A 57,671-nucleotide genomic window follows, 5' to 3' on the forward strand; every position below is an offset into this window, starting at 1 on the left:
TACCCCTTCCACCCCGATCGGTGAAGGCCCCCATGATCTTACCGCCGTCTCGACCGATGCGGCAGGCAACACCAGCGGCGTCTCCAACACCTGGACTCTGACGGTTGACAGCGTGGCGCCTGCTGCCCCAATCATCACCCAGGTGGTGGATGATGTGCCGGAACGCCTCGGCGCGCTCAACCCTAACGACAGCACTAACGACACCACGCCGACGCTCAACGGCACGGCTGAACCCGGCTCAACCGTCACCATCCGCCTCGATGGCACCGATCTTGTCACGGTTCCGGTCGACAACAATGGCGCGTGGACCTATACCCTCACGACGCCTCTTATCAGTGGGCCTCATACCTTTACCGTTGTCGCCACCGATACGGCGGGTAACACCAGCCAGCCGTCAGGCGGCTTCACCCTGACCGTCGATACCACGCCACCAGTGGCGGCAACCATCGGCACCGTGACTGATGACGTCGGCGGCGTTCAGGGTCCGCTCAGCAGCGGCGATACCACGGATGACACCAAACCGCAGCTGCAGGGCACCGCTCCGGCCGATGCGACGATCACCGTTTATGACGGCACCACCCTGCTCGGCACCGCCACCCTCGACGGCAACGGCGGCTGGAGCTTTACGCCCGTTACCCCGCTCACCGACGGCCCGCATTCGCTGACGGTTCACGCCACCGATGCCGCGGGCAATACCACCATCTCCAGCCCGTTTGTGTTGACGGTAGATACCGTCGCGCCTGTCACGCCGGACGTGCCGGCCATCACCGTCAATCCTGACGGAACAGAAACAACGCTGAACCCGGGCGAAACCACCCGCGACACCACGCCAACCCTGAGCGGTACCGGCACGGCCGGCGATACCGTGACGATCTACAACAACGGCGTCAAAATCGGCGATGCTGTCGTGGACAATACCGGCAGCTGGTCGTGGACACCATCAACCCCGCTGCCCGGCGGTACCTATGACATCACCCTGACCGTCACCAACGTGGACGGCACGGGCAACGAAAGCGCCCCGTCTCAGCCGGTTACCATCACCATTGATACCGAGGCGCCGGCTACGCCTGCGGCACCGACCGTCACCGACAGCGTCACCCAGATCACCGGCCCCGTACCCGAAGGCGGAACCACCAACGATCCGCGCCCGGTCCTGAGCGGCACCGGGACGCCGAACGATGTCATCAACATCACTGACACCGTCAACGGCATATCGACCGTCGTGGGCACCGTCACGGTAGACAGCAGCGGCAACTGGAGCTGGCGTCCTGGCAGCGACATTGCCGAGGGCAGCCACGCCTTTACCGCCACCGCCACCGATGAAGCGGGCAATATCTCTGACCCGTCGTCAGCGATTACGATCATCGTGGATACCCTAGCGCCGGATACACCGGTGATTAGTGCAGTGGGCGGCGCGCCTGATGGTGGCTTTATCACAGATACCACACCGACAGTGGGAGGAACCGGCGTTAACGGTGAGACGGTGATCGTCTACAACAACGGCGTCGAGCTGGGTCGTGTCGTGGTGGCTAATGGAGAATGGAGCCTGACGCTCCCCACGCAAACGGACGGCCCGCTCAACATTACCGTAGCGGGAGTGGACGCAGCGGGTAACCTCAGCGCGCCGAGTTCAGTCTTTACCGTCACGCTCGATACCGTTGCGCCTGAGATCCCCGTCATTAGTGCGGTAGCCGACAGCCAGCTGTCCAGTAACGTGCTCTACACGAAGGACGGCACGCCAACTCTTACCGGGACCGGTGAACCCGGCACCACCGTTATCGTTTCCGTAGACGGCACACCGTCTACAGTGCTTGTGACGGTCCAGCCGGGCGGCACCTGGAGCTGGACCGCCGACACGACGTTGCCGGATGGTCCTCATACGTTCACCGTCTCTTCCAGCGATCCAGCAGGTAATTCCTCCGGTGATTCAGTACCGCTGAGCGTGACGGTGGATACTGCCGCACCTGCCGACCCGGTCAACATGGCTCTGGCTCAGGAAGGAACGCCGCTGACCGGTACAGGTGAAATAGGAAGTACTATTACCGTGAAAGATAGCGGTGGCACGGTCATTGGTACCGGCGTTGTCGGTAGCGACGGCAGCTTCTCGATTGCGCTGAGTCCGGCGCAGCTGGATCCGACCACGCTGACCGTGAACGCTACGGACGCCGCAGGGAATGCCAGCGCGGGCGTGCCTTTTGTCGTCACCGACTCGTCGCTTGAGCTACCGCAGGTGCCCGTCATCACGGCGATCGTCGATGACGCGGATCCGATAACTGGCGATGTGAAAGGCAAAACGACCAACGACACCACGCCAACGCTTACCGGCACGGCCGAAGCGGGCAGCCTGATTACCATCTATCAGGACGGTAGCACGACGTCATTGACGACGGTGACCGCCGACGGCAGCGGCAACTGGAGCTATACGCCGGCGACGCTTGGCGAGGGGCTGCACACCTTTGAAGTGACTGCGACCCTCAACGGCCAGACCAGCGGCCGCTCTCCGGCGGCCAGCGTCACCGTCGACCTCACCGCACCGGGCACGCCAACTATCGGCGCGGTGATTGACGACGTCGGTCCGGGCACCGGCCCGCTGACCAGCGGCCAGACCACCAACGACAACCAGCCGACCCTCACCGGCACCGGCGCGGTGGGCGATACCATCTCCATCTACAACAACGGGACGCTGCTGGGCAGCGTGCTGGTAGGCAGCACCGGCACCTGGAGCTACACCACGCCCACCCTGGCAGAGGGCAACCATGTCCTGACCATCCGCGCGACCGATCCTGCGGGGAATCAGAGCGGCCCTTCGGCGGGCTTCACCGTCGTGGTGGACTCCGTTTCCGCCACGCCGGTCATCACCAACGTCACGGATAATGTCGGCAACGCCGCCACCACGGTGGTCAGCGGCAGCGAAACGAACGACGCCACGCCAACCCTTTCGGGGACAGCGGACGCAAACAGCGTGGTGACAATTTTCGACGGCGGCACCCAGATTGCCGTGGTAACGGCTGACGGCACCGGCGCATGGACGTTTACCCCTGACACCGCGCTCGGCGAAGGCTCGCACAGCTTCACCGTCCGGGCGACCGACCCGCTGGGCAACGTCAGCGCGGTCTCTGCTCCCTGGAGCGTGGTGGTTGACCTGACCGCTCCGACGGTTCCGACGCTGGATAATGTAAACGACGACATCCCTGGCGGCGTCCAGGGTAACCTCACCAGCGGCCAGGTAACCAACGACAGCACCCCAACCATCAGCGGCACCGGGCTGGCGGGCAGCACTATCCACATCATGAATAACGGCACGCAGATTGGTACAACGACCGTTGACGGAAGCGGGAACTGGTCCTTTACGCCGACCGCGCCGCTGAGCGACGGCAGCTACTCCCTGCGCGCGTATGCAACGGATACCGCAGGCAACGCCTCGGCGAACTCATCGGTCTTCGCTTTTACCATTGATACCGCAGCCCCCGGCGTACCGGTGGTGACCAGCGTGATTGACGATGTCGGTCCGGTCACCGGGACGCTCACGTCGGGTAACAGCACCAACGACGCGCGTCCAACCTTCAACGGCACGGGCGAAGTGGGTTCTACCGTGCACGTGATCGTTGATGGCAACGAAATTGGCACTGCGGTGGTCAATGCCCAGGGCAGCTGGACCTTTACCCCGGGTACCGATCTGGGCGAAGGGCCACACGCCATCACCTTCAACGCCACCGATGCGGCAGGCAATACCGGCGGCACGACGACGCCGTTTACCCTGACGGTGGATACGGGCGTGCCGTCGGCGCCGATCATTTCGACCGCGGGTGACAACGTGGGCAGCATTCAAACCCCGCTCTCTTCGGGGCAGAGCACCGACGACACCACGCCGACGCTGAACGGCACCGCGACCGCCAACGCCACGGTCACCGTTTATGAGAACGGGCAGCCGGTCGGCACCGTTCAGGCGGACGGTACAGGAGCATGGAGCTTTACGCCATCAGCACCGCTGGGCAACGGCAGCCATACCTGGACCGCCACGGTCACCGATGCAGCGGGCAACGTCAGCCCGACCTCGCCGGGCTTTACCCTGATTGTTGATACCGCGGCACCAAACGCGCCGGTTATCAGCCAGGCGGTAGACGACGTGGGCAGCATCACCGGCCCGCTAACGTCCGGGCAAACAACCGACGATACCGTTCCGCGCCTTGTCGGGACCAGCGAACCGTTTGCCACCGTGAAAATCTATGAGGGAACTACGCTTGTCGGAACAGGCACTGCGGATAACAACGGGAGCTGGAGTATCTTGCTCAACACCACGCTGACCGCGGGCGCGCACAGCTTCACCGCGCAGGCGACGGATGCGGCGGGCAATACCAGCCTGTCGTCCACCAGCTTCAACCTCACCGTTGACACCACGCCGCCTGCGCTGCCGGTGCTGACCAGCATTCTGGATGACGTGGGCAATGCGGCGACGCCGGTTGCAAACGGCGGGTTCACCAACGACGCGCAGCCAACCCTCAGCGGCACGGCGGAAGCCGGGTCGACGGTGAAAATCTTTGATAACGGCGTACAGATCGGCAGCGTGACGGCGACCGGCGGCGCGTGGAGCTTTACGCCATCTCCGGCGCTGAGCAACGGCGCGCACACGTTGACCTTTACCGCCACCGATGCGGTGGGCAACGCCAGCGCACCTACCGCCGGGTATGTGATTAACGTCGATACCCTCGCGCCGGGCGCGCCGGTCATCAGTTCGGTGATTGATGATGTCGGCAGCGTTATCGGTCCGGTGACCGGTACGAATCCGACCAACGATACGCGCCCAACGCTAAGCGGGACAGCCGAAGCGAATGCCACGGTCAGGATCTACGATGGTATTACGCTGGTCGGCACGGTGACCGCCGATGGCAACGGCAACTGGACCCTGCCGCAAACCACCACGCTGACGCAGGGCACGCATAACTTCACCGCCACGGCCACCGATGCGGCAGGCAACACCAGCGCTGCGTCAGGCGTGACGACGATTATCGTCGATACGACCGCCCCAACGGCGCCGACCGGGACCCTCAACGCCGACGGTAGCGTCCTGACCGGGAGCGCGGAGGCGGGCAGTACCGTCACAATCCGCCTTGCGGACGGCTCGACGGTGACCGCCATTGCGGGCAGCAACGGCACCTACAGCTACACCTTCATTAACAAACAGATCGAAGGCCAGACGCTGCAGATCACCGCTACCGACGCCGCGGGCAACACCTCCCTGCCGGGCTCCGTCCTTGCGCCGGTGTTGCCGCTCTCCGCCAGCAATAACGTTGAAGAGCTAAACCTCAGCACCACGGCGACCGTGACCAACAGCCAGTACAGCGACTACGGCTTCCTGCTGGTCGGCGCCGTGGGCAACGTCCTGACGCTGCTGGGCAATGACACCGCGCAGGTGAACTTTACGGTGGGCAACGGCGGCAGCGCGGATATCGTGGTGAATGCTAACGCTACGGGGGCGGTGCTCTCTCTGCTCAACACTCTTGAGCTGGTAGTTCAGCACTACGTCAACGGCGTATGGACTACCGTGGTGGATACCGGCCAACCGCAGTTTGCCGATCTCCTGACCCTCGGCGCTACCGGCGTCTCACTGAACCTGACCGGGCTGGCCGACGGTAACTACCGCGTGCTTAGCTATAACACCAACCTGCTGGCAACCGGCTCCTACACCAGCCTCGACGTGGCGGTGAAAGAGACCGGTCCGGGTACGGTTACCGGCGATACCAGTCTCAACGGCAACGTGATCCTCGATACGGATCCGACCGCCGGCAGCGACAACGCGCCGGCCGGAACCACTATCTCCACGGTGACTAACGCGCAGGGCGTTACCACCAGCGTGAACGCCGACGGCACGGTGATCCAGGGCAAATACGGTACGCTGACCATCAACCGCGACGGCAGCTATACCTATAACCTGACCGACACCAGCGCCGCGGTCGTTGGCCGGACGGAGAGCTTCACCTACACCATCACCCATAACGGCGTCAGCGCGTCGGCGAACCTGGTGCTGTCTCTGGGTGCCGGTACGGTAATCAACGGCATTGTGGCAGTGGACGACACGGCCTCGCTGACCTTTGACACCACCGTGAGTGAGGTGAATAACGGCGCCTCGTCTCAGAACGGTTTTACCCTGGTGGGCATTAATCTCGGCAGCACGCTGGGGCTTAACCTGCTGGACGACATGACCAGCCCGATCATCTACAACGTGGAGGAAGGGACGACCCGCACCATGACCATCCAGGCCTCCGTGGGCGGCGTGGCGCTGGCGTCGGTGTTCGACCTGTACGTCTATAAGTTCAACAATGCGACCCAGACCTTCGAGCAGGTTCGCGTCGAGTCGGGCTGGCTGCGCGCCCCGCTGCTGGGGGGTACGTCACCGCAGCTGACGCTGAACCTGCCTGCCGGGGAGTATCTGTTCCTGCTGAATACCGCATCCGGGATCGCCGTACTGACGGCCTACACGCTTAACGTCCTGCAGGACCATGTCTACAGCGTGGCGAGCATCAGCGAAACCACCACGGGCGACGTGCTGGCGAATGATCCGGTTCCAGCGGGCACGCTGGTTACCGAAGTGAACGGCGTGGCGGTCAACAGCAGTGGAACCACCACCATTCAGGGAGAATACGGCACGCTGACCATCAATTCGTCCGGTCAGTACACCTATACCCTGAGAAGCGGCGTGGGGGCGGACCATATCAGCACGCCGGATACCTTCGTCTACACCGTTACCGCGCCTGACGGCTCGAAGGATACGGCATCGCTCAACATCACCCCAACCGCGCAGGCGATGAATGCGGTGAACGATGTCAGCGCCACGATGGACCTTACCTCGGTACATCACACGTCGGTCTACTCGGATACGACCGTGGGCACCGCCAGCTGGACGACGGCCCTGCTCTCGTCAACCCAGGGCAGCGGCAGCGGAACCTTCGTGGTCGACGCGAACACCGCGCTGCACAACGCGTCGCTGCACTTTAGCGTGGCATCGCTGCTGTCGCTGACCGGGTTGACGGTGAACTGGTCCATCAGCGACGGCTCGGGCGTGATCCGCAGCGGCTCCTTCAGCGGGGCCTCGCTGCTGGGCGGCAGTATCGACGTCGCGCTGACCGGGCTGGATCTCAACGCCGGAACCTATACGCTGAACTTTACCGGTAGCGTCCCGGGGCTGAGCGTCGGAAACATCACCATTACCCCAAGCGTGAACGGCACCACCTACTCGCTGAGTAATTTCGACGTCACCGGCAGCCACACCGTCAACGGCAATATCTTTGACGGCACCGACTCCGGCGGCGTGCTGGATCAGCTCCACTCGGTGGATACCCGTCTGAGCGTGACCGGCTACAACGGCGTGACCACCACGCTGGATCCGTATACCGGCAGCGCAACGGTGAACATTGTCGGCCACTACGGCACGCTGGCGATCGGCGCTGACGGCCATTACACCTATACCCTCAACAGCGGGGTATCGCTCTCAACCATGACCTCGAAGGAGACCTTCAACTACACCCTGACCGACTCTGCCGGAAGAACGGACAGCGCCACGCTGACCATCAATATGGCGCCGCAGTTCATCAGCTCTGAGCATAACGACGCCATCACCGGTACGGCCTACGGCGATACGCTGATTTACCAGGTGCTGAACAGCACGGTGGGCAACGGTACGGGAGGTAACACCAGCAGTGCCGCGGGCGATCACTGGACCGGCTTCTCGCTGGCGCAGGGCGACAAGATCGACATCGGCGATCTGCTGGTGGGCTGGAACGGTAGCGCCGCGACGCTCGGGAATTATCTCCATGTCACTAATAGTAATGGCAATACCGTGATCTCCATCGACCGTGATGGTGCAGGGGGCACCTACACTAATACCACGCTCGTTACGCTTGATGGCGTTCAGACCACCTACGACGAGCTTGTTAACCAGCAACACATCATTACCTGATACCACCTGCAAGAGATGACCCGGGCGCGCAGCGCCCGGGCATAAATAATAAAGCCGTATTTTTTTATAGGGACATGACATGGGAATGAAGATGCCTTACTGGTGGCTCTCGTGCTGCCTGATATCTGTGCCCGCTTTCTGCGCAAATCCGGCGGCCACCATCAATACCGGACAGCTTCGCGAAACGCAGGAACTCCCCTCGCTCAACGGCCGCGTCGCACCTGCGGCTGGCAAAGCCGCACCCGGTTCATTGCAGCTTGGCGATGCCGTTAACCGCGCCGTCACCTGGCACCCGGCCATCAGCGAAGCCGTGGGGAAACTCTACCAGCAGAGCGAAGAGGTAGACGTCGCTAAGTCAAAATACTATCCGCAGATTAATGCCGGCGTGGACAACGGTTATTCCCACGACGGCGACCAGAACGGCTTTACGCCGTCGCTGGTGCTTTCTCTCTCACAGATGCTCTACGACTTTGGCAAAGTGGCAAGCCAGGTACGCGCCGAGAGCGCCGGCGTTGCCCAGCAGCAGGCCAACGTGCTGGTGAGTATCGACACTATCGCCCACGATACCGCCGTCGCCATGGTGCAGGTGCAAACCTGGCAGCAGATGGTTGAGACCGCTAAAGAGCAGCTCGACGCCCTCTCCTCTATCGGCACGCTGACCCGCCAGCGTAACGACGAAGGGGCCACATCGCTCTCTGACGTGGTGCAGACCGATGCCCGAATCGAAGGCGCGCGAGCCCAGCTGATGCAGTACCAGGCCAGCCTGGACAGCGCCCGCGCCACGCTGATGAGCTTTCTCGGCTGGAACAGCCTGAACGCGATAAGCAATGACTTTCCGCAAAAGCTGGGCCGGAGCTGCGACATCGCCGAGCCGGACGACCGTCTGGTTCCCGCCGTTCTCGCCGCCTGGGCGCAGGCTAACGTCGCCCAGGCTAACCTGGACTATGCCGACGCGCAGATGACGCCAACCGTCTCGCTGGAGCCGGAGGTGCGCCACTACATGAACGATCGCTACGCGGGCAGCGACACGCGGGATCGCACCCAGTATTCCGCATGGGTGAAAGTTCAGATGCCGCTTTATCAGGGCGGCGGCCTCACCGCACGGCGTAACGCAGCCGGACACGCGGTGGAGGCGGCGCAGTCCACCATTCAGCGCACGCGTCTTGATGTCCGCCAGAAACTGCTGGAAGCCCGCAGCCAGGTGATGAGCCTGCAAAGCACGCTGCAAATTCAGGGCCGTCAGGAGGCGCTCAGCGCCCGCACCCGCGAACTGTACCAGCAGCAGTATCTTGACCTCGGCTCGCGCCCGCTGCTCGACGTGCTCAACGCCGAACAGGAGGTTTATCAGGCGCGCTTCACCCAGCAGCAGACCCTCGGTCAGCTGCACCAGCTGCAGCTCAACTGCCTGTATAACACCGGACAGCTGCGTCACGCGTTCGATCTTGATAACCGCACCATCCAGACCGTGGAGATCCAGCCATGAAGCAGCGTGATATCCCGCAAGGTGAAAACATGACGGATGAGGCGCTGGCGCAGTGGGCACAGGCCTTTGGTTTTGTTGCCACGCGCTATCGCGTCGCCTGCTCGCCCGGCGCGCTGATTGCAGGCGCACCCTGGCTGAAAGGCAAACCGATGGTGCCCGCCCTCACCCAGCTGGCCCGCGAAGCAGGGCTGTCGTTTCAGCTCCTTACCGACGATCGACAGGCGATCAACAGCTGGCGTCTGCCGGTTGTCGTAGCGATGAATGACGGCAGGATCGGCGTGATCGAGCATTTCGACGGGGACGATACGCTGGAAGTCAGCTTTTTCGACGACGAGACCTACACCAACCGGCTGTCGATGACGGCGATGCTGCCCGCTATACGCCACGTTATTGCCCTGCGTCCACTCGCCGCGTTGAAGGACAGCCGCGTGGATGCCTATATCTCCAAATATCGTCCGGACTGGCTCTACCGGCTGGTGATGCGCGATCTCCGCCCCTACAGCTGGGTGATGCTCGCCGCGCTGTTTATCAACGTGCTGTCGCTCTCCGGGATCGTCTTTTCCATGCAGGTCTATGACCGGGTGATCCCCGCACAGTCCTACCCGACGCTGTACGTCCTGACCATCGGGGTGCTGATTGCCACCCTGTTTGGTTTTGTGCTGCGCGTGGCGCGCGGGCACATTATGGATCTGCTGGGCAAGCGCTCGGATATGCGCGTTTCGGATCGCGTATTCGGCCACGCTCTGCGGCTGCGCAACAGCGCGATCCCCCGCTCCACCGGCAGCTTTATCTCACAGCTGCGCGAGCTGGAGCAGATCCGTGAGATGGTGACCTCATCCACCATCTCGACAATTGTCGACCTGCCCTTCTTTTTACTGTTCGTGGTGGTGCTGGCGATCATCGCCCCGCAGCTGGCGTGGATCGCCCCGGTCGCGGCGGTGATCATGGTCCTGCCCGGCCTGCTGCTGCAGAAGAAGCTGGCGGAGCTGGCAAAGCAGTCGGCCCATGAATCAACCCTGCGCAACGCGGTGCTGGTGGAGAGCGTGCAGGGCCTGGAGGACATCAAGCTGATGCAGGCGGAAAACCGCTTTTTGCAGCAGTGGAACAGCTATATCCAGATCACCGCGGAATCCGGCCTGCGCACTCGCGAGCTGACGCAGAACCTGATCAGCTGGGGGATGACCATTCAGAGCCTGGTCTACGCCGGGGTGATTGTGGTCGGCGCGCCGATGGTGATCGACGGTACCCTGACCACCGGCTCGGTGGTCGCCGCGTCGATGCTGGCTTCCCGCATGATCGCCCCAATGGCGACGCTGTGCGGCGTGCTGGCGCGCTGGCAGCAGGTCAAAGCCGCAAAAGAGGGGCTGGACAGCATCATGCAGCTTCCCACCGAAAACCAGCGCGAGGAGACGCCGATCCGCCAGGACGTCCTGCGCGGACACTATCTTTTCGAGCAGGCGCAGTTCCGCTATCAGCCGGACGATCCGCGCATGGCGCTGCGCATTAACCGCCTGGAGATAAGGCCGGGAGAAAAAGTGGCGATCCTCGGGCGCAACGGCGCGGGCAAATCAACCCTGCTGCAGGCGATGGCGGGCGGGATGGACCTGGCGGCGGGCGAACTGCGGCTCGACGGCTTCAGCCTGCCGCATCTCGACGTGGCGGACGTGCGGCGCAACGTCGGCTTTATGACCCAGAACGCGCGGCTGTTTTACGGCACCCTGCGCGAAAACATCACCCTCGGCATGCCGCGCGCCACCGACGAAGAAATTTTCGAGGCGCTGGAGCTGACCGGCGCGGCGGGCTTCGTCCAGAAGCTGCCCAAGGGGCTGGACTATCCGATCATGGAAAACGGCGTAGGGCTCTCCGGCGGGCAGCGCCAGTCGATTCTGCTGGCGCGAATGCTCCTGCGCGATCCGAATATTGTGCTGATGGATGAACCCACCGCGTCGCTGGATGAGCACACCGAGCGGGAATTCATCCAGCGCCTGGGCGACTGGCTCGGGCATCGCACCCTGATCGTCGCCACGCACCGCGTACCGGTTCTGGAACTGGTGGAGCGCGTCGTGGTGTTAAAAGAAGGCATGCTGGTGATGGACGCACCAAAAGCCCAGGCGCTGAGCAACAGCCGTATGCAGCAGCAACAGCAGCAGGCAGCAACCGGACGGGAGTGGAAAAATGAAAATCAGTCAGCGTGACGTGGCGGCAATGGACGATCTGGATAACGCCCTCGACTCCGAAAGCGGCTACACCGGCGCGCGCCGGATCGTGATCTTCTCGCTGCTGATGTTTGTAGTGCTGGGCGTCTGGGCATGGTTTGGCGTGCTGGATGAGGTGTCAACCGGTTCGGGTAAAGTGATCCCCAGCTCGCGCGAGCAGGTCTTACAGTCTCTCGACGGCGGGATCCTCACCGAGCTGAACGTCCACGAAGGCGATCAGGTGCAGGCCGGACAGGTGCTGGCGCGGCTTGACCCGACGCGTTCTGAGTCGAACGTCGGCGAAAGCGCGGCGCGCTACCGGGCCTCACTGGCCTCCAGCGCCCGCCTGTACGCCGAGGTAAACGATCTGCCGCTGAAATTCCCGCCTTCGCTGGCGAAATGGCCGGATCTGATTGCCGACGAAACCCGGCTTTACAACTCGCGCCGCGCGCAGCTGGAGGATACCCAGCGGGAGCTTCGCGCCGCGTTAGATCTCGCCAATAAAGAGCTGGCCATTACCCAGCGGCTGGTGAAAACCGGGGCCGCCAGCCACGTGGAGGTGCTGCGCCTGCAGCGGCAGAAAAGCGATCTGGAGCTGAAGCTCACCGACGTGCGTTCGCAGTATTACGTCCAGGCGCGCGAGGCGTTATCCAAAGCCAACGCTGAGGTGGATATGGTTTCAGCCATCCTCAAGGGCCGCCAGGATTCCGTCACCCGTCTGACGGTAAAATCCCCGGTGCGCGGGATCGTGAAAAATATCAAGGTGACCACCATCGGCGGGGTGATCCCGCCCAACGGCGAGCTGATGGAGATTGTGCCGGTGGACGATCACCTGCTGATCGAAACTCGCCTGTCGCCGCGCGATATCGCCTTTATCCACCCGAACCAGGAGGCGCTGGTCAAAATCACCGCCTACGATTACGCCATTTACGGCGGCCTGCACGGGGTCGTTGAGACGATTTCTCCGGATACCATTCAGGATGAGGCCAAGCCGGAGGTGTTCTATTACAGGGTGTTTATCCGCACCAGTCAGGATTACCTGGTCAATAAGGCGGGCAGGCACTTCTCGATTGTACCGGGGATGATTGCGACGGTGGACATTAAGACCGGAGAGAAAACGGTGCTGGATTATCTGATTAAACCGTTCAACCGGGCGAAAGAGGCGCTAAGGGAGCGATAGCCAATCGCCGGGTGGTACCCGGCCTACATCCCCCCAGGCCCTTGCAAGCGAAGCGCCGCCGGGCATTAAACCGCACGCCAGAACTGGAACCTGCCTCGGAGGATTAATCTTTAGTCATGCATCCCACTTCCCTTCAGCCATCGCCCAGGTAATATTAACCGCAGACAAAACGCACTTGCGCACAGTGCAGGAGTGCATTACTATTCATTCAGCTTCACGGACTGGAGCTCGCCAGCATTATGATTAGTTATTTTCGGGATCAATGGCTTGAGGATTTTTTTCTTTACGGCAGATCGAGCAATGTTATCCCTTCAAATCTGGAAACAGCGCTTGCGAGAAAGCTCGATATCATCAGGGCAGCAACCTCGCACAGGGATTTGCGATCGCCACCGGGTAATATGTATGAAGCATTGAATCCTCCGCTGAAGGGCTATTCCTCCATCCGGGTAAACAGGCAATACAGGCTCGTATTTCGCTGGAAAGAGGGTAAAGCAGAAGATCTGTACCTCTCTCCACACAAGTACACGCAACACAAGTGAGGCATCATCTATGACACTTCAACAGGCACTCCGCAAACCCACCACGCCGGGCGACGTGTTGCAGTATGAGTATCTTGAACCGCTCAATCTGAAAATCAGCGATCTGGCGGAGATGCTCAATGTTCACCGCAACACCATCAGCGCGCTGGTCAATAACAATCGCAAGCTTACTGCCGATATGGCGATCAAGCTGGCAAAAGCCTTTGATACCACGATTGAATTCTGGCTGAACTTACAGCTGAACGTCGATATCTGGGAAGCGCAATCTAACGCCAGGACGCAGGAGGAACTAAGCCGTATAAAGACCGTTGCGGACGTCATGGCTAAGCGAAAATCTGGCCAACCGGATGTAGCCTGACCCGAACAGGCGCGGAGATCTTACTCCGCCGGGCGAGGTGCGGCGCTGTTATACACGCCAATATAACGCGCAAATTTCCCAATAAACACACCGGCAAACACGCCGCCGGAGACGATCGCCAGCGCGCTCATGGCAGGCTGCTGCATCGTCTGGGGAGAGACTGCGCTCATCACGCCCAGCACATACTTCACCCCGAACGCCAGCATCATAAACGGCAGCGCGGTGTAGTCCGCCTGGCGGTAAATGCTTCTCGGCGCCTCTGCGCGGGTGATAACCGCCTGCTTAATCAGAACATACCCCAGCGCGGCCCCGGCGAGGATCCCCGCCGTCCACAATGCGACTGTCCCGGGGGTTAACGTGCGGTAAACCACCAGATCGTAGATATCCCAGATTAGAAATATTGCCGGAATGATGGCAAGCCTCTCCAGCGAAACGGTGGCAGGCCTGCGGGCTTTAATGCCGCGAGAGATGAGGAAGATAAACAGCACCCACACCCAGACGGGCGTGTGCGTCACAACACCGATCAGAAATTCAAACATGGAGTTCTCCATGGACGATTGCGGCCCGTGCCGCCCTGAACGCGTATTGCGCATAACGGCAAAACCACCGTTATGCGCAGGTCTTTTACAGCGATTTTTTCAGGCGTTGAACCGCTTCCTTCAGCTCTTCATCCGTTGGCGTGACAAATGACATACGCAGCGTTGAATGGTCTGGCTCATTGCAGTAGAAAAATTCGCCCGGCACAAATACTACGCCGTTACTTAACGTTTTTTCCAGCCAGCGGGTGGTATTACTACCATTTTTCATATTCGCCCACAGGAACATGCCGCCCTTCGGCTTGTGGAAAGACATCACGTCGCCAAGCTCGGCCTCCAGCTCGGTTGCGAACGTCTGGTATTTCTGGCGATAGGCTTCGCGGATCGTTTTAATCTGAGCGGGCAGACGACCGGTTTTCAGGTACTCATACGTCATCAGCTGCGACAGCGTGCTGGTGTGCAGATCGGTGGTTTGCTTAAGGTTGACCACCGCACGCTTCAGCCACTCCGGTACCAGCACCCAGCCCACGCGGGTTCCGGGAGCGAGGATTTTAGAGAAGGTGGAGGTATACACCACGTTCTCTTCATTACCGATATCTTTGGCGTGAGCAATCAACGGGCGGAACACTTCGTCGGTGTAATTAATTTCGCTGTACGGATCGTCTTCAATAATCACGAAGTCATAGCGCTTCGAGAGTTCCACCAGCTGTTTACGACGCGCCTCAGAAAGCGTCACGCCGCCAGGATTACCAAAGGTTGGAACGATATAGACCGCTTTGATGGTTTTCTTTGCCACCAACGCCTCAAGTTCATCAACCTTCATGCCGTCGCCGTCGGTGCCAACGGATTCAAAATTCGCCTGCGCCAGGCCGAATACCTGCAGCGCAGCAAGATAGGTTGGACGCTCGACGACGACAATATCGCCCGGATTAATCAAAGCACGCGCCAGCACGTCGAGGGACTGCTGTGAACCAGAGGTCACGACCACGTCATCCGCCTTACAGCGAATGCCTCGCCCCTCGCAAATACGCTGAATCTCTTCCCGCAGTCCCGGCACGCCTTCGGTCAGGCCGTACTGGAATGCCTCGCCAAAATGCTGAGATAACACGGCATCAGCGGCAATTTTCAGGCCTTCGTGATCGAACAAGGCCGGATTCGGAATCCCCCCACCGAGCGAAATGACGCCGGCCATTTTGCTATGTTTTAATAATTCACGGATGGCAGATGATTGCAGGCCCTGCGCGCTGCTGGCGAGTTTACTCACAGACATTCTTTGCTTACCTTCTTTTTTTATAGTGTGCCCAATCTTAGCAGAATATGGGCGATAAATTCCGTAAGCTTAGGCAGTTGACGTAAATCCTGACGCCACAATAAATGCACGGGTCTCGGCGCCGGAATATACTCTTCCAGCACCCGAACCAGCCTGCCGCTTTCCAGATCTTCCGCCACCAGCACCTCCGGCTGCAGCAGCAGTCCCGCTCCGGCTCTCGCGGCCATCCGGAGCCCGTAGCCGTCATTACATTTTAAGACCGCATCCCGCTTCCAGCGCACCTCGCCCTCGACGCCAGGCAGCCGCCACTCGTTGCGCGCGGTCCACACGCTGTGGGACAGGCAGAGATGATCCACCAGATCGGCAGGGGTTTGCGGCGTACCGTAGCGTGCCAGGTAGTCCGGCGCGGCGCAGATCACCATCCGGTAAGGGCAGAGGTATTTCGCCACCAGATCGTCGTTGTGAATGTCGCCAATACGAATGGCCAGATCGATACCCTCCTCCACCAGATCCACCATCCGGTTGGTGAGATCCAGCTCGATGCGCACTTCCGGGTAGCGCTGCAAAAAGGAGGCCGTAAGCGGCGCGATCGCGCTGCCGCCGAACGAGGTGGGCGCCGTCACGCGCAGGGTGCCTGACGGTGCGGCGCGCAGGCGTTCCACGGCGCTTTCGGCGATCGCGACCTGCTCCAGCACCCGCTTCGCCTCGTCGAAATAGACCCGTCCGGCGTCGGTCAGGCTCTGGCGCCGCGTGTTACGCTCCAGCAGGCGGGTGCCAAGCTGGGATTCCAGCAGCGCAACGTACTTCCCCACCATCACCGCCGACATCTCGAGCCGTGCTGCCGCGCCGGTGAAGCTGCCGCTTTCAACCACCGCAATAAAGGTCTCCATGCTGCGAAGCTTATCCATATTCCAAACCTCTGGTTAGCAATCTTCTAACTTTAGCCCAGTTTATCCGTATTTTAATTTATTAAAGAATGAAGGCTCACAACAGAAGGAGTCGGCTATGAAAATCGTCATTATTGGTGCCAGCGGTACGGTTGGTCGTGCGGTAACGGAAGAGCTGAGTCGTCGCCACGAGGTCATCCGCGTCGGCCGCACGCAGGGCGACGAGCAGGTAGATATCACCTCTCAGGCGAGCGTTCAGGCGCTGTTCGAGAAAATCGGTCCGGTGGATGCCATTGTGTCCGCCAGCGGTGGCCTCTACTTTGGCCCGCTCGCGACCATGAAAGATAGCGACTTTAACCAGGGGCTACAGGATAAGCTGCTAGGACAGGTGCGCCTGGCGCTGACCGGCCAGCACTACCTGAACGAAGGCGGCTCGATTACGCTGATAAGCGGAATTGTGGCGCACGAGCCGATTGCGCAGGGCGTAAATGCCACCACGGTGAATGCGGCGCTGGAAGGGTTTGTTCGCGCCGCAGCCTGCGAATTGCCGCGCGGGATCCGCATCAACCTGATTAGCCCGACGGTTCTCACCGAATCCGTCGAAACGTACGATGGCTTCTTCCCGGGCTTCGAAAGCGTGCCTGCCGCGACGGTGGCGCAAGCCTATCGCCGCAGCGTGGAAGGCGTGCAGAGCGGGCGGGTATACAAGGTCGGCTACTGAGCCGTGCGCGCGGCGATCGGCACCAGCATCGGGCGTGGAAGCTGCGCTTACCCGGCCTACAGAAGTGCGGCCTGATGCCATCCCCCCTCTCCCACAGGGAGAGGGAGAAATGCACATCAACCCACAACGCCCCAGACGAGGTTGCCCTTGTGGAACGTTGCGGTACGCGGAGAGATGCGCGCCACGGCTTCGGCGGAACAGGAGGCGTCCACCAGCACAAAGCTGGCGTCATCCTGCGCTTTCGGCCACACGCGCTCGCCTTTGTCGTTCAGCGGCAGCACGTCGCCGGTCGCGATACCTAATGCGCGGGAGAGCGTCTGCTCGTTCGGGCGGATGTAGAGCTGGGCGTAGAGATTCGCTTTTTCCAGCATGTCCCCCAGACCGTACGGCGACCAGTGGTCGATCACGCTGTCGGTTCCCGTCATCACAAACACGCCCTTGTCCCGCAGCTGCTTCAGCGGCATATGCAGGGTGCCAATCGGCACGGTGGAGGCGATGGTCACCTGCTGCGCCGCCATGCGGGTGGCGATCTCATCCACCTGCTTTTCGTTAAGCGTCGCCAGCGCAAAGGCGTGGCTGATGGTCAGCTTCCCCTTCAGCTCCGGCGTTTTCTCCACGGTTTCGATCATGTAGTTCACCGCCGCCACGCCCGCCGGGCTGGTCTCGTGCAGATGAATATCCACTCCTTTGTCGTAGTCCAGCGCAATCTGGAACATCAGGTCGAGAGATTTCTCCATCGCGCCGTCAACGTTGGTTGGATCCAGCCCGCCCACGTAGTGCGCCCCGGCCTGCATCGCCTCGCGCATCAGCTTTTCGGAATGGGACAGCAGCAGCCCGTGCTGTGGGAAGGCGACGATTTCACAGTCAAAGCCGGGCTTACGGCGCGCCAGGACCGCCTGCAGGTTTTCGAGATTCTTCAGGCCGGAGGTCGGCTCGATATTGCAATGGCTGCGGGCGATGGTGGAGCCTTTCGACTGGATCAGATCGATCAGCTTTTCCGCACGCTCCTGGGTGTAGGGCTGAAGCTCCGGCAGCAGCTTCTGTTCCAGGCGGATCATATCCTGAATGGTGGTACCTGCCGGGCGGTTGAGGGAACGCCACGGGCCACCGTAAAAGGTTTTATCCAGGTGGATGTGCATGTCGCGCATTGCCGGGAGCATCAGCTTGTTGCCCGCATCGTAGTGCGGCAGCGTGGCGTCGGCGTGGCGCTTGTTGTCGCGCAGGGCGACGATCTTCCCGTCTTGAATCTCAAGCGTTTTCAGCTCGGTGCGGGTGCTCGTTGCCACGCCACCGTCGAAGTTAAAGCCGGCTTCGAGCAGCACGTTGTCCAGATAGTAATGTTTCGCGGTGATGGTCATCGGTTTACCCGTCTCGCAGGTTGGCTTTGCGGAGACGGCAGCATACGCGACGGATCCGGTCGCGCCAAACAGCGCGCAGGCGGTCACCATTTTGCCGCTCTGGCTGATGAATTCACGGCGGCTTTTATTTTCACTCATCTTATCTTCCTTCATTAATAATATGGGTACCGGTTTCCCCGCGCAGCGCGGCGGGCAGGCAGTCCGGCAAGGTGATGATCACGCGCTTGCCGCCGTGGTGTAAAAACGCCAGCGAGGCGACGATTTTGGGTAGCATGCTGCCCGCTGGGAAATGGCCCTCGTCTTTGTAACGCGTCATCTGCGCCACGCTCACCGTGTCCAGCGCCTGCTGGTTTGGCTTGCCGAAGTGGATGCACACCTTCTCCACGCCGGTGGTAATCACCAGCACGTCGGCGCGGATCTCGCGCGCCAGCAGCGCGGTGGAGAGATCTTTATCAATCACCGCGTCGACGCTCTGGTAATCGCCCTGCTCAGTGCGCACCACCGGAATACCGCCGCCGCCCGCGCCGATGACCACAAAACCTTTCTGCGTTAGCGCCTTAATCGCATCCGCCTCGACGATGCGCAGCGGCTGGGGCGAGGCTACCACGCGACGATATCCCCGGCCCGAATCCTCAACAAAGTGCCAGTCCGGGTGCGCGCGCTGCAGTTCGTCGCGCTGCGCCTCGCTGAAGAACGCGCCGATCGGCTTCGTGGGGTGCGCAAAGCCGGGATCGTTTTTATCCACTTCCACCTGCGTGACGACCGTGACCGCCTTTTGCTCGCCGCGCGCGGCAAGGCGGTTGTTCAGCGCCTGCTGGATCAGGTAGCCAATGCCGCCCTGGGTGTCCGCCACGCAGTTTGCCAGCGGCGTGAGGGGAAGCCCCTCCCGCTCGTGGGCGATTTCAGCACGGCGCAGATCCAGCCCCACCTGAGGGCCGTTGCCGTGGGTGAGCACGATGTCATAGTCGGAGGCCAGCATTTCCAGCACCGACTCTGCCACCGCTTTCACCGCCTGCGCCTGATGTTCAACCGACTGGCTGGCGTTGTCTTTGATAATGCTGTTGCCGCCGATGGCAACGACCATAAGCTCTTTCATACGTGTTCCTTCGCAACATTACCCGACGCAGCGCTCGCAACTTCCCGGCTGTCGAGAAAATGCTTCACCACAAACATGCCGCCCATCATCAGATACGCGGTGACGAACATCAGCGAACTGCCTTCGGCAAAGCCCACCACCGGGGCGTGGATCACCCCGAACAGCGCCAGCAGCGCCCCGCCCGCCGCAGCCACGGCACCGCGCAGCGGTTTGTTGATGATGGCAAAAATGGCGATACAGCCCCACAGCATGCTGGCGAGCGGTGCCCCGTTCCCCAGATGGACTAATCCTTCGTAGTAGATCCCTTTGCTGTGCAGCACGTCGGTACCGATTTTGGCGGCATTCGTGCCCGCCGCTCCCATCACGCTGTTCATCATGGTCAGCGCCCAGTTGGCGATCCACGGGAACAGGCAGATGAAGATCACCGGCACTTCCACTTTCGGCGTTTCCCTCACCACCTGGTTGGCGGTAACCACGCCGATAAACACCAGAATCGGCACGATGGCGGTCATCGGAATGATGGCGAGCATAAACGCCCCCAGCCCGAACAGCGGCACGATGAACATGGTCACGCCGGAGGCCAGCGTGTAGCCGATGCTGGCCCCCATCGCTTTCCAGCCGGGATGGCCGACGTAAACCGTCACCGGGAACGGGTTCCCCATCAGGCAGCCGAGCATGGAGGCCAGACCGTTCGCCAGCATGACTTTACGCGTCGGGTATTCATCCCCCGCCGCGTGGGCGCTTTCGATGTTCTCCAGGTCAAAGATGTAGTTCGCCAGCCCCAGCGGTACGGCAGAGGCAAGATACGGCAGCGCGTGCGGCAGGCCCTGCAGGAAGCCTTCCACATGCACCTGCGGCGGGTTAAAGCCGAAGGATGACATGGACGCTTTAATCGCTTCCGGGCTTTGCAGGCCGGAGATCCACGCCAGTGCGGTACCGGCTATCAGCAACAGCAGGCCGGTAGGGATTCTGGCGAAAATCGGCTTTTTGCCAAACCAGTTGATGAAGATCAGCAGCAGGACGATGAACGACACGGTCGGCGCTTCAAACGCCTGCAGCATCGGGTTCATCGCCAGCAGCAGCAGGCCTAAACCGGAGAGGCACGACAGCAGCACGGTGCGCGGGATCATCTTGCGGATGGTTTCGCCCAGGAATGAACCGCCCGCAAGAATCATCGCCTCAACGAAGCACCAGACCAGGCCAATCTGAATAGCGAACTCCGCATCGCCCGTTTGCTGATACACCGGCATCAGCACCAGGAAGGTCACGGTAAAAATTGACGGCGCGCTGGGGCCGGACGGCAGCGCGGTGACGTCCGTGCGCCCGGTCTGGCGCGCCATCTGCATGCCGAACCACGCGTAGCAGATACTCGCGGCCAGCACCGCCAGCCCGAAGGCCGGCGCGATGCGTCCATAAACAATCTCCTTCGGGATGCCGACGACAAAAATGAGCAACCCCATCATGGTCAGCAAATTGGTCAGGTTGTTGGTCATCAACCCGAAATAAGCCGCCCAGTCACCTCTTTTCCACTCCAGCTTCATGTTTTTCATGGATGCATGCCTTATAAAAAGTAGCGATCGCGGAAGGTCAACAGCGCCTTTTCAAAACAGCTAAACGGCGGGTGAACGATGCCCGCCCCAATCATGCCGATGCCCGCGTCTTTGTGCGCAATGGCGGTATTGATGACCGGCAGAATGCCGCTGCCAGCGACCTTCGTGATGTCGATGGCGGTCGGAATGCCCATAAACGAGAGCAGTGGAATGGTGACGTTCGGGTTTTCGCCGAGGGTGATTTCGCGCATCTGGCGGGAGAAGTCGATGGCTTCCTCCACCGTCCCGCCCACCAGGGCGACAATCGCCGGGGCCGTCGCCATCGCAAAGCCGCCGATGCCGTAGGTTTCAGTGATCGCGCTGTCGCCGATATCCAGCCCGGAGTCTTCCGGCTTATAGCCCGCGAACATCGGGCCGATCACCTGCTGCGCCGGGCCGGTGAACCACTGCCCCGGAAGCCCCGAAACGCGCAGGCCGAATTCGTAGCCGTTGCGCGCCATGGTGGTAACCACGGTGCTGTATTCAATGCCGTGGGCGGCGTCCAGCGCGGCTTTACACATCGCCATCCACGTCGGGCCGGAGAAGTAGTCGCTGCTGGCAACAAACTCGAACACCTCGCGCTGCTGCTCCACCGGATAGCCCGCCTGAATTAGCCCCGGCGTCAGCGCCTGGATCAGCAGCGTCGTGCCCGCGTTATTGCGGTTGTGGCACTCGTCGCCCATGTGCAGCGCCTGGGCCAGCATCAGGCGCAGGTCGATTTCGCCGATAATCTTCATCGCGTCGCGCAGCATCGGGCCGAGCACGTCGCGCATCCAGTTCAGTCGGTCGATGACGCTCTGGTCGTTGGCTCCCATGCGCAGGATCTTCGCCATCTGCTCGCTGAGGTTGGTGAACGCGCGGTTGCCGTAGGTTTTGTTCTCAACGATGTGCATAAACATCGACGCGGAGGTGACGCCCGCCATGGAGCCCACGCAGTCGTGCTCGTGGCACGGCGAGAAGGCGATCTCCCCGGAGGCGGCAAGTCGCGCCGCGTCGTCCAGATCCTTCGCCAGCCCTTCAAACACCAGCGCCCCGGTGACCGCCCCCTTCATCGCGCCGCACATGTTTTCCCAGGAGACAGGCGGACCGGCGTGCAGAATGGTGGTGCGGGTCATCCCCGGCACAACGTTAATCGCCTGGTCATAGCCCACCAGCACCGGATGAGACTGAATAATGCGCTCAAGGGCGATTTGGTTGGCAGCGGCGATTTTCTCCGCCAGCGGTTTTTCCGCCAGCTGGTCGAGCGCTTCAACGATCTGCATATTGCCCTGCCCCGGCGGCGTCCAGTCGAGCTGGGTCACGGGAACGTGCTGCTTTTTAAGATCGTCGCTGAACATCGCGAGACCCACGTTAATGACGTTCAGCGGCTGGTTAAATAAGGTAGTCATTATGCGTTCTCCCCTTTGCAGACAAATTCGCGTGCCAGTAATCCGGTATTGGTGCTGCTGCTGGCCCAGATGACGCCTGCGTCGGTCAGCAGCTGACACTGCTGCGCCAGCGACTGCGGATCCTGGTCGGTGCCGAGCACGTAGCCGAGGATCTCCAGCGGACGGTTATCGGCCTTCGCGATGGCCTGTGCTTCTTTAATGGCGTCGATCATCACGCCGACCGGATCCTCGTGGGCGCCGAAGCCGAGCACAAAGTCCATCACAATCACCCCGACTTCCGGGTCGCGAGCCTCCTGCAGCAGGCGGCTGATGCGGTTGGTGGGGTCAATCATCGGGTGCGGCTTGCCGTTGGTGAAATCGTCGTCGCCAAAGTCGAGGAAGGTGTGGGCTTTACTGACGCTGATGTCGCTCAGGCGCTTAGCCGGATCCGGCTGGATGTTGCTGTAAACGTCGTCGAATTTCGCAAGCGCGGCAAACATCGCCTCGTCGCACAGGGTGCCGCCGCAGAACAGGCCGCGAATGTACTTCTGCTGCGGGGTCAGGCGGGCGCGCACCTCTTCAATTAATGGCCAGTTGAGCGGGTGCAAATCGAGGGACTCTTTTTTGATGCCGGTGAGCAGGACGGCCTTCAGCGCCGCCTCTTTGGTGCCGCGCGCGAACTGCAGTCCGTCCTCATCGGCGGGCGGTTCATTGCGCCCGAGGAAGCACGCGATCACGGGCTTGCGACAGGCGCGCGCGCGGGCCAGCACTTTCTCCGCTACCGCTGGCGCGGGCGGCTTGGAGATCAGCGCAATCACTTCTGTACCCTCGTCGGCTTCCAGCATTTCAATGGCGTCAAGCATCATCAGGCCGCCGATCTTCTCGCTGAGATCGCGTCCGCCGGTGCCGATCAGCTGCGACACGCCGCCGCCGAATTCGTGAATACGCACGCTCAGCTCCTGGCTGCCGGTGCCGGATGCGCCGATGATACCAATCGGTCCGCGACGTACCGCGTTGGCGAAGCACAGTCCCGCGCCGTTGATGATGGCAGTGCCGCAGTCCGGCCCCATCATCAGCAGCCCTTTCCGGTGCGCGAGCTGCTTCAGCGCCAGCTCGTCGTCAAGCGACACGTTATCGGAAAACAGCATCACGTTGAGATCGTTTTCCAGCGCCTGACGCGCTTCGCGGGCGGCGAAGGTACCGTTGACGGAAATGACCGCGAGGTTGCTGTCCGGGCGATGGGTTTTGGCGCTGGCAATCGTCGCGTAGCGCGCTTCATGGGCGCCCGCGCTCTCTTTACGCGTGAACAGCGCTTCAATAGCGGCCAGCGTTTCATCATTCGCCGCGTCGCCTTTAATGACGATTATCAGGTCGCCGTTTTTCGCCTCATTTAATTCCGGCGTTAACAGCCCGAGGTTTTTTAAAACGCCCTTATTCATTTCCGTTGCCATCGCGACAAAGGCCTGTTCGACGCCCGGCAATTTATTGGCTTTAGTGGAAACGGACATTAACGATACGGAGTCAAAATAGGTGTTCTTTTTAATCACGATTTTCGTTGGCATTATTTGCACCTGTTCGCGGATAAAAGGGGGCCGCCGTCGTGCAAAATGCACGTCGGTAAAAATGTTTTATTTAATTAGCGGCCAGCCGGAACGGGCTGACCGACCGTCTTATGCGCCCGCCGCCAGCAGCAGGTCTGCAATCTCGGTGAAGCCTTTCTCCCGCGCCAGTTCGAGCGGGGTTTTGCCGTATTTGTCGGTCATATGCGGGTTCGCGCCGTGCTCCAGCAGCAGCTTCACGATCTCCTGCTGCTTTGCGCCGCCGTCGTTGAGTACGATGGCTTCCAGCAGCGGCGTCCAGCCGACAAAATTGGTGTGGTTAACGTTGATATCGGTTTTTTCCAGCAGCTCGCGGACGATCTCCACGTGCCCTTTTTCACTGGCTGGCGTAATGCCTACACCGCCAAAACGCGTCAGACGGTCGAGATCCGGGTTCGCGGGTAATACCAGCCGCAGGAGAGTTAAATCGTTCGTCAGGCAGCTAATCAGGAAAGGGTTAAAGCAGGTCTGATCCTGTTTATCAATATCCGCCCCGGCGGCAATTAAGAACTCCACGCAGGCATAATGTTTTTTCAGGCTGGCAATAATAACGGCGGTTCTTTTCTGGCGGTTCGTGGCGTTAATATCCACGCCCTTCTCCAGACAGGCTTTTAGCGCATCGCTATTGCCCTCTTCTGCCGCCAGCAAAAATTCCGTAACCAGTTCAGTTGCAGACATATTCAGACTCCCGATGTTTTTATTTCTGTTGACCTGAGAATAGCAACAGCCTGGTCATAAAAGAATCCGCTTAAAAATGATTCATCGACAGACAATTCATTGTTGAGATAAATTCAATAAACCGGTCAAAATGTGCGTCTGTGCAACCTTTTTCTTATGGTTAACCGCTTTTTAGCGCGTCAAAACGCATTATGCTTATGTCTGAAAAAGCCTTGTATGGCGCGGCATTGATGAAATAGCCAGAACTGTGATCGGCTTCAAATGCGTTGTAACGACGCTGTTAAAATATGTTCAAAACTGATGGCTGAAGGGAGTGAGATATGAATTCCATCTTTACCGAGGAGAACCTGCTGGCCTTTACCACCGCCGCACGCTTCGGCAGCTTCAGCAAAGCCGCCGCCGAACTGGGTGTAACGACCTCCGCCATCAGTTACACCATTAAGCGCATGGAGACCGGGCTGGACGTGGTGCTGTTCGTCCGCAGCACGCGCAGCATTGAGCTAACCGAATCCGGCTTTTACTTTTACCGCAAAGCCACCGACCTGCTTAACGACTTTCACGCCATCAAGCGCGGGATTGATACCATTTCACAGGGCATCGAGGCGCGTGTACGCATCTGTATCAACCAGCTGTTATATACGCCGCGCCATACCGCGCGGCTGCTGCAGGTGCTGAAAAAGCAGTTCCCCACCTGTCAGATCACCGTCACCACCGAGGTCTATAACGGCGTGTGGGACTCTATCATCAACAACCAGGCCAATATCGCCATTGGCGCGCCGGACACGCTGCTCGACGGCGGCGGAATTGACTACACCGAAATCGGCGCCATTCGCTGGGTGTTTGCCATCGCGCCGGAGCACCCGCTGGCGTTCGTTCCGGAACCGATCGCGGAAAGCCAGCTGCGCCTGTATCCCAACATCATGGTGGAAGATACCGCGCACACCATTAACAAAAAGGTCGGCTGGCTGCTGCACGGGCAGGAGGCGATTCTGGTGCCGGACTTTAACACCAAGTGTCAGTGTCAGATCCTGGGCGAAGGGATAGGCTTTTTGCCGGAATATATGGCGCGGGAAGCGGTTGAAGATGGCCTGCTGGTGACGCGGCGTATCAATAACCCGCGTCAGGATTCGCGCATGCTGCTTGCCACGCAGCATGCCGCAACCGGTCAGGTCACGCGCTGGATCAAACAGCAGTTTGGCCCCCAGGGCGTGCTGACCGGGATCTACAGCGACTTACTCTGGCGTGCTTAGTTCTTACTCTGAATCCAGAAGGCATGGATAAGACCCGGGATGTAGCCCAGCAGCGTCAGAATAATGTTGATAATAAACGCCCAGCCAAACCCTTTGCCTAACAGCACGCCCAGCGGCGGCAACAGGATGGTAAAAACAATACGCCAAAAACCCATATCAAAACTCCGTGCAAGCTAATCCATTGAAAATAATAAAGAGAACTCTTTGTAAGCATAGCCAGCTTACCTGTCTGCGCCAGTTTTCTGCTCCGCGTTTACCCTCTTTTACGCTTGTGACGCTGGTTTAATATACCGGATTAGTTTAGCATTACCTTAATTAAGAAAACACTAAACTAATATGACTGAACTCGAACAGCTTCAGGCCAGCGCCGAGCAGGCCGCCACACTTTTAAAAGCGATGAGCAACCCGCGTAGGCTGCTGATCCTCTGCACCCTGTGCGGAGCGCCCGGCACCAGCGCGGGAGAACTGGCGCGAGCCACGGGGCTTAGTCCTTCCGCCACGTCGCAGCATCTGGCGCGCATGCGTGAGGAAGGTCTGATCGACAGTACCCGCGACGCGCAGCGCATTCTCTATTTCATTAAAAACGATGCGGTGCATCAGCTCATCAGCACCCTGAAAAAGCTTTATTGCCCGTAAGGAGCCGCTATGTCACTTCCCCTTATTTCGCCGCGCGAGGCCAGTGCCCGCATCGCTGAAGGCGCAAAACTGATTGATATTCGTGATGCCGATGAGTACGCCCGCGAGCATATTCCCGCCGCGCGGTCCGTGCCGCTGGGTACTTTACCCGGTGGACTTAAAACGCAGGCGGGCGAAACGGTGATTTTTCACTGCCAGTCCGGCGCCCGTACCTCAGGCAATGCAGATCGCCTGGCGCAGGCTGCCGTTCCCGCTCAGGCATTTGTGGTCGAAGGTGGCATTCAGGGCTGGAAGCAGGCCGGGCTGCCGACTGTCGAAGACAAATCTCAGCCGCTGCCGCTGATGCGTCAGGTGCAAATTGCCGCCGGACTGTTGATACTCTGTGGCGTGGTTCTGGGCTATAGCGTCTCCAGCGGCTTTTTCCTGCTCAGCGGATTTGTCGGAGCCGGGCTGCTGTTTGCGGGTGTGACGGGCTTTTGCGGCATGGCGCGGCTGCTTAAGGTGATGCCCTGGAACCGTCGTACCTCATAAGCAGTAATCGGTGAAATACGCTGTACCCGGCGTCATGCGTGGGCTAATGTGAAGATCGCTAAAACGATGAGGAGGTAATATGTTTTCTGTCGGTGATTATGTGCAACCGCGTAAAGGCGGCCCGAAACTGAAAGTGCTCGAAGTGAACGGTGACAGCATTGTGGCGGTCCAGGCCAGCAATGAGCAAGGTGAGAAATATACGCTGAAAGCCGCCGATGTGGCGCCGTATACCGAAGAAGGTGATTTCGGCGTCTGCTGAACAGATAACCGGGCGGCATGTTCCGCCCGGTCAACGCATTAGATTAGAAAATCATCCAGTGATTTACCGTTTTCCAGCGCGCTGGCGATAGGCTTCGGCGTGCGGCCCTGACCGGTCCACGTTTTTTCTTCACCGTTCTGGTCAATAAAGCGATATTTTGCTTCACGTGGCTTACGCTTTTTCGCTTGCTTACCCGCCAGCGCCAGTTCAGAGCCCAGCAGATCGGTCGGTGAAATACCATCGGCTTTCATCAGTTCCAGCAGGGCATTAATTTTTTCCTGCTGCTCGGCGCGCTGCTGCTCTAATTCCGTCAGTTCACTCCGTTTCTCTTCAGTAACGACCCTGACCTTTTCCAGCATTTCCTCAAGAACGTCCAGGGATAATTCACGCGCCATGGCGCGCAGGGTTCGGATATTATTAAGATTCTGTAACGTCAAAGACATATTATTTGAAAACCTTTTCTTTGGGGTAAATAGATAAATCGCCGACAGAATAATTCATTTGAGTTGAAATATCTACCCAAGGGTCCGTATGGACATCAGTGTAAATATATTAAAATCTCATTGCGAATAATAGCGCACGGGGCTGCCAGGAAACAGTGGAATCTAATCACCGCATTAATATAAATGGTCAACTTTACTCCAAATCACAGCATACTGCGCCGCTGTCATGAGGCGGATTCGTCACCTGCGCCATCAATAAAACCAAACTATTGATTTTGATATAAAAAAAGCCAAACGAGAGAGATTATAACGATCGGAGCAAAAAACGAACAACTTTAGAGAATTTTGTGGACAAAAGGCGATTAAATAAAAATTAATCACTAGTTGTTTGTTCAAACTCAGAGATATACGCTATACACGTCAAACAAACCAACCTAAAGCACTATTCGCCGAAGGGAAATCGTTTCTTTTGTGTTCTTCTCAAGGAGTTCAGACATGTTCTCGCCGCAATCTCGCCTGCGCCACGCGATGGCGGATACCTTCGCGATGGTTGTTTACTGTTCCGTCGTGAACATGCTGATCGAAATATTCCTCTCCGGAATGTCCTTCGAGCAGTCATTTTCTTCTCGTCTGGTGGCGATCCCGGTCAATATTATTATTGCATGGCCTTACGGATTATACCGCGATGCGGTAATGCGTTTCGCGCGTCGAATTAGTCCTGCAGGCTGGGTGAAAAACCTGGCAGACGTCCTGGCGTATGTAACGTTCCAGTCGCCGGTTTACGTGGCCATTCTCCTGACAGTCGGTGCAGACTGGCACCAGATCGCTGCGGCAGTGAGTTCGAATATTGTCATTTCGATGCTGATGGGAGCCGTTTACGGCTATTTCCTCGACTACTGCCGCCGCCTGTTTAAGGTCAGCCAGTACAGCCAGGCAAAAGCGTGATGTGAAGCGACTGGCGCACGCCAGTCGCGGATTTACTGTACGTCGCCAAACAGTCCCTTCAAAAATCGCTCCAGCGCCATACGTGAACTGAAACCGTGCGGAATACCATAATGCTCATGCCGTTCACCGCCTAAATAGAGCGGAAATTGCTGATAATGATCGCAGGTTTTAATATCCGAGGCAGGCTCAGCAAATGACAGGCTTCTGTCTTTCAGCGTCGGGTGAATAATGAGAGCGGTACGTCCCATTCTTGCTTCGCGGTTAACATAAACATAATTCTCGCCGCGGCGATATCCATACGCTTTTGGCGTCACCTCATCCATGGTGAATCCCTCTTTTTCAAGAACGCGTGCCACCTCGTCAGGTCGTAAATACATATCTTTTCCTCGTTATCTTTTCCTGCCCGGCAACCTTACAGTATTCAGCAATAGCAGGGCTTTCAGAATAGTCCATAAACTGCCGGATAACGCGTGATGGGCTTCAGATATTAAATTTCTGAACTAAACTGAACGGGAACACAAAATTACGGAGGATCGCATGTTTAACAGACCGAACCGAAACGATATTAACGACGACGCTCAGGATATTCGTAATGATGTCAGCCAATTAGCGGACACGCTGGAAGAGGTGCTGAAGTCCTGGGGAAGTGACGCGAAGGGCGAAGCGGATGCCGCAAAGCGTAAGGCTCAGTCTCTGCTCCGTGAAACCCGCGCACGTTTAAACGGCCGCACGCGTACGACACAGGCTGCCTGCGATGCGGTCAGCTGCGCAACGACCTTCGTACGCGAGAAACCGCTCTGTACGCTCGGCACGGTAGCGGCAGTCGGTATCTTCGTGGGCGCTCTGCTTAGCCTGCGTAAATAACCCGATCGCGCACCGTTATCTGCCCCGGTGGTCAGTGGCTGCCGGGGCTTTTCTTTGCCTTCTCGCCTGTCTAACCCGCATAGCCTACCCTGCCCCGCTGGGCTCATCATCGGGACAACATCAATCTAAATTTCCCATATCTTGTATGGTTGAAACTTAAGATAACTACATCTAGTATTCCTTTTAGCAAGACACACACAACCTGACGCGATGATTCGCGCCGTTCTCTCATTTTAAATGGAAATACGAATCATGAGCATTATTATTTACACTCGTAACGATTGTGTTCAGTGCCACGCGACCAAACGGGCGATGGAAAGCCGCGGCGTGGCGTTTGAGATGGTGAATATTGACCAGCAGCCCGAGGCCGCAGACACCCTTCGCGCGCAGGGTTTCCGTCAGCTTCCGGTGGTGGTAGCCGGGGAGACCAGCTGGTCTGGCTTTCGCCCGGACATGATCAACCGCCTCGCCTCGCAGGCCGCACGGGCATGAGCAGACTGGTGTTCTTCTCCAGCAGCTCGGAAAACACGCTCCGTTTTATTGAGCGCGTCGGGCTGCCTGCGGTGCGCATTCCGCTCAACGAGCGGGAGCGGATCCGGGTAGAGGAACCGTACATTCTGGTGGTGCCCAGCTATGGCGGAGGCGGTACGGCGGGCGCGGTACCTCGTCAGGTGATCCGCTTTCTGAACGATCCTCATAATCGCGGGCTAATCCGCGGCGTGATCGCGGCGGGGAATCGCAATTTCGGCGATGCCTTTTGCCGCGCCGGGGCTGTCATCTCTCAAAAATGCGGCGTGCCGTATCTCTATCGCTTTGAGCTGATGGGGACGCAGCAGGACGTCGAAAACGTGCGTAAAGGAGTGAACGAATTTTGGCAACGACAACCGCAGAACGGGTGATCCAGGCGACGCCGGATTACCACGCATTAAACGCGATGCTTAACCTCTATGACCGGGAGGGACGCATTCAGTTTGATAAAGACCGTGAGGCGGTGGACGCCTTTTTTGCCGCCCACGTGCGGCCCAACAGCGTGACTTTTGCCAGCCAGAATGAACGTCTCGACCATCTGGTTAACGAGGGTTACTACGACGCGCGCGTACTCACCCGCTACGACCGTGCCTTTGTGGTGAAGCTGTTTGAACGCGCCCACGCCAGCGGTTTTCGTTTCCAGACTTTCCTCGGCGCGTGGAAGTACTACACCAGCTATACGCTGAAGACTTTCGACGGCAAACGCTACTTAGAGAGCTTTGAAGATCGCGTGGTGATGGTCGCACTGACCCTGGCGCAGGGCGATGAAGCGCTGGCGCAACAGCTCACCGACGAGATCCTCTCCGGCCGCTTCCAGCCAGCCACGCCGACCTTCCTCAACTGCGGTAAAGCCCAGCGCGGCGAGCTGGTTTCCTGCTTCCTGCTGCGTATCGAAGATAACATGGAGTCGATTGGCCGCGCGGTGAACTCGGCGCTGCAGCTTTCCAAACGCGGCGGCGGCGTGGCGTTTCTGCTTTCTAACCTGCGTGAAGCGGGCGCGCCGATCAAGCGCATTGAAAACCAGTCTTCCGGCGTGATCCCGGTGATGAAGATGCTGGAGGATGCATTCTCTTATGCTAACCAGCTTGGCGCGCGCCAGGGTGCGGGAGCGGTTTACCTGCACGCGCATCATCCGGACATTCTGCGTTTTCTCGATACCAAACGCGAAAACGCCGACGAAAAAATCCGCATCAAAACCCTGTCGCTGGGCGTGGTGATCCCGGATATCACCTTTAAACTGGCCAAAGAGAATGCCGGGATGGCGCTCTTCTCGCCGTATGACGTTGAGCGTATTTACGGCAAAGCGTTTGGTGACGTGGCGATAAGCGAGCTGTATGACGAGCTGGTAGCCGACGAGCGCATTCGCAAAAAATATATCAACGCCCGCGATTTCTTCCAGACGCTTGCGGAGATCCAGTTTGAGTCCGGCTATCCGTACATTATGTATGAAGATACGGTGAACCGCGCGAACCCGATTGCCGGGCGCATCAACATGAGCAACCTGTGCTCGGAGATCTTGCAGGTCAACAGCGCATCGGCCTACGACGAAAACCTCGACTATGCTGACATCGGCAAAGATATCTCCTGCAACCTCGGATCGCTGAATATCGCCCACACCATGGATTCTCCCGACTTTGGCCGCACGGTGGAGACCGCCATTCGCGGGCTGACGGCGGTGTCGGACATGAGCCACATCCGCAGCGTGCCTTCCATCGAGGCGGGCAACGCCGCGTCGCACGCCATCGGGCTGGGGCAGATGAACCTGCACGGCTACCTGGCGCGGGAGGGCATCGCCTATGGCAGTCCGGAAGGGCTGGACTTCACCAACCTCTATTTTTACACCATCACCTGGCACGCGCTGCACACCTCGATGATGCTGGCGCGCGAGCGCAACCAGCGGTTCGCGGGCTTTGAGCAGTCCCGCTACGCCAGCGGGGAGTATTTTAGCCAGTATCTTGAAGGCGACTGGCAGCCGAAAACCGAAAAAGTGCGCGAACTGTTTGCTCTCTCCGGAATCGAGTTGCCGACGCGCGAAATGTGGCAGCAATTGCGGAATGACGTGATGCGCTACGGCATCTACAACCAGAACCTGCAGGCGGTGCCGCCAACCGGTTCGATCTCCTATATCAATCACGCCACGTCGAGCATTCACCCGATCGTGTCGAAAATCGAGATTCGCAAAGAAGGCAAAACCGGGCGCGTTTACTACCCTGCCCCGTTTATGACCAATGAGAACCTGGCGCTCTATCAGGACGCGTATGAGATCGGCCCGGAAAAAATCATCGATACCTACGCGGAGGCGACAAAACACGTGGATCAGGGGCTCTCGCTGACGCTGTTCTTCCCGGATACCGCCACCACGCGGGATATCAACAGGGCGCAGATCTACGCCTGGAAGAAAGGTATCAAGACGCTTTACTACATTCGCCTGCGCCAGCTTGCGCTGGAAGGCACCGAAATTGAAGGCTGCGTGTCCTGCGCGCTGTAAGGAGAAAGGATGAAACTGTCACGCGTGAGTGCCGTTAACTGGAACAAAATCCAGGACGATAAAGATCTGGAGGTCTGGAACCGTCTGACCAGCAACTTCTGGCTGCCGGAAAAGGTCCCGCTCTCCAACGATATTCCGGCCTGGCAAACCCTGAGCTACGCCGAACAGCAGCTGACGATCCGCGTCTTTACCGGCCTGACGCTGCTGGACACCATTCAGAATACCGTCGGCGCACCGGCGCTGATGAGCGACGCGCTGACGCCGCACGAAGAGGCGGTGATGTCGAACATCAGCTTTATGGAGGCGGTGCACGCCCGCTCTTACAGCTCGATTTTCTCCACGCTGTGCCAGACCAAAGACGTGGACGCAGCCTATACCTGGAGTGAAGAGAGTGAGTCATTACAGAGAAAGGCGGAGCTGGTACTGACGTATTATCGGGCCGACGAGCCGCTGAAAAAGAAAATCGCCAGCGTATTCCTGGAATCGTTCCTCTTCTATTCCGGCTTCTGGCTGCCCATGTACTGGTCGAGCCGGGGCAAGCTCACCAACACCGCCGATTTGATTCGGCTTATCATTCGGGATGAAGCGGTACACGGCTATTACATCGGCTATAAGTACCAGAAAGGGCTGGAGAAAGTCAGCGAGGCAAAGCGCGAGGAGCTTAAAGGCTTTGCGCTCGATTTGCTGATGGATCTGTACGACAACGAGCTGAGCTATACCGAGGAACTCTACGCCGGTACCGGCTGGGAGGAAGACGTTAAGGCCTTCCTCTGCTACAACGCCAACAAGGCGCTGATGAACCTTGGCTACGAGGCGCTTTTCCCACCGGACATGGCTGAAGTTAACCCGGCCATTCTGGCTGCGCTGTCGCCCAACGCCGACGAAAACCACGATTTCTTCTCGGGATCGGGCTCATCGTACGTGATGGGCAAAGCGGTGGAAACCGAGGATGAAGACTGGGATTTTTAATGAACGCTAACGTTCGTTAATTTAATATAAACCCAACAATTCCCTCTCTAATATTTACAAAACAACTACACTGTAATTTCCACGTCATATTCGCCTGAATCATTCCAATTCAGGCGAAATTTCCCGATGCAGCAGCAAAAAATTGAGAAAAATTCAGATCACGCTCAGCCCTTTACTCATGGGAAATTCAGCCGTTTCGCTTCCCTGAAAATTCATGCCATAAGCAAACCCAGGGTTGTCTCAGATTCTCAGTATGTTAGGGTTATGCCCGTTAACAATTTACCATGGTAATCATATCGGCATAAACAAATAACAGGACACTCTCTATTGCATGGCAATTAAATTAGAAGTGAAAAATCTTTATAAAGTATTTGGCGAGCATCCGCAGCGCGCATTCAAATATATTGAGAAAGGCCTTACGAAAGAGCAAATTCTGGAAAAAACCGGGCTATCGCTTGGCGTTAAAGACGCCAGTCTGGCCATTGAAGAAGGCGAGATTTTTGTCATCATGGGATTATCCGGTTCGGGTAAATCCACTATGGTTCGCCTTCTCAATCGCCTGATTGAACCCACCCGCGGACAGGTGCTGATTGACGGCGTGGATATCGCCAGAATATCAGACGCCGAGCTTCGCGAGGTGCGCAGAAAGAAGATCGCAATGGTGTTTCAGTCATTCGCGCTAATGCCGCACATGACGGTACTGGATAATACCGCCTTCGGCATGGAATTAGCCGGCACGCCTGCTCAGGAACGTCAGGAAAAAGCTCTGGATGCACTGCGTCAGGTCGGGCTGGAAAATTATGCGCATGCGTACCCGGATGAACTTTCCGGCGGTATGCGCCAGCGCGTGGGATTAGCCCGTGCATTAGCCATTAATCCAGACATATTATTAATGGATGAAGCCTTCTCCGCCCTCGATCCGTTAATTCGTACCGAGATGCAGGACGAGCTGGTAAAATTACAGGCTAAACATCAGCGAACAATTGTGTTTATTTCCCACGATCTGGATGAAGCCATGCGTATAGGTGACCGTATTGCCATTATGCAAAACGGTGAAGTGGTGCAGGTCGGCACGCCGGATGAAATTCTCAATAATCCCGCGAATGATTATGTACGCACCTTCTTCCGCGGCGTGGATATTAGCCAGGTCTTTAGCGCCAAAGATATTGCCCGTCGAACGCCAAACGGCATTATTCGTAAAACCCCAGGTTTCGGCCCACGCTCGGCGCTGAAGCTGCTGCAGGACGAAGACCGTGAATACGGTTATCTGGTTGAACGCGGCAATAAATTTGTCGGCGTTGTCTCCATCGATTCCCTGAAAACTGCGCTCAGCGAAAACCAGGGCATCGATGCGGCGTTAATTGACGCTCCGCTTGCCGTGGACGCCGAAACACCGCTCAGCGAGCTGCTCTCTCACGTGGGACAGGCACCGTGTGCCGTGCCCGTCGTGGGTGAGGAACAACAGTACGTCGGCATCATCTCAAAACGCATGCTGCTGCAGGCTTTAGATCGCGAGGGGGCAAACAATGGCTGATCAATCAAACCCGTGGGGCACCGCTGAAGCAGCGGACAACGCTTCGCAATCCGCCGACGCGTGGGGTTCCACGCCAGCACCCGCCGATGGCGGCGGCGCGGCGGACTGGCTGAACAGCGCACCCGCGCCTGCGCCAGAGCATTTCAACATCATGGATCCGTTCCATAAAACGCTGATCCCGCTGGACAGCTGGGTCACGGAGGGGATCGACTGGGTGGTGACGCACTTCCGCCCGGTTTTCCAGGGGATCCGCATTCCGGTGGATTACATCCTGAACGGCTTCCAGCAGCTGATGCTGGGCATGCCGGCGCCGGTGGCGATTATTCTGTTCTCCCTGATCGCCTGGCAGTTTGGCAGCGCCGGGATGGGGATCGCCACGCTGATTTCGCTGATTGCCATCGGCGCGATTGGGGCATGGTCGCAGGCGATGATCACCCTGGCGCTGGTGCTGACTGCCCTGCTCTTCTGCATCGTCATCGGCCTGCCGATGGGGATCTGGCTGGCGCGCAGCCCGCGGGCGGCGAAGATTATTCGCCCGCTGCTGGATGCGATGCAGACCACCCCGGCATTCGTCTATCTGGTGCCGATTGTGATGCTGTTCGGCATCGGCAACGTGCCGGGTGTGGTGGTCACCATTATCTTCGCGCTGCCGCCGATTATTCGTCTGACCATTCTCGGGATCAACCAGGTGCCTGCGGACCTGATCGAAGCGTCACGCTCGTTCGGCGCCAGCCCGCGCCAGATGCTGTTTAAGGTTCAGCTCCCGCTGGCCATGCCAACCATCATGGCGGGCGTTAACCAGACGCTGATGCTGGCCCTTTCGATGGTGGTGATTGCCTCGATGATCGCCGTTGGCGGTCTGGGTCAGATGGTGCTGCGCGGCATTGGCCGTCTCGACATGGGGCTGGCTACCGTTGGCGGCGTCGGGATTGTGATCCTCGCCATTATTCTTGACCGCCTGACCCAGGCCGTCGGTCGCGATTCACGCAGTCGCGGCAACCGTCGCTGGTATTCCACCGGCCCTGTCGGGTTACTCACCCGCCCCTTTATAAAATAAGGAACAACGATGCGACATAACGTACTTTTTGCCACAGCGTTTGCCACCCTTGTCTCCACCAGCACGTTTGCGGCAGACCTGCCGGGTAAAGGCGTTACCGTGCAGCCGGTGCAGAGCACCATTTCGGAAGAGAGCTTCCAGACCCTGATCGTCAGCCGCGCGCTGGAAAAACTGGGCTATACGGTTAACACGCCGAGCGAAGTGGATTACAACGTGGGCTACACCTCGATTGCCTCCGGTGACGCCACCTTTACCGCCGTCAACTGGCAGCCGCTGCACGACGACATGTATGCCGCCGCCGGTGGCGACAAGAAATTCTATCGCGAGGGTACCTTCGTGACGGGCGCGGCGCAGGGTTATCTGATCGACAAGAAAACCGCCGATAAGTACCACATCACCAATATTGAACAGCTGAAAGATCCGAAGATCGCCAAACTGTTTGACACCAACGGTGACGGCAAGGCCGACATGATGGGCTGCTCGCCTGGCTGGGGCTGTGAAGCGGTGATTAACCACCAGAACAAAGCTTTCGATCTGGCGAAAACGGTCGACGTGAGCCACGGCAACTATTCAGCGATGATGGCCGACACCATTGCCCGCTTCAAAGAGGGTAAACCGGTGATCTATTACACCTGGACGCCGTACTGGGTAAGCGACGTGCTGAAGCCGGGTAAAGACGTGGTGTGGCTGCAGGTGCCGTTCTCTTCCCTGCCGGGCGAGCAGAAAGATATCGACACCAGGCTGCCGAACGGCATGAACTACGGCTTCCCGGTGAACACCATGCATATCGTGGCGAACAATGCCTGGGCGGAGAAAAACCCGGCGGCGGCGAAGCTGTTTTCGGTAATGAAGCTGCCGCTGGCTGACATCAACGCCCAGAACGCGATGATGCACGCGGGTAAATCGTCTGAGGCAGATGTCAAAGGCCACGTCGACGGCTGGATCAAAGCCCACCAGCAGCAGTTTGACGGCTGGGTGAAAGAGGCGCTTGAGGCGCAGAAGTAAAAACAAAACCCTACCCCTCACCCTAACCCTCTCCCCTTTGGGGAGAGGGCCGGGGTGAGGGGATCAAACCGCACTATCCCCCTAAACCGCACAATCCATCACCCAACAATCCCCCAACTTTCACAATCATTAGCTATTATGGTTTCCGGAAAAATAATCACTCAACTAACGATTCCTGAAACTAATGACAAAAACAACTCAAGGGCTTAGCCCCGCACTCATCCTTTTAATGTCCGTGGCAACGGGTCTGGCCGTCGCCAGCAACTATTACGCGCAGCCTCTTCTCGACACCATCGCCCGCGCGTTCAATCTCTCCGCCAGCTCCGCAGGCTTTATCGTCACCGCAGCACAGCTAGGCTATGCCGCCGGGCTGCTGTTTCTGGTGCCGCTGGGCGATATGTTTGAACGCCGAATGCTGATCGTCTCCATGACCCTGCTGGCCGCCGGTGGGATGCTGATCACCGCCAGCAGCCAGTCGCTGACGATGATGATCGTCGGAACCGCGCTAACGGGACTGTTCTCCGTGGTGGCGCAAATTCTGGTCCCGCTCGCCGCGACTCTCGCCTCTCCGGAAAAACGCGGCAAGGTGGTGGGTACCATCATGAGCGGCCTGCTGCTGGGGATTTTGCTGGCGCGTACCGTTGCTGGGCTGCTGGCAAGCCTCGGCGGCTGGCGCACCGTATACTGGGTGGCGAGCGTGCTGATGGTCGTTATGGCGCTAGCGCTGTGGCGCGGGCTGCCAAAAGTGAAGCAGGAAAACCACCTGAACTACCCGCAGCTGCTGGCCTCCGTTTTCAGCCTGTTCACCCAGGATAAGCTTCTGCGCACTCGCGCCCTGCTGGGCTGCTTCACCTTCGCTAACTTCAGCATTCTGTGGACGTCAATGGCGTTTCTGCTGGCCGCACCGCCGTTCAATTATTCCGAAGGGGTGATTGGCCTGTTCGGCCTGGCCGGTGCCGCAGGCGCGCTGGGCGCGCGTCCCGCAGGCGGGCTGGCCGACAAGGGTAAATCCCACCTGACCACCTCCGCAGGACTGATTTTACTTCTGCTCTCCTGGGCGGCGATCTGGTACGGACACATTTCGGTGCTGGCGCTGATCGTCGGTATCCTGGTACTCGATCTCACCGTACAGGGCGTTCACATTACCAATCAGACCGTTATCTATCGCGTGAAGCCAGAGGCGCGTAACCGCCTGACGGCCGGCTACATGACCAGCTACTTTATCGGCGGCGCTGCGGGTTCGCTAATTTCAGCGTCGGCGTGGCAGCATGCGGGCTGGTCGGGGGTGTGTGCGATTGGGGCCATCGTCGCTACCCTCAACCTGCTAGTATGGTGGCGTGGTTACCACCGTCAGGATGCAATTAACTAACATTTACATTGAGTTGGCCTCTTAGGGTGTTAAGAGGCCCTTCACTCTGTTAATGTAAACGTAATCATTTATCCCAGAAATTTTAATGTGGGTGACATATTTACAATTGGCATGAATAGTTCAGACCCCCGTCCTCACATCCTTTCCTCAGCGGGTTCATACCCTACGCTTTCTGTGCTCACCGGGTCACGGACTTACCCGGCGCTTTCTGATGGTGACATAAGTTTGGCGGATATAACCGCACAAATAATTCATTTACATTATTTGTCACCGTCGTTACTATATCGGCTGTAATTAATGAGGTTATGCCCAAATGGATAGTTCGTTTACGCCCATTGAACAAATGCTTAAATTCCGCGCCAGTCGCCATGAGGACTTTCCGTACCAGGAAATCCTGCTGACTCGCCTGTGCATGCACATGCAGGGTAAGCTACTGGAAAACCGTAATAAAATGCTGAAAGCTCAAGGGATTAACGAGACATTGTTTATGGCGTTGATCACGCTGGAGTCTCAGGAAAATCACAGCATTCAGCCTTCCGAACTGAGCTGCGCGCTGGGCTCCTCCCGTACCAATGCGACCCGTATTGCCGATGAACTCGAAAAGCGTGGCTGGATTGAGCGCCGCGAAAGCGACAACGATCGCCGCTGCCTGCATCTGCAACTGACCGATAAAGGTCACCAGTTCCTGCGCGAGGTGCTGCCACCTCAGCACAATTGCCTGCACAAACTCTGGTCTGTCCTCAGCACCGCCGAGCGCGACCAGCTTGAGCACATCACTCGCAAGCTGCTCACCCGTCTGGACCAGATGGATGAAGACGGCGCCGTTCTTGAGGCGCTGCGCTAACGCGACGACACGCTCACCATTCCTGATTCATAAGAAAACCGACAGGCCAGCACGTCACACTGCTGGCCTTTCTGACAACAGGTCGGCTCAGCCGATGTGAAAATAAGAAGATCGTGGAGAACAACAATGAGCGCAAATGCGGAGAGCACTACCCCGCAGCAACCGGCCAACAAGAAAGGCAAACGTAAGAGCGCCCTTCTTCTGTTGACCTTGCTCTTTATCATTATTGCCGTGGCATATGGGATCTATTGGTTTTTAGTACTGCGTCATGCTGAAGAGACTGACGACGCGTACGTGGCAGGGAACCAGGTACAAATTATGGCGCAGGTGTCGGGCAGCGTGACGAAAGTCTGGGCTGACAATACCGACTTTGTGCAAAAAGGCGATGTGTTGGTGACCCTCGATCCAACCGACGCCCAGCAGGCTTTTGAAAAAGCACAGACCGCGCTGGCCTCCAGCGTCCGTCAGACCCGCCAGCTGATGATCAACAGCAAACAGCTGCAGGCCAACATCGATGTGCAGAAAACGGCGCTGGCGCAGGCGCAGAGCGACCTGAACCGCCGCGTGCCGCTCGGCACCGCCAACCTGATTGGCCGTGAAGAGCTGCAGCACGCCCGCGATGCCGTTGCCAGCGCTCAGGCACAGCTGGATGTGGCCATTCAACAGTACAACGCCAACCAGGCGATGGTGCTGGGCACCAGTCTGGAAAACCAGCCCGCCGTTCAGCAGGCGGCGACCGAAGTGCGCAACGCGTGGCTTGCCCTGCAGCGTACCAAAATCGTCAGCCCGATGACCGGCTATGTCTCCCGTCGTTCCGTCCAGCCAGGGGCACAGATTAGCCCAACCACGCCGCTGATGGCGGTCGTGCCGGCGGACAACCTGTGGGTAGACGCTAACTTTAAAGAGACGCAGCTTGCCCATATGCGTATCGGCCAGACCGCGACGGTTGTCAGCGACATCTATGGCGATGACGTGAAGTACACCGGTAAAGTGGTGGGCCTGGACATGGGGACCGGCAGCGCCTTCTCCCTGCTGCCTGCGCAGAACGCCACCGGTAACTGGATCAAAGTGGTTCAGCGTCTGCCCGTACGTATTGAGCTGGATGCTAAACAGCTGGCGGATCACCCGCTGCGTATTGGCCTCTCTACGCTGGTGACGGTTGACACCGCCAACCGCGACGGTCAGATCCTGGCAAGCCAGGTGCGCAGCAGCCCGGCTTATGAAAGTAACGCCCGTGAAATTAGCCTCGATCCGGTCAACAAGCTGATCGATGACATCGTGAAGGCAAACGCCGGTTAATCCGAAGGTGAGCGTTATGCAACAGCAAAAGCCGCAAAAACCGCTGGAAGGGGCGCAGCTGGTCATTATGACCATCGCGCTGTCGCTGGCGACATTCATGCAGGTGCTGGACTCCACCATCGCAAACGTGGCGATCCCGACCATTGCCGGTAACCTTGGCTCGTCGCTGAGCCAGGGGACCTGGGTCATTACCTCGTTTGGGGTGGCAAACGCCATCTCCATTCCGATTACCGGCTGGCTGGCAAAGCGCGTCGGTGAGGTGAAGCTGTTCCTCTGGTCCACGGTGGCGTTTGTACTGGCCTCGTGGGCGTGCGGCATGTCCAGCAGCCTGACGATGCTGATTTTCTTCCGCGTCATTCAGGGGATTGTCGCCGGGCCGCTGATCCCGCTTTCCCAGAGTTTGCTGCTGAGCAACTACCCTCCCGCAAAACGTTCCGTCGCGCTGGCGCTCTGGTCGATGACCGTTATCGTCGCGCCTATCTGCGGACCGATTCTGGGCGGGTACATCAGCGATAACTACCACTGGGGCTGGATCTTCTTCATCAACGTACCGATTGGCGCCGTCGTGGTATTAATGACGCTGCAGTCGCTGCGGGGACGTGAGACCCGCACCGAACAGCGGCGAATCGACAGCATCGGGCTGGCGCTGCTGATCCTGGGTATCGGCAGTCTGCAGATCATGCTCGACCGCGGTAAAGAGCTCGACTGGTTCAACTCGCAGGAAATTATCATCCTGACCATTGTCGCGGTGGTGTCGATAAGCTTCCTGATCGTCTGGGAGCTGACGGACGACAACCCGATAGTCGATCTCTCGCTGTTTAAGTCGCGAAACTTTACCATTGGATGTCTGTGTATCAGCCTCGCCTATATGCTCTACTTCGGCGCGATTGTTCTGCTGCCGCAGCTATTGCAGGAGGTGTATGGCTATACCGCAACCTGGGCGGGTCTGGCCTCAGCGCCGGTCGGGGTGATCCCGGTCCTGCTGTCGCCGATAATTGGCCGCTTCGCCCATAAGCTCGACATGCGCCGTCTTGTGACGTTCAGCTTCATCATGTATGCGGTGTGCTTCTACTGGCGTGCGTATACCTTTGAGCCAGGAATGGACTTTGGCGCCTCTGCGTGGCCGCAGTTCATTCAGGGCTTCGCGGTCGCGTGCTTCTTTATGCCGCTGACTACCATCACGCTCTCTGGCTTACCGCCCGAGCGTCTGGCGGCCGCGTCTAGCCTGTCGAACTTCACCCGTACGCTGGCGGGCTCCATCGGTACGTCGATCACCACCACCCTGTGGACGAACCGTGAATCGATGCACCACGCCCAGCTGACCGAAGCGGTGAACCCGTACAACCCGAATGCTCAGCAGATGTATAGCCAGCTTCAGGGGATGGGAATGACGGAGCAGCAGGCGTCCGGCTGGATTGCCCAGCAGATCACCAACCAGGGGCTAATTATCTCGGCCAACGAGATTTTCTGGATATCGGCAGGGATCTTTATCATCCTGCTGGGGCTGGTGTGGTTTGCCAGACCGCCGTTTGGTGCCGGCGGCGGCGGCGGTGGTGCGCATTAATCCTCTGCGCTGGTAGCCGCCACAGGGCAACCGCCCCGGTTGTCCAGAACGCGACAGCGATTGTCAGTTTCGATAAAGCAGCGCTCCTGTAATCACTTCACGATAGTGAAAAGACAACAGGAGCGCATCATGCTGAACACACCCGCCGACAAGTACCAACCCTATCCGACCCTTTCCCTGCCCGACCGCCGCTGGCCGGAGCAACGCATCACCCGCGCGCCTCGCTGGCTTTCCACCGACCTCCGCGACGGCAACCAGGCCCTTGCCGAGCCGATGGACAGCACCCGCAAGCTGCAGTTCTGGGATTTGCTGCTGGGCTGCGGATTCAAAGAAATTGAGGTGGCTTTTCCTTCAGCCTCGCAGACGGATTTCAACTTCGTTCGCCAGCTGATTGAAGAGAACCGCATCCCGGATGACGTGACGATTCAGGTATTAACCCAGGCGCGGGAAGATCTCATCCATCGCACTTTTGAATCCCTGCGCGGCGCAAAGCAGGCCACCGTGCATCTGTATAACGCCACCGCCCCGCTGTTCCGCCGCCTGGTCTTCGGCATGGAGAAAGCGCAAATCGTTGAGCTGGCGACGCGCGCGACGCGGCTTATTCGCCAGCTGTGTGAGGAAAATCCCGACATCCGCTGGCAGTATGAATACTCTCCGGAAACCTTCTGCTTTACCGAGCCGGAGTTTGCGCTGGAGATTTGTGAAGCCGTGGCGGAGATCTGGCAGCCGTGCGATGAACGGCCTATGGTGATCAACTTACCCGCCACAGTCGAAGTGAGCACGCCGAACGTCTATGCCGACCAGATCGAGTACTTCTGTCGCCATTTTAGCCGCCGCCGCGACGTCTGCATCAGCGTGCATCCGCATAACGACCGCGGTACCGGCGTCGCCTGCGCGGAGCTGGCCGTAATGGCGGGGGCTGACCGCGTGGAGGGCTGTCTGTTTGGTAACGGGGAACGTACGGGCAACGTCTGCCTGGTAACGCTGGCGATGAACCTCTACAGCCAGGGGGTTAGCCCGAATCTGGACTTTAGCGATATGAATCGGGTGGTGGAAGTGGTGGAAACCTGCAATCAGCTGCCGGTGCACCCGCGCCATCCGTGGGCAGGACGGCTGGCCTATACCGCCTTCTCCGGCTCGCATCAGGACGCGATTAAAAAAGGCTTTGATGCCCGCAGGCCGGGCGATCGCTGGGAGATGCCTTACCTGCCTGTCGATCCCCAGGATATCGGCTGCACCTACGAAGCGGTGATCCGCGTGAACAGCCAGTCAGGAAAAAGCGGCAGCGCATGGCTCATCGAACAGAATCATGGCCTGAAATTACCTCGCGCCCTTCAGCAGGATTTCAGCCTGCACGTGCAGCAGGAAACCGATCGCCACGGAAAAGAGATGACGCATAATGCGCTGTGGCAGCTGTTCCGCGCCCGCTACGGCCTGGTAGCATCGCCGCACTATGCGCTACAATCCTACCGCAGCGACAGCCAGCAGGACGGCCAGCTGCGTCTAACGGCCAGCGTCGCCACACAGGGAGGAACGCGCCAGCTGGAGGGTCAGGGTAACGGTCTGCTCTCCGCCGCCGCTCACGGCTTAAGCCGCTGGGTCAACGCCCCGTTCGTGATAAAGGATTACCACGAGCATACGTTAGGCGAACGCAGCGACAGCCGCTCGGTGGCCTACATCCGCTGCCTGTTCCAGGACGGCAGCAGCCGCTGGGGCGTAGGCATTGACAGCGACGTGGCGCGCGCGTCGCTTCAGGCGCTGTTTAACGCCGTCAGTCGTTCTTAAAGTAATCGCTGGGAGAGACGCCCATCACCCGACGGAACATGGCCGTAAAGGCGCTGTGGCTGCCGTACCCCAGATCCAGCGCCACGCGTAATACCGGCTGGCCCTGCGCCAGCCGCACTAAGGCTTCCAGCAGGCGCGCCCTTCTCAGCCACTCGACGTAGCTTAATCCCGTCTGCTGCTGAAAATGGCGGTTCAGGGTGCGCTCGCTCACGTTCATCATGCTCGCCGCCTGCGCGCTGCACCAGCTTTCACCCGGGTGTTGCCGGATTTGCAGACACAGGCGACGTAGCGCCTCACTTTCCGGCTCCGGCAGGTGAAACGGCAGCACCGGCATAGTGCGGATTTCATCGAGAATGAGCTCATAGACGCGCTCATCCCGGCTTCCGGGTGAGTACGATTCAGGTAAAGCAAGGCAGACGAGGATCAGCTCGCGCAGCAGCGGCGTTATCTGCACGATCTGGCAGGTGGCCGGGAGATCGGCCCGCGCCAGCGGATCGATAAACAGCGTTCGCGCCGCCACGTTGCCGGTGATGCGAAGCGAGTGGCGAGTCCCCGCAGGCAGCCAGACGCCGCGACCGGGAGGCACAACCCAACAGCCAGATGCGGTATCCACCCGTACCACGCCGCTCAGAGTGTGCAGCAGCTGCGCGCAGTCGTGCTTGTGCCAGGGTTCGCTGTCACCATGAATGTAATCATGGGCAAACGGAACGAGGGGACGGTGGATAAAGGAAAAAGTCGAGGTTGTGGTCATGGGTTAAACAACCCTCACCCTACCCTCTCCCTGAGGGAGAGGGAAAAGGTGCACTAGATGTGCAGTTCCTGCAGTTTTTCTTTCGGCAGGGCCAGCTCTTCGTTGCTGTTCACGCGCACATCACGCTCGATGATATGACGCGCGATTTCCTGCGCTTCTTCCAGAGAGTGCATCTGGTAGGTGCCGCACTGGTAAACGTTCAGCTCTGGGATCTGGTTCTGCTCTTTCACCTTCAGCACGTCCTGCATGGCCGCTTTCCAGGCATCTGCCACACGTTTCTCTTCAGGCTGACCAATCAGGCTCATGTAGAAACCGGTACGGCAGCCCATCGGAGAGATATCGATGATCTCAACGCCGTTGCCGTTCAGGTGGTCACGCATGAAGCCAGCGAACAGGTGTTCCAGCGTATGAATGCCTTTCTCCGGCATCACTTCTTTGTTTGGCACGCAGAAACGCAGATCGAAGACGGTGATCGTGTCGCCGTGCGGGGTGTGCATGGTCTTCGCCACGCGGACTGCAGGTGCTTCCATACGGGTATGGTCGACAGTAAAGCTATCTAATAACGGCATACGTCACCTCCGATAGTGATTTTTTTTAAAATAAACTGAACTCTTCTACAGAATGCGCGTCTGAGTATATGAAAGACGCGCATTTGTTATCATCATCCCTGAATTCAGAGATGTATATTTTGGCCACAGCGATGTGGCCTTTTTCTTTTCTGCTTAAGCCTGCTTCGCCAGAAACGCCTCAAACGACTCGGTATCCGCCGCTTCAACCTCTTTCTGACGCACCACGGACGCTTCGCGTTCCGCGACAAAATCTGATTCGCTCAGGATTTCTAACGGCTCCTGTATCAGCATTTCACGGTACTCCGCCGAAAGTGAGCGACCCGTACCACCAATGCCCTGATCAATCATAGAACGCAGAATACGCGCTGAGAATGTCAGTTCCGGGTTATCAAAGCACGCTACCAGCTGGTCGCAAATCTGTTGATATGCGTCGCCACCGTCGATGCTGTCCATCGTCCGGGCAACTCGCTTCAGATCGCGGAACAGATCTTTACCGACTTTCGTCAGCGGGAACTGTGCCGTTTCGCAGCCGATACCCAGCGTCAGACCCGGTTTACGTCCTTCCAGAATAACGCGGTTCCAGTTTGTTCGGGTACAGAGCAGTTCGTCTGAACTCATTTCCGGCGCATCCGCCAGCACGCACCAGACCATAAACAGATCCAGGAAGCGAACCTGCTGCTCATCAACGCCAATCGGTGAGAACGGGTTGATATCCAGCGAACGCACTTCAATGTATTCGATCCCGCCGCGCTGCAGCGCATCCGACGGGGTTTCACCGCTGCGCGTTACGCGCTTAGGCCGAATAGGCGCATACAGCTCGTTCTCAATCTGCAGCACATTGCTGTTGATTTGCAGGCGCTTGCCGTCTTTTTCGAGGCCGATTTTCTCGTACTCTTCCGACGGGGTTTTGATCGCCCGCTTCAATCCTGCCACATATTCGTGCAATTCGTTAAACGTAATACCGAGATTGCTTTGCGATTTATTGGTATAACCGAGATCGCTCAGGCGCAGAGAGGTGGCATACGGGAGATAGTACATTCCGCAATCGGTCTTCTCGAATGGCAGCGTGGTCGGTTTCCCCTGCAGGAACGAAGAACAGATCGCCGGGGAGGCACCAAACAGATACGGGATCACCCAGCCGAAACGGTAATAGTTGCGGATGAGGCGGAAATAGCCCTCCGAGATCGCGTCTTTATCCGTTTCACCGCATTTCGCCTGCCAGAATGCCATTGGCAGCGAGAAGTTGTAATGCACACCCGAGATCGTCTGCATCAACGCGCCGTAGCGGTTTTTCAGCCCTTCACGATAGAGCGTTTTCAGCCGGCCGATATTTGACGTGCCGTACTGCGCCAGCTCAATCTCCTGGCCCTGCTCGATATAGCACGGCATGCTGAGGGGCCACATACGTTCGTCGCCCAGGTTGCGCGCGGTATAACGATGGATATCGCGCATGATCGTCAGCATATGATCAATATCACCCTCTACTGGGGTGATGAACTCCAGCAGCGCTTCAGCGAAATCGGTTGTGATCCATTTATGTGTCAGCGCCGAGCCTAACGCCTTCGGGTGACCCGTCGTCGCTAAACTGCCGTCCGCGTTAACGCGCAGCGTTTCACGCTCAAGACCACGCTGAATACCCTTCAATGCCTGAGGGTGGTTTTCCAGCCAGGCCAGCGCCTGAGATACGTCCGGGATCAAATTGACCTCCCGCCTGTCAAAGTAATGTTACTCAGCATAATTGTAATGGTTGACGATTGAAGGTCGCGTATTCATTCCACCAATTAGTGCCACCACGTCATACCCTGTAGTGTTGCCCACGCCACGAGAACATAGCGCAACGCCTTGCCAAGGCACAAAAAAAAGAGCACCGGTCCCCAGGAGATGCGCATCCATCCCGCCAGCAGACACAGTAAATCGCCTATTACAGGCATCCAGCTTAATAACAGCGTGGCAGCGCCATAGCGTTTTAGCCAGCCGACTGCCTTTTCCTGCCAGCGCGATTTTTCACGCAGCGGAAAGAAACGCCCAAGAATAACGTTAGTCAGCCCTCCAAGGCTATTACCCATTGTTGCTATTAATACAAGCAGCCAGGGCTGACTCACGCCGGACAACAGCATCGCCACCAGCACCACTTCCGAATTTCCCGGTAACAGCGTGGCGCTTAAAAAACTGCTGGCGAATAATGAGGCAAGTGACAGCGCGTCACTCACAGTAAGCGTACATCCACCGCATCCATTCCGGCATCACGCGCGGCCTGGATGCCGAAATCGGCATCTTCAAACACGACGCATTTTGCGGCCGGGACGCCCATTAATTCTGCGCAAAGCAGGAAGGTGTCCGGTGCGGGCTTGTGATGTTTAACATGATCGGCGGCGACCACGGCAGAAAAATAGTGGCGCAGGCCAAGATGATTGAGCAAAGCTTCTGCAATCGCACTTTCGCTGCCTGTTCCTACCGACATCGGGCGACGCCCGTGCCACTCTTTTACCACATCAATCAGCGGCAGAGGGCGTACGGTATCTAAAAGCATGGCTTTTACTGCATCGGTTTTTTCGCGCGCGAGCAGGTGCGGGTCGAGATCGGCCTGATTCAGTTCAATCACGGCCTGTGCAATACGCCAGGTGGGAAATCCGTTGAGGGCAATCATCGCCTGAAGATCGAAACGCATACCGTAGCGGCCCAGGACGTCTGTCCAGGCTTGACGATGCGTGGGTTCGGTATCCAGGAGAGTGCCATCCATATCGAAGATCAAACCGTCATACTGTGCGTACATCGTGCTCTCGCTAAACGATTAACAAAGCATTACTTTATCGTAAATGGTGGTTTTTGTCGCTGACTGAGAGTGTGATTGCTGACGGAACGTCGAAGGAATAAACAAAGAAGGAGAAGATGGTGCATCCGGGAGGATTCGAACCTCCGACCGCTCGGTTCGTAGCCGAGTACTCTATCCAGCTGAGCTACGGATGCATCGGGAAATGCTTTCAGAAACAGTAAATGGTGCATCCGGGAGGATTACTCGGCTGCGCCTCGCCCTTCGGGCCGTTGCTAAAGCAACGTTATCCTCCCTGGTGCTTGCGATTAACTCGCAGACCTTGAAACAACAGCATAACTGTTGTCTCGGAGAATATGGTGCATCCGGGAGGATTCGAACCTCCGACCGCTCGGTTCGTAGCCGAGTACTCTATCCAGCTGAGCTACGGATGCATCAGGGTGCTGCTTTCAGAAATAGTAAATGGTGCATCCGGGAGGATTCGAACCTCCGACCGCTCGGTTCGTAGCCGAGTACTCTATCCAGCTGAGCTACGGATGCATCGGGATTTACTACTGTACTGCTCGATATTCATATCACTTCTAAAGCAATATGAAGTAATAGATGGTGCATCCGGGAGGATTCGAACCTCCGACCGCTCGGTTCGTAGCCGAGTACTCTATCCAGCTGAGCTACGGATGCAAAATGGCGGTGAGGCGGGGATTCGAACCCCGGATGCAGCTTTTGACCGCATACTCCCTTAGCAGGGGAGCGCCTTCAGCCTCTCGGCCACCTCACCACACAACGCCTCTTTCGAGTGCTTCGAGCAACTCGTTAAGAGCTTCTCGTCGCTGCGTGGCGCATATATTACTTTCTGGGACTTATAAGTCAAACAATTTTCCAAAAGCTTTTATCGTTTGCACAAATCACACGCAATTCGCATGTAAAAGCCGCAAAGAGGGTGTTTTATAAGCGGATTTTGCAGGCTTCTTCACAGAAAACCTGTGCAGAAAAGGCGGCGATAGGACGAGTTAAGGGTTATGGAGCGGTTAAAAAGAGAGCGATTGAAATTAAACGGTAACTTTGAGCAGGAAAAATGACAGGAGGGTTGCGTCTCGCCCGACAGCGAGACGCGACAATATCAGTAACTGGACTGCTGGGATTTTTCAGCCTGGATACGCTGGTAGATCTCTTCACGGTGGACAGATACTTCTTTAGGAGCGTTAACACCAATACGTACCTGGTTACCCTTTACCCCTAAAACTGTCACGGTGACCTCATCCCCAATCATGAGGGTCTCACCAACTCGACGAGTCAGAATCAGCATTCTTTGCTCCTTGAAAGATTAAAAGAGTCGGGTCTCTTGTATCCCGGCATTATCCATCATATAACGCCAAAAAGTAAGCGATGACAAACACGTAAAGTGTAAGCAGTCACGGCATCACATTCTGTTAAACGTAAGTTTAGCCGATATACACAAACTCAACCTGACTTTATCGTTATCGATAGCACAGTGAACAAGACGCCATAACGTTACCGCTATGGCGTCTGCTTGTGCTTTGTAGTTATTACAGTTTCGCGCTTACCCAGCTTTCAACGCTGGCCAATGCTGCAGGGAGTGCCGCCGCATCCGTACCACCGGCTTGCGCCATGTCCGGACGACCGCCACCCTTGCCGCCCACCTGCTGAGCGACCATACCAATCAGTTCCCCTGCTTTTACGCGGTCGGTCACATCCTTAGATACGCCCGCAATCAGAGAAACCTTACCTTCTGCCACTGTCGCCAGCACGATAACGGTAGAACCAAGCTGGTTCTTGAGATCATCGACCATAGTACGCAGCATCTTAGGCTCAACGCCCGCCAGATCGCTTACCAGCAGTTTGACGCCCTTAATGTCTACAGCCTTGCTGGAGAGGTTTGCACTCTCCTGCGCCGCAGCCTGCTCTTTCAGCTGCTGCAGCTCTTTTTCCAGCTGACGCGTGCGATCCAGCGCAACGCGCACTTTCTCGCCCAGGTTCTGGCTATCGCCTTTCAGCAGCTGCGCGATATCGTGCAGTTGATCGCTCTGCGCATGCAGGCTGGCAATCGCACCTTCACCGGTCACCGCTTCAATACGACGCACGCCTGCCGCCGTACCCGACTCGGAAACAATACGGAACAGGCCAATGTCACCGGTGCGCGAGGCGTGTGTACCGCCGCACAGCTCGGTAGAGAAGTCGCCCATGCTCAACACGCGAACACGATCGTCATATTTCTCACCAAACAGCGCCATCGCACCTTTTTTCTTCGCGTCCTCGAGATCCATGATGTGGGTCTCGATTGGCAGGTTACGACGGATCTGCGCGTTCACCAGATCTTCCACCGCACGGATTTCAGACGGCTTCATCGCTTCAAAATGCGAGAAGTCGAAGCGCAGCACTTTGTCGTTAACCAGAGAACCTTTCTGTGCAACGTGGGTACCGAGCACATCGCGCAGGGCAGCGTGCATCAGGTGGGTTGCCGAGTGGTTCAGACGAATGCGCGCGCGGCGAGCTTCATCAACGTTAGCCTGGACGCCCTCGCCCACTTTCAGAGAACCGGAAACCAGTTTGCCCTGGTGACCAATCGCCTGACCGTATTTTTGGGTGTCGCTGACGCTGAAGCTAAAGCCATTGCCCTTCAGTTCGCCTTTATCACCAACCTGGCCGCCGGATTCGGCGTAGAACGGCGTTTTGTCCAGAATGACAACCGCATCCTGACCCGCACTGATGCTGTCCACGGCTTTGCCGTCAACAAACAGGGCGGTCACTTTGCCGGTCAGTTCCAGCGCCTCATAACCTTTGAATTCAGACGCGCTATCAACGCGGATCATCGCGTTGTAGTCTGCACCGAAACCGCTGGACTCACGCGCACGACGGCGCTGCTCTTCCATCGCGGCTTCGAAGCCCGCTTCGTCAACTTTGATGTTGCGCTCGCGGCAAACGTCCGCCGTCAGGTCAACCGGGAAGCCGTAGGTGTCGTACAGGCGGAAAGCGGTTTCGCCATCCAGCGTGTCGCCCTTGAGTTTCGCCAGCTCTTCGTCCAGCAGCGCCAGACCGCGCTCCAGAGTGCGGGCAAACTGCTCTTCTTCGGTTTTCAGAACCTGCTCAACCTGCGCCTGCTGGCGTTTCAGCTCGTCACCGGCTGAACCCATCACGCCGATCAGTGGCCCAACGAGTTTGTAGAAGAAGGTGTCCTTCGCGCCCAGCATGTTGCCGTGACGAATAGCACGACGAATGATACGACGCAGCACGTAGCCACGGTTTTCATTCGACGGGATAACGCCGTCTGCAATCAGGAACGCGCAGGAACGAATGTGGTCCGCGATAACGCGCAGCGATTTGTTGTTCAGATCGGTCGCGCCGGTGACTTCGGCAACGGCTTTGATCAGGGTGCTGAACAGGTCAATCTCATAGTTGGAGTTAACGTGCTGCAGAACCGCGGCAATACGCTCCAGGCCCATACCGGTATCAACGGAAGGCTTCGGCAGCGGCTCCATCGTACCGTCGGCCTGACGGTTGAACTGCATGAAGACGATGTTCCAGATCTCAATGTAGCGATCGCCGTCTTCTTCCGGGCTTCCCGGAGGGCCGCCCCAGATGTGGTCGCCGTGATCGTAGAAGATCTCGGTGCACGGACCGCAAGGACCGGTGTCACCCATCTGCCAGAAGTTGTCGGACGCGTAAGGCGCGCCTTTGTTATCGCCGATGCGAATAATACGCTCGCGCGGGATCCCGACTTCTTTTTCCCAGATTTCGTAGGCTTCGTCATCGGTTTCATAGACGGTAACCCACAGACGCTCTTTCGGCAGGTTGAACCAGTTTTCACCGGTCAGCAGTTCCCACGCATATTGAATGGCATCGTGTTTGAAGTAGTCGCCGAAGCTGAAGTTACCCAGCATTTCGAAGAAGGTGTGGTGACGCGCGGTGTAACCGACGTTTTCCAGGTCGTTGTGTTTACCGCCCGCACGCACGCAACGCTGTGAGGTTGTGGCGCGGGAATAATTACGCTTGTCGAGACCAAGGAACACATCCTTGAACTGGTTCATCCCGGCGTTGGTAAACAGCAGAGTCGGATCGTTGTTCGGTACCAGGGAGCTGCTGGCAACAACCTGGTGTCCCTTACTATGGAAAAAATCGAGAAACGCCTGACGGATCTCAGCGGTGCTCTTGCTCATAATTATCCTGAAATCAAGCTAACGAAATGTCGTAGCCAGCCTGTATCGGTAAACCGTTGGACAGACCAGCTACTGGAAAAAGTGGGAATAAGATAAGTTTTCTTTAGTGGGAAGTAAAATCCCGCATGCGTTCAATCGGCAAAATTACGCCAGATATCCTGAATATCTTCCATCAGAAAGCCGCGGTAGAGCAAAAAGCGCTGGATTTTGACTTTTTCTGAAAATTCACGCGGCAGCGGCTCGCCGTACTTGCGAATCGCCTGTTCTCTTGCCAGTTCGCACCAGTCAATATCGCATTCGCGCATCGCTTTTTCGATGGACTCCCGGGCTACCCCTTTCTGGTTTAGCTCCTGCCGGATGCGCGCGGGCCCGTATCCTTTACGGCCACGGCTGGCGAGAAACCGCGAGGCAAAACGCTCGTCATCAAGATAGCGATGCTCATAGCACCAGGCGATGACGCGGTCATAATCTTCCGCGGCGGCATCAATCTCTTCCGGGCCGTTTTTACTCATCACCGGCGCCGACAGTTTTCGCCGCAGCTCCTGTTCGCTGTGGTCACGGACGGCCAGGATGCGCACCGCGCGATCAAGTAAGCGTGCATACGCGGGTCGACGTGTTGTCGGTTCACTCATAAAAAAACCTGCTGATTCAGAAATGCAAAAAGGGCCGCATCAGCAGCCCTTCATTGTTAAACGAGAGAATTAAAAGTCTTCGTTAGTTTCTTCAGCATCCGCGCTATCAACCGCGAAATCAGGCGTGGAGTCCTGGTTGTTCAGCAGAAGCTCACGCACTTTCTTCTCGATCTCTTTCGCCGCAGCCGGGTTCTCTTTCAGCCAGGAGATGGCATTCGCTTTACCCTGACCAATCTTGTCACCGTTGTAGCTGTACCAGGCGCCCGCTTTTTCAATCAGCTTCTCTTTCACGCCCAAGTCAACCAGCTCACCGAAGAAGTTAATACCTTCGCCGTAGAGGATCTGGAACTCAGCCTGCTTGAACGGCGCAGCGATTTTGTTCTTCACAACCTTGACGCGGGTTTCGCTACCGACGACGTTCTCCCCCTCTTTCACCGCGCCGATACGGCGGATATCCAGACGGACAGAGGCGTAGAATTTCAGGGCGTTCCCCCCGGTCGTGGTTTCCGGGTTACCGAACATCACGCCAATTTTCATACGGATCTGGTTGATGAAGATCAGCAGCGTGTTGGACTGCTTCAGGTTACCCGCCAGCTTACGCATCGCCTGGCTCATCATACGAGCCGCAAGGCCCATATGAGAGTCGCCGATTTCGCCTTCGATTTCGGCTTTTGGCGTCAGTGCGGCAACGGAGTCGACCACGATAACGTCAACAGCACCAGAACGCGCCAGCGCGTCACAAATTTCCAGTGCCTGCTCACCGGTGTCCGGCTGAGAACACAGCAGGTTGTCGATATCGACGCCCAGCTTACGGGCATACACAGGGTCCAGCGCGTGCTCGGCATCGATAAACGCACAGGTTTTACCTTCGCGCTGTGCCGCGGCAATGACCTGCAGCGTCAGGGTGGTTTTACCGGAGGACTCTGGCCCGTAGATTTCTACGATACGGCCCATAGGCAGGCCGCCAGCGCCCAGCGCGATATCCAGAGAAAGCGAACCGGTGGAGATAGTTTCCACATCCATGGAACGGTCTTCACCCAGGCGCATGATGGAGCCTTTACCGAATTGCTTTTCGATCTGGCCCAGTGCTGCCGCCAACGCTTTCTGTTTGTTTTCGTCGATAGCCATTATTACTCCTGTCATGCCGGGAGAAGCGACTGTGCTTCACCGTGGATTTCTGTTCTGTTGGTGCAATTATACTGTATGGTCATACAGTATCAAGTGTTTTGTAGAAATTGTTGCCAGAGCGTTTTTAACGCATATTCCGTTGCCTGACGACGCACGCTTTCGCGATCGCCGCTGAAGCACTCCCGGCGGGTGATGCCTTCGCCTTTAGAAGTAGCAAACCCAAACCAGACTGTGCCGACAGGCTTCACGTCGCTGCCGCCGTCCGGGCCCGCAATGCCGCTAATGGAAATTGCGTAATCTGCGCGCGCCTCTTTGAGCGCACCAATCGCCATCTCGATCACCACCGGTTCGCTGACCGCGCCATGCTGTTCAAGCGTGGATTCGCGCACGCCAACCATCTGTGCTTTAGCTTCGTTACTGTAGGTCACAAATCCGCGTTCAAACCAGGCGGAACTGCCGGCAATATCGGTAATCGCTTTCGCCACCCAGCCGCCGGTGCAGGATTCCGCGGTGGTGATTGTCGCGCCACGCTGCTTCAGCGCAAGGCCAACAATCTCGCTAAGCTGCATCAATTCATGGTCAGTCATTCTCGCTCCAGGCATCAGAAAAACGTGCTGCACAAGATAGCACTTTCTCGTCAGATGTGGGGATGCACTTCAGGTTTTACGAGGGAGCTTCAGAAAAAAGCCGATGCGGGCGCACCGGCCGTGGAAATGTTATTTCATGCTGTCGGCGAGGGTGTTCACATTGTGGCGAAATGCCTTAACGTAGGTGTCTGCCACCCCGCCTTTTGCCGACAGCGCTTCCGGATACAGTTCGCCCCCCGGCTGTGCGCCCGTCGCCGACGCTATCTGCTTCACCAGACGCGGATCGAGCTGATTTTCCATAAACCAGGTTTTGACGCCGTCGGCTTTGATCTGATTGATAATCTCAGCAACCTGCGACGCGCTGGCCTCGCTCTCGGACGACAGTCCCTGCGGCGCCATAAACGTCACGCCGTAGGCGCGGCTGAAATAGCCAAACGCGTCATGGCTGGTCAACACGTTACGCTTCGCCTGCGGGATCTGGCTAAAGCGTGTTTTGGCCCAGCTATCCAGCTGGTTAAGCTGCGCGATATACGGTTTACCGGAGGCTTCCAGCGCGGCTTTGTCCTGCGGATCGGCTTTCACCAGCCCGTTCAGAATATTTTGTGCATACAGCGCCCCGTTCGCCGCGCTGTTCCACGCGTGCGGATCGGTCACGGTCTTTCCATCTTCCTCAAGCGTGTGGGTTTTCACCCCGGCTGAGGCGACGACCAGCTGTCCTTTGAACCCGGAGGCCTTCACCAGCCGATCGAGCCAGCCCTCCAGCCCCAGGCCGTTTACCACCACCACATCGGCCTTGCTCAGCGCCGCGCTGTCTTTCGGCGACGGTTCAAAGGTATGCGGATCGCCGTCCGGCCCGACCAGCGTCGTCACGTTCACATGGTCACCGCCCACCTCCTGCGTGATATCTCCCAGTATCGAAAAGCTGGTCACCACATTCAGCGTTTTCGCCATCACGCCGTGCGACATCATCCCCAGCGCGAGCGCCATGACTAATCCTGTACGTTTCATCGTTTCCCCTTGCGTTAAAAAAGCGCGCGCAGGCTGCCAGCGAGCCTGCTTCGCTTGCCCAGTAAAATGGAAATAAAGAACAGCGCGCTGGCGGTGAGCACAATGGATGGCCCGGCAGGCAAACTCATTGCCCAGGAGAGGCTCAGCCCCAGCCATGCGCAGAAAATACCGCTGATGCCCGCCATCAGGAGTAACGCAGGCAGCGTGCGCACCCAGCAGCGGGCCGCCACGGCTGGAAGCATCATCAGCCCGACGGCCATCAGCGTGCCGAGCACCTGAAAACCAGCCACCAGGTTAAGAACCAGCAGCGCCAGAAACAATCCGTGCAGCAGGCCGGGCAGCCAGCGGGCGTTCACCTGCAGCCAGGCGGTGTCAAACGCTTCGGTAACCAGTCCGCGATAGAACATCGCCAGCACGATAAGGGTGAACATGCACACGCCCGTGACAAACAGCGCGGCGTCGTTGTCCACGGCGAGGATGGAGCCAAACAGCAGATGCAGCAGATCGACATTCGACCCGCGCAGCGACACCAGCGTGACCCCCAGCGCCAGCGAGCCAAGATAAAACCCGGCAAAGCTGGCATCTTCCTTAAGCGGCGTGCGTCGACTGACCAGACCGGCCAGCAGCGCCACGGTAATGCCCGCGATAAAACCGCCAATACTCATCGCCAGCAGCGACATACCGCTGAGCAAATACCCCACGGCGACACCCGGCAAAATGGCGTGAGAAAGGGCGTCGCCCATCAGGCTCATCCGTCGCAGCTGAAGAAACACCCCGAGCGCGGTAGTGCTGACGGAGAGCGCCAGGCAAACCACCAGCGCGCGACGCATAAAGCCGTACTCAATAAACGGCTGAAAAAAGAGATGCCAGATCATGCCACCCTCACCCGCTCGGTTTTCCACTGGGGCACGTCAGCATCCAGCCGCAGCGTTTGCGGGAAATGGCGCGACACACGCTCGCTGTCGTGCAGTACCGCGAGCAGAGTTTGCCCCTGCATATACATCTCCAGCATCACGTCCATCAGCACGTTGCAGGTGGCTTCATCGACGCCGGTAAAGGGCTCATCCAGCATCACCAGCGGCGCCTGCTGTACCAGAACGCGGGCAAACAGCATGCGCTGGAACTGCCCGCCGGAGAGCTCATCGATGGTGGATAACGCCATGGTTTCCAGTCCGACGCGCTCAAGCGCGCTGGCAAGGCGCAGCCGCGCTTCGCGACGAAACCCGGAAAACAGCGAAATGCCCGGCCAGCATCCCATGCTTACCACGTCCTGTACGGTCAGCGGAAACTGCGCCTCCAGCGCGTGGCGCTGTGCCAGCCATCCGATTACCGGGCGCTTCCCCTGCCAGCGAAAGCCGCCGCTGACGGGAGGAATAAACCCCGCCAGCGTTTTCAGCAGCGTGGATTTCCCGCAGCCGTTAGCGCCGATAATGGCGGTCATGCTTCCGCGCTCAATCGTGCCCGAAAGGGGCCGCGTAATGGGCTGGCGTTCATAACCCGCGACCAGTTCATTCATCACAATCATGGCAATGCCACCGCCCAGCACACGGCCAGCCCAATAAAGACAACCAGCACCAGCGCCAGCAAAAGCCGAACCGGAGCAGACAGAGAGAAAAGGGACGTTGACATCTCGACACCAAATTAAACGTTATAACATAACAATAATAAAAGGTAGTTAAGATGTAAATGGCGGGTTTGCAGAGGGAGTGTGGCGAAATGTTTCTGCGGGAAATAGATGCGCGCGGATGCCCTCACCCCAGCCCTCTCCCACAGGGAGAGGGGGAATAAGGTGACTTACTGACTAAACGGTGACGCCGCCGGCACGCGGGCCTGCGATACCGCCAGCCCCAGCTGCCATACGGCCATCGCATA

At 58.0% G+C, this 57,671-nt stretch carries 51 protein-coding genes and 5 tRNA genes (2 of these 56 cut by a window edge); 25 read left to right on the forward strand and 31 right to left on the reverse strand.

The features are described from left to right. The 6 genes from ELK40_RS17720 to ELK40_RS17745 form a co-directional block, all read left to right on the forward strand. Window positions 1–7,954 carry the 3' portion of a BapA/Bap/LapF family large adhesin gene (locus ELK40_RS17720; RefSeq protein WP_127732080.1) on the forward strand. Its footprint begins 2,114 nt before the window's first position, so the window shows 7,954 of its 10,068 coding nt (coding positions 2,115–10,068); its start codon lies beyond the left edge, outside the window; the stop codon is at window positions 7,952–7,954. A gap of 79 nt (window positions 7,955–8,033) precedes the next feature. Next, complete coding sequence (locus tag ELK40_RS17725; protein WP_111965879.1) at window positions 8,034–9,437, forward strand: TolC family outer membrane protein; 1,404 nt, start codon at window positions 8,034–8,036, stop codon at window positions 9,435–9,437. Then, on the forward strand, window positions 9,434–11,632 hold the full coding sequence (locus ELK40_RS17730) for a type I secretion system permease/ATPase (RefSeq protein WP_115876107.1): 2,199 nt from the start codon (window positions 9,434–9,436) through the stop codon (window positions 11,630–11,632). The genes ELK40_RS17725 and ELK40_RS17730 overlap by 4 nt, the downstream gene beginning before the upstream one ends. 10 nt (window positions 11,633–11,642) lie before the next feature. Then, window positions 11,643–12,812 (forward strand): HlyD family efflux transporter periplasmic adaptor subunit, encoded by a 1,170-nt coding sequence (locus ELK40_RS17735; protein WP_086374946.1) that lies wholly within the window; start codon window positions 11,643–11,645, stop codon window positions 12,810–12,812. A gap of 239 nt (window positions 12,813–13,051) precedes the next feature. Further along, window positions 13,052–13,351 (forward strand): type II toxin-antitoxin system RelE/ParE family toxin, encoded by a 300-nt coding sequence (locus tag ELK40_RS17740; RefSeq protein WP_127732082.1) that lies wholly within the window; start codon window positions 13,052–13,054, stop codon window positions 13,349–13,351. A gap of 10 nt (window positions 13,352–13,361) precedes the next feature. Then, window positions 13,362–13,709: a HigA family addiction module antitoxin gene (locus ELK40_RS17745; protein ID WP_063408808.1), complete on the forward strand. Its 348-nt coding sequence runs from the start codon at window positions 13,362–13,364 to the stop codon at window positions 13,707–13,709. Between the two features lie 20 nt (window positions 13,710–13,729). On the opposite strand, the gene ELK40_RS17750 is transcribed toward ELK40_RS17745, so the two are convergent. From ELK40_RS17750 to ELK40_RS17760, 3 genes are all read right to left on the reverse strand, one after another. Next, window positions 13,730–14,248, reverse strand: coding sequence for a DUF6622 family protein (locus tag ELK40_RS17750; protein ID WP_115876108.1), 519 nt, complete (start codon window positions 14,246–14,248; stop codon window positions 13,730–13,732). Window positions 14,249–14,333: 85 nt separating this feature from the next. Next, a complete protein-coding gene (locus ELK40_RS17755) occupies window positions 14,334–15,515 on the reverse strand; it encodes a PLP-dependent aminotransferase family protein (RefSeq protein WP_115876109.1) in 1,182 nt (393 codons plus the stop codon). A 20-nt stretch (window positions 15,516–15,535) separates the two neighbouring features. Then, window positions 15,536–16,423, reverse strand: coding sequence for a LysR family transcriptional regulator (locus ELK40_RS17760; protein ID WP_115876110.1), 888 nt, complete (start codon window positions 16,421–16,423; stop codon window positions 15,536–15,538). A gap of 97 nt (window positions 16,424–16,520) precedes the next feature. On the opposite strand from ELK40_RS17760, the gene ELK40_RS17765 reads away from it, so the two are divergent. Continuing rightward, the gene (locus tag ELK40_RS17765; RefSeq protein ID WP_023308908.1) at window positions 16,521–17,123 is read left to right on the forward strand and encodes a short chain dehydrogenase; all 603 of its coding nucleotides are present in this window, start codon (window positions 16,521–16,523) and stop codon (window positions 17,121–17,123) included. Window positions 17,124–17,239: 116 nt separating this feature from the next. Here ELK40_RS17765 and ELK40_RS17770 read toward each other — a convergent pair whose 3' ends face one another. From ELK40_RS17770 to ELK40_RS17795, 6 genes are all read right to left on the reverse strand, one after another. Then, a complete protein-coding gene (locus ELK40_RS17770) occupies window positions 17,240–18,619 on the reverse strand; it encodes an amidohydrolase family protein (protein ID WP_115876111.1) in 1,380 nt (459 codons plus the stop codon). A 1-nt stretch (window position 18,620) separates the two neighbouring features. Continuing rightward, window positions 18,621–19,577: a carbamate kinase family protein gene (locus ELK40_RS17775; RefSeq protein ID WP_115876112.1), complete on the reverse strand. Its 957-nt coding sequence runs from the start codon at window positions 19,575–19,577 to the stop codon at window positions 18,621–18,623. Further along, window positions 19,574–21,127 (reverse strand): xanthine permease, encoded by a 1,554-nt coding sequence (locus ELK40_RS17780; RefSeq protein WP_115876113.1) that lies wholly within the window; start codon window positions 21,125–21,127, stop codon window positions 19,574–19,576. Before ELK40_RS17780 ends, ELK40_RS17775 begins: the two co-directional genes overlap by 4 nt. Window positions 21,128–21,138: 11 nt before the next feature. Further along, a complete protein-coding gene (locus tag ELK40_RS17785; RefSeq protein ID WP_206529369.1) occupies window positions 21,139–22,554 on the reverse strand; it encodes a DUF1116 domain-containing protein in 1,416 nt (471 codons plus the stop codon). After that, the gene (fdrA, locus tag ELK40_RS17790) at window positions 22,554–24,095 is read right to left on the reverse strand and encodes an acyl-CoA synthetase FdrA (RefSeq protein ID WP_115876114.1); all 1,542 of its coding nucleotides are present in this window, start codon (window positions 24,093–24,095) and stop codon (window positions 22,554–22,556) included. The genes ELK40_RS17785 and fdrA overlap by 1 nt, the downstream gene beginning before the upstream one ends. A gap of 108 nt (window positions 24,096–24,203) precedes the next feature. Beyond that, a complete protein-coding gene (locus tag ELK40_RS17795) occupies window positions 24,204–24,809 on the reverse strand; it encodes an ankyrin repeat domain-containing protein (RefSeq protein WP_127732084.1) in 606 nt (201 codons plus the stop codon). 320 nt (window positions 24,810–25,129) lie between these two features. Between ELK40_RS17795 and ELK40_RS17800 the strand changes: the two genes are divergently transcribed. Next, window positions 25,130–26,059, forward strand: coding sequence for a LysR substrate-binding domain-containing protein (locus ELK40_RS17800; RefSeq protein ID WP_115876116.1), 930 nt, complete (start codon window positions 25,130–25,132; stop codon window positions 26,057–26,059). Here ELK40_RS17800 and ELK40_RS17805 read toward each other — a convergent pair. Next, the gene (locus ELK40_RS17805; RefSeq protein ID WP_115876117.1) at window positions 26,056–26,214 is read right to left on the reverse strand and encodes a YqaE/Pmp3 family membrane protein; all 159 of its coding nucleotides are present in this window, start codon (window positions 26,212–26,214) and stop codon (window positions 26,056–26,058) included. The two genes, ELK40_RS17800 and ELK40_RS17805, sit on opposite strands and share 4 nt — an antisense overlap. Before the next feature lie 181 nt (window positions 26,215–26,395). On the opposite strand from ELK40_RS17805, the gene ELK40_RS17810 reads away from it, so the two are divergent. The 3 genes from ELK40_RS17810 (at window position 26,396) to ELK40_RS17820 (ending at window position 27,485) form a co-directional block, all read left to right on the forward strand. Next, window positions 26,396–26,695, forward strand: a complete 300-nt coding sequence (locus tag ELK40_RS17810) for a metalloregulator ArsR/SmtB family transcription factor (RefSeq protein WP_115876118.1) — start codon at window positions 26,396–26,398, stop codon at window positions 26,693–26,695. A gap of 9 nt (window positions 26,696–26,704) precedes the next feature. Beyond that, complete coding sequence (locus tag ELK40_RS17815; protein ID WP_115876119.1) at window positions 26,705–27,226, forward strand: rhodanese family protein; 522 nt, start codon at window positions 26,705–26,707, stop codon at window positions 27,224–27,226. A 79-nt stretch (window positions 27,227–27,305) separates the two neighbouring features. After that, window positions 27,306–27,485, forward strand: a complete 180-nt coding sequence (locus ELK40_RS17820; protein ID WP_023308920.1) for a hypothetical protein — start codon at window positions 27,306–27,308, stop codon at window positions 27,483–27,485. Between the two features lie 38 nt (window positions 27,486–27,523). Here ELK40_RS17820 and stpA read toward each other — a convergent pair whose 3' ends face one another. Beyond that, window positions 27,524–27,928, reverse strand: a complete 405-nt coding sequence (gene stpA, locus ELK40_RS17825) for a DNA-binding protein StpA (protein ID WP_127732086.1) — start codon at window positions 27,926–27,928, stop codon at window positions 27,524–27,526. Between the two features lie 495 nt (window positions 27,929–28,423). Between stpA and alaE the strand changes: the two genes are divergently transcribed. Further along, entirely contained in the window at window positions 28,424–28,873 is a 450-nt protein-coding gene (gene alaE / locus ELK40_RS17830) for an L-alanine exporter AlaE (RefSeq protein WP_115876121.1), read from the forward strand. Between the two features lie 32 nt (window positions 28,874–28,905). On the opposite strand, the gene ELK40_RS17835 is transcribed toward alaE, so the two are convergent. Further along, entirely contained in the window at window positions 28,906–29,250 is a 345-nt protein-coding gene (locus ELK40_RS17835; protein WP_023308923.1) for a DUF2002 family protein, read from the reverse strand. A 160-nt stretch (window positions 29,251–29,410) separates the two neighbouring features. On the opposite strand from ELK40_RS17835, the gene ELK40_RS17840 reads away from it, so the two are divergent. The 13 genes from ELK40_RS17840 (at window position 29,411) to leuA (ending at window position 44,179) form a co-directional block, all read left to right on the forward strand. Next, on the forward strand, window positions 29,411–29,737 hold the full coding sequence (locus tag ELK40_RS17840; RefSeq protein WP_127732088.1) for a DUF883 domain-containing protein: 327 nt from the start codon (window positions 29,411–29,413) through the stop codon (window positions 29,735–29,737). A gap of 252 nt (window positions 29,738–29,989) precedes the next feature. After that, the gene (gene nrdH, locus ELK40_RS17845) at window positions 29,990–30,229 is read left to right on the forward strand and encodes a glutaredoxin-like protein NrdH (protein WP_111965893.1); all 240 of its coding nucleotides are present in this window, start codon (window positions 29,990–29,992) and stop codon (window positions 30,227–30,229) included. Further along, window positions 30,226–30,636 (forward strand): class Ib ribonucleoside-diphosphate reductase assembly flavoprotein NrdI, encoded by a 411-nt coding sequence (nrdI, locus tag ELK40_RS17850; RefSeq protein WP_115876122.1) that lies wholly within the window; start codon window positions 30,226–30,228, stop codon window positions 30,634–30,636. The genes nrdH and nrdI overlap by 4 nt, the downstream gene beginning before the upstream one ends. Continuing rightward, on the forward strand, window positions 30,609–32,753 hold the full coding sequence (nrdE, locus tag ELK40_RS17855) for a class 1b ribonucleoside-diphosphate reductase subunit alpha (RefSeq protein ID WP_115876123.1): 2,145 nt from the start codon (window positions 30,609–30,611) through the stop codon (window positions 32,751–32,753). The genes nrdI and nrdE overlap by 28 nt, the downstream gene beginning before the upstream one ends. 9 nt (window positions 32,754–32,762) lie before the next feature. Then, complete coding sequence (gene nrdF / locus ELK40_RS17860; protein ID WP_115876124.1) at window positions 32,763–33,722, forward strand: class 1b ribonucleoside-diphosphate reductase subunit beta; 960 nt, start codon at window positions 32,763–32,765, stop codon at window positions 33,720–33,722. 331 nt (window positions 33,723–34,053) lie between these two features. Further along, entirely contained in the window at window positions 34,054–35,256 is a 1,203-nt protein-coding gene (gene proV, locus ELK40_RS17865) for a glycine betaine/L-proline ABC transporter ATP-binding protein ProV (RefSeq protein WP_127732090.1), read from the forward strand. Beyond that, window positions 35,249–36,313, forward strand: coding sequence for a glycine betaine/L-proline ABC transporter permease ProW (proW, locus tag ELK40_RS17870; RefSeq protein ID WP_127732092.1), 1,065 nt, complete (start codon window positions 35,249–35,251; stop codon window positions 36,311–36,313). Before proV ends, proW begins: the two co-directional genes overlap by 8 nt. A gap of 9 nt (window positions 36,314–36,322) precedes the next feature. Then, window positions 36,323–37,318, forward strand: coding sequence for a glycine betaine/L-proline ABC transporter substrate-binding protein ProX (gene proX / locus ELK40_RS17875; RefSeq protein ID WP_127732094.1), 996 nt, complete (start codon window positions 36,323–36,325; stop codon window positions 37,316–37,318). 184 nt (window positions 37,319–37,502) lie between these two features. Beyond that, the gene (locus ELK40_RS17880; RefSeq protein ID WP_127732096.1) at window positions 37,503–38,687 is read left to right on the forward strand and encodes an MFS transporter; all 1,185 of its coding nucleotides are present in this window, start codon (window positions 37,503–37,505) and stop codon (window positions 38,685–38,687) included. 313 nt (window positions 38,688–39,000) lie between these two features. Continuing rightward, window positions 39,001–39,531: a transcriptional repressor MprA gene (gene mprA, locus ELK40_RS17885; protein WP_023333174.1), complete on the forward strand. Its 531-nt coding sequence runs from the start codon at window positions 39,001–39,003 to the stop codon at window positions 39,529–39,531. Between the two features lie 126 nt (window positions 39,532–39,657). Next, complete coding sequence (gene emrA / locus ELK40_RS17890) at window positions 39,658–40,830, forward strand: multidrug efflux MFS transporter periplasmic adaptor subunit EmrA (RefSeq protein ID WP_045909303.1); 1,173 nt, start codon at window positions 39,658–39,660, stop codon at window positions 40,828–40,830. Between the two features lie 16 nt (window positions 40,831–40,846). After that, window positions 40,847–42,394, forward strand: a complete 1,548-nt coding sequence (gene emrB / locus ELK40_RS17895; protein ID WP_115876129.1) for a multidrug efflux MFS transporter permease subunit EmrB — start codon at window positions 40,847–40,849, stop codon at window positions 42,392–42,394. A 129-nt stretch (window positions 42,395–42,523) separates the two neighbouring features. Further along, window positions 42,524–44,179 carry a 2-isopropylmalate synthase gene (gene leuA, locus ELK40_RS17900; protein WP_127732098.1) on the forward strand — a complete coding sequence of 552 codons (1,656 nt, stop codon included), beginning with the start codon at window positions 42,524–42,526 and terminating at the stop codon, window positions 44,177–44,179. Here leuA and ELK40_RS17905 read toward each other — a convergent pair. The 19 genes from ELK40_RS17905 to mltB all read right to left on the reverse strand — a co-directional run. After that, complete coding sequence (locus tag ELK40_RS17905) at window positions 44,166–44,930, reverse strand: helix-turn-helix transcriptional regulator (RefSeq protein ID WP_127732100.1); 765 nt, start codon at window positions 44,928–44,930, stop codon at window positions 44,166–44,168. The genes leuA and ELK40_RS17905 overlap by 14 nt on opposite strands. 53 nt (window positions 44,931–44,983) lie before the next feature. Beyond that, window positions 44,984–45,499 (reverse strand): S-ribosylhomocysteine lyase, encoded by a 516-nt coding sequence (luxS, locus tag ELK40_RS17910; protein ID WP_014833019.1) that lies wholly within the window; start codon window positions 45,497–45,499, stop codon window positions 44,984–44,986. Window positions 45,500–45,652: 153 nt separating this feature from the next. Next, window positions 45,653–47,197: a glutamate--cysteine ligase gene (gshA, locus tag ELK40_RS17915; RefSeq protein ID WP_032653134.1), complete on the reverse strand. Its 1,545-nt coding sequence runs from the start codon at window positions 47,195–47,197 to the stop codon at window positions 45,653–45,655. Window positions 47,198–47,280: 83 nt separating this feature from the next. Next, window positions 47,281–47,709 (reverse strand): YqaA family protein, encoded by a 429-nt coding sequence (locus ELK40_RS17920; RefSeq protein ID WP_008499541.1) that lies wholly within the window; start codon window positions 47,707–47,709, stop codon window positions 47,281–47,283. After that, complete coding sequence (yqaB, locus tag ELK40_RS17925) at window positions 47,706–48,272, reverse strand: fructose-1-phosphate/6-phosphogluconate phosphatase (protein WP_127732102.1); 567 nt, start codon at window positions 48,270–48,272, stop codon at window positions 47,706–47,708. The genes ELK40_RS17920 and yqaB overlap by 4 nt, the downstream gene beginning before the upstream one ends. Window positions 48,273–48,389: 117 nt before the next feature. After that, window positions 48,390–48,466, reverse strand: a tRNA-Arg gene (locus tag ELK40_RS17930). A 160-nt stretch (window positions 48,467–48,626) separates the two neighbouring features. Continuing rightward, a tRNA-Arg gene (locus ELK40_RS17935) sits at window positions 48,627–48,703 on the reverse strand. A gap of 29 nt (window positions 48,704–48,732) precedes the next feature. Continuing rightward, window positions 48,733–48,809 (reverse strand) — tRNA-Arg (locus ELK40_RS17940). A 64-nt stretch (window positions 48,810–48,873) separates the two neighbouring features. Beyond that, a tRNA-Arg gene (locus tag ELK40_RS17945) sits at window positions 48,874–48,950 on the reverse strand. Window positions 48,951–48,954: 4 nt separating this feature from the next. Further along, a tRNA-Ser gene (locus ELK40_RS17950) sits at window positions 48,955–49,047 on the reverse strand. Window positions 49,048–49,389: 342 nt separating this feature from the next. Next, on the reverse strand, window positions 49,390–49,575 hold the full coding sequence (csrA, locus tag ELK40_RS17955) for a carbon storage regulator CsrA (protein WP_000906486.1): 186 nt from the start codon (window positions 49,573–49,575) through the stop codon (window positions 49,390–49,392). Window positions 49,576–49,816: 241 nt separating this feature from the next. After that, window positions 49,817–52,444, reverse strand: coding sequence for an alanine--tRNA ligase (gene alaS, locus ELK40_RS17960; protein WP_127732104.1), 2,628 nt, complete (start codon window positions 52,442–52,444; stop codon window positions 49,817–49,819). Between the two features lie 131 nt (window positions 52,445–52,575). Further along, window positions 52,576–53,076, reverse strand: coding sequence for a recombination regulator RecX (recX, locus tag ELK40_RS17965; RefSeq protein WP_111965498.1), 501 nt, complete (start codon window positions 53,074–53,076; stop codon window positions 52,576–52,578). Window positions 53,077–53,145: 69 nt separating this feature from the next. Then, window positions 53,146–54,204 carry a recombinase RecA gene (gene recA, locus ELK40_RS17970; RefSeq protein WP_024907698.1) on the reverse strand — a complete coding sequence of 353 codons (1,059 nt, stop codon included), beginning with the start codon at window positions 54,202–54,204 and terminating at the stop codon, window positions 53,146–53,148. Window positions 54,205–54,293: 89 nt separating this feature from the next. After that, a complete protein-coding gene (gene pncC / locus ELK40_RS17975) occupies window positions 54,294–54,791 on the reverse strand; it encodes a nicotinamide-nucleotide amidase (RefSeq protein ID WP_115876134.1) in 498 nt (165 codons plus the stop codon). Between the two features lie 129 nt (window positions 54,792–54,920). Continuing rightward, a complete protein-coding gene (locus tag ELK40_RS17980; RefSeq protein ID WP_115876135.1) occupies window positions 54,921–55,799 on the reverse strand; it encodes a metal ABC transporter substrate-binding protein in 879 nt (292 codons plus the stop codon). Between the two features lie 14 nt (window positions 55,800–55,813). Beyond that, entirely contained in the window at window positions 55,814–56,674 is an 861-nt protein-coding gene (locus ELK40_RS17985; RefSeq protein WP_115876136.1) for a metal ABC transporter permease, read from the reverse strand. After that, window positions 56,671–57,324 (reverse strand): ATP-binding cassette domain-containing protein, encoded by a 654-nt coding sequence (locus ELK40_RS17990; RefSeq protein WP_115876137.1) that lies wholly within the window; start codon window positions 57,322–57,324, stop codon window positions 56,671–56,673. The genes ELK40_RS17985 and ELK40_RS17990 overlap by 4 nt, the downstream gene beginning before the upstream one ends. Before the next feature lie 269 nt (window positions 57,325–57,593). Further along, window positions 57,594–57,671: the 3' end of a lytic murein transglycosylase B gene (mltB, locus tag ELK40_RS17995; protein ID WP_181899769.1), read on the reverse strand. 1,023 nt of this gene lie beyond the right edge of the window; the window shows 78 of its 1,101 coding nt (coding positions 1,024–1,101); its start codon lies beyond the right edge, outside the window; the stop codon is at window positions 57,594–57,596.

It is taken from the genome of Enterobacter sp. N18-03635, assembly GCF_004006055.1.
In the GTDB taxonomy this organism is placed as follows: Bacteria; Pseudomonadota; Gammaproteobacteria; order Enterobacterales; family Enterobacteriaceae; genus Enterobacter; species Enterobacter vonholyi.

Bases quoted from the DNA above. Each gene is read 5' to 3' on its own strand.
- ELK40_RS17725 (WP_111965879.1), top strand. From the start codon at position 8,034: ATGGGAATGAAGATGCCTTACTGGTGGCTCTCGTGCTGCCTGATATCT.
- ELK40_RS17730 (WP_115876107.1), top strand. From the start codon at position 9,434: ATGAAGCAGCGTGATATCCCGCAAGGTGAAAACATGACGGATGAGGCG.
- ELK40_RS17735 (WP_086374946.1), top strand. From the start codon at position 11,643: ATGGACGATCTGGATAACGCCCTCGACTCCGAAAGCGGCTACACCGGC.
- ELK40_RS17740 (WP_127732082.1), top strand. From the start codon at position 13,052: ATGATTAGTTATTTTCGGGATCAATGGCTTGAGGATTTTTTTCTTTAC.
- ELK40_RS17745 (WP_063408808.1), top strand. From the start codon at position 13,362: ATGACACTTCAACAGGCACTCCGCAAACCCACCACGCCGGGCGACGTG.
- ELK40_RS17750 (WP_115876108.1), bottom strand. From the start codon at position 14,248: ATGTTTGAATTTCTGATCGGTGTTGTGACGCACACGCCCGTCTGGGTG.
- ELK40_RS17755 (WP_115876109.1), bottom strand. From the start codon at position 15,515: ATGTCTGTGAGTAAACTCGCCAGCAGCGCGCAGGGCCTGCAATCATCT.
- ELK40_RS17760 (WP_115876110.1), bottom strand. From the start codon at position 16,423: ATGGATAAGCTTCGCAGCATGGAGACCTTTATTGCGGTGGTTGAAAGC.
- ELK40_RS17765 (WP_023308908.1), top strand. From the start codon at position 16,521: ATGAAAATCGTCATTATTGGTGCCAGCGGTACGGTTGGTCGTGCGGTA.
- ELK40_RS17770 (WP_115876111.1), bottom strand. From the start codon at position 18,619: ATGAGTGAAAATAAAAGCCGCCGTGAATTCATCAGCCAGAGCGGCAAA.
- ELK40_RS17775 (WP_115876112.1), bottom strand. From the start codon at position 19,577: ATGAAAGAGCTTATGGTCGTTGCCATCGGCGGCAACAGCATTATCAAA.
- ELK40_RS17780 (WP_115876113.1), bottom strand. From the start codon at position 21,127: ATGAAAAACATGAAGCTGGAGTGGAAAAGAGGTGACTGGGCGGCTTAT.
- ELK40_RS17785 (WP_206529369.1), bottom strand. From the start codon at position 22,554: ATGACTACCTTATTTAACCAGCCGCTGAACGTCATTAACGTGGGTCTC.
- fdrA (WP_115876114.1), bottom strand. From the start codon at position 24,095: ATGCCAACGAAAATCGTGATTAAAAAGAACACCTATTTTGACTCCGTA.
- ELK40_RS17795 (WP_127732084.1), bottom strand. From the start codon at position 24,809: ATGTCTGCAACTGAACTGGTTACGGAATTTTTGCTGGCGGCAGAAGAG.
- ELK40_RS17800 (WP_115876116.1), top strand. From the start codon at position 25,130: ATGAATTCCATCTTTACCGAGGAGAACCTGCTGGCCTTTACCACCGCC.
- ELK40_RS17805 (WP_115876117.1), bottom strand. From the start codon at position 26,214: ATGGGTTTTTGGCGTATTGTTTTTACCATCCTGTTGCCGCCGCTGGGC.
- ELK40_RS17810 (WP_115876118.1), top strand. From the start codon at position 26,396: ATGACTGAACTCGAACAGCTTCAGGCCAGCGCCGAGCAGGCCGCCACA.
- ELK40_RS17815 (WP_115876119.1), top strand. From the start codon at position 26,705: ATGTCACTTCCCCTTATTTCGCCGCGCGAGGCCAGTGCCCGCATCGCT.
- ELK40_RS17820 (WP_023308920.1), top strand. From the start codon at position 27,306: ATGTTTTCTGTCGGTGATTATGTGCAACCGCGTAAAGGCGGCCCGAAA.
- stpA (WP_127732086.1), bottom strand. From the start codon at position 27,928: ATGTCTTTGACGTTACAGAATCTTAATAATATCCGAACCCTGCGCGCC.
- alaE (WP_115876121.1), top strand. From the start codon at position 28,424: ATGTTCTCGCCGCAATCTCGCCTGCGCCACGCGATGGCGGATACCTTC.
- ELK40_RS17835 (WP_023308923.1), bottom strand. From the start codon at position 29,250: ATGTATTTACGACCTGACGAGGTGGCACGCGTTCTTGAAAAAGAGGGA.
- ELK40_RS17840 (WP_127732088.1), top strand. From the start codon at position 29,411: ATGTTTAACAGACCGAACCGAAACGATATTAACGACGACGCTCAGGAT.
- nrdH (WP_111965893.1), top strand. From the start codon at position 29,990: ATGAGCATTATTATTTACACTCGTAACGATTGTGTTCAGTGCCACGCG.
- nrdI (WP_115876122.1), top strand. From the start codon at position 30,226: ATGAGCAGACTGGTGTTCTTCTCCAGCAGCTCGGAAAACACGCTCCGT.
- nrdF (WP_115876124.1), top strand. From the start codon at position 32,763: ATGAAACTGTCACGCGTGAGTGCCGTTAACTGGAACAAAATCCAGGAC.
- proV (WP_127732090.1), top strand. From the start codon at position 34,054: ATGGCAATTAAATTAGAAGTGAAAAATCTTTATAAAGTATTTGGCGAG.
- proW (WP_127732092.1), top strand. From the start codon at position 35,249: ATGGCTGATCAATCAAACCCGTGGGGCACCGCTGAAGCAGCGGACAAC.
- proX (WP_127732094.1), top strand. From the start codon at position 36,323: ATGCGACATAACGTACTTTTTGCCACAGCGTTTGCCACCCTTGTCTCC.
- ELK40_RS17880 (WP_127732096.1), top strand. From the start codon at position 37,503: ATGACAAAAACAACTCAAGGGCTTAGCCCCGCACTCATCCTTTTAATG.
- mprA (WP_023333174.1), top strand. From the start codon at position 39,001: ATGGATAGTTCGTTTACGCCCATTGAACAAATGCTTAAATTCCGCGCC.
- emrA (WP_045909303.1), top strand. From the start codon at position 39,658: ATGAGCGCAAATGCGGAGAGCACTACCCCGCAGCAACCGGCCAACAAG.
- emrB (WP_115876129.1), top strand. From the start codon at position 40,847: ATGCAACAGCAAAAGCCGCAAAAACCGCTGGAAGGGGCGCAGCTGGTC.
- leuA (WP_127732098.1), top strand. From the start codon at position 42,524: ATGCTGAACACACCCGCCGACAAGTACCAACCCTATCCGACCCTTTCC.
- ELK40_RS17905 (WP_127732100.1), bottom strand. From the start codon at position 44,930: ATGACCACAACCTCGACTTTTTCCTTTATCCACCGTCCCCTCGTTCCG.
- luxS (WP_014833019.1), bottom strand. From the start codon at position 45,499: ATGCCGTTATTAGATAGCTTTACTGTCGACCATACCCGTATGGAAGCA.
- yqaB (WP_127732102.1), bottom strand. From the start codon at position 48,272: ATGTACGCACAGTATGACGGTTTGATCTTCGATATGGATGGCACTCTC.
- csrA (WP_000906486.1), bottom strand. From the start codon at position 49,575: ATGCTGATTCTGACTCGTCGAGTTGGTGAGACCCTCATGATTGGGGAT.
- alaS (WP_127732104.1), bottom strand. From the start codon at position 52,444: ATGAGCAAGAGCACCGCTGAGATCCGTCAGGCGTTTCTCGATTTTTTC.
- recX (WP_111965498.1), bottom strand. From the start codon at position 53,076: ATGAGTGAACCGACAACACGTCGACCCGCGTATGCACGCTTACTTGAT.
- recA (WP_024907698.1), bottom strand. From the start codon at position 54,204: ATGGCTATCGACGAAAACAAACAGAAAGCGTTGGCGGCAGCACTGGGC.
- pncC (WP_115876134.1), bottom strand. From the start codon at position 54,791: ATGACTGACCATGAATTGATGCAGCTTAGCGAGATTGTTGGCCTTGCG.
- ELK40_RS17980 (WP_115876135.1), bottom strand. From the start codon at position 55,799: ATGAAACGTACAGGATTAGTCATGGCGCTCGCGCTGGGGATGATGTCG.
- ELK40_RS17985 (WP_115876136.1), bottom strand. From the start codon at position 56,674: ATGATCTGGCATCTCTTTTTTCAGCCGTTTATTGAGTACGGCTTTATG.
- ELK40_RS17990 (WP_115876137.1), bottom strand. From the start codon at position 57,324: ATGATTGTGATGAATGAACTGGTCGCGGGTTATGAACGCCAGCCCATT.